Origin of the sequence: Thioalkalivibrio sp. ALMg3 (genome assembly GCF_000381225.1) — a bacterium.
Classification (GTDB): Bacteria; Pseudomonadota; Gammaproteobacteria; order Ectothiorhodospirales; family Ectothiorhodospiraceae; genus Thioalkalivibrio; species Thioalkalivibrio versutus.
On sequence record NZ_KB906226.1, the window covers coordinates 1 to 57,671 of the forward strand.

Here is a 57,671-nt window from a genome sequence, read left to right on the forward strand (position 1 = left end):
TGTGGTGGTCAAGTGATTTCGGACACCGCGTTAGGTGGATTGGCTGCCGTTGGTTGCTCGTAGACGCTGGGAGGCAGGTAGCCCAGCGTCGAGTGGATGCGAACGGTGTTGTAGAACCGAGCGATGTAGTCCGCGACATCCCGCCGCGCCTCGCCGTGGTTCGCGTAGCGGCGCTGCCAGACGCGTTCCGTCTTGAGGCTCAGGAAGAAGCGCTCGACGACGGCATTGTCCCAGCAGTTACCCCGGCGACTCATGCTCGCCTGGATCTGGTGCCGGACCAGCAGCCGCCGCCAGGCGGCGCTGGTGTATTGGCAGCCCTGGTCGGAGTGCAGCAGCAGTCCCGGCTCCGGTTGGCGCTGCTCCAGCGCCATGCGCAGGGCCTCGCAGGTCAGGCTCGCCGGCATCTGCCGATCGAGGGCCCAACCGATGACCTTGCGCGAGTACAGGTCGAGGATGACCGCCAGGTAGCTCCAGCCGGTGGCGGTTGGGATATAGGTGATGTCGGACGCCCACGCCTGGTTCGGTCCGGCCGGGGTGAACTCGCGGTTGAGATGGTTTTCGGCGACAGGGGCCCTGTCGTCGCGTTGCGTGGTGGTCACGAAGCGTCGCCGCCAGACGGGCCGCAGGCCGCGCTCGCGCATCAGCGTCCGCACCCGGTAACGGCCCACGGCGGTGCCATCCGCCTGTAAGGCTTTTGCCAGACGCCGGCTGCCGTAGGTCCGCCCGGAAGCCGTGAACACGCGCTCGAGGTGAGCGCCAGCGGCGCAGGGCACGCTTGGACGTCCGGCCCGCGCCCGCGCCGCGTAATAGCCGGCCCGGCTCACTCCCAGCAGCCGACAAAGACGATGGACAGGGCCTTCTCCGCTCAACCGCGTGATGCAGCGATGCATCACTTCAGTTCCCGGGCGAAGAAGGCCGACGCTTTTTTTAGCAGCTCCTTGTCCTCCTTCAACCGCCGGTTCTCCTCCTCGAGCTGGCGGATCCGCTGCTGTTCCGCCGTCAGCGGCCGACCCTCGCCCGGTTGCCCCGTGCGCTCCGCCTTGAGTTGATCGACCCAGCGGCGAACGGCCGTCTCGCCTAGATCCTGATCCCGGCATACGACCGAGACCTCCAGGCCGTCATCGACCACCATCCGGGCCACGCGCTCCTTGTATTCGCTTGAAAAACTTCGGCGCTTGCGTGCCATGGTTGTTCTCCTCGTCCAGGGGATATCGTCCCACCTAACGAGGTGTCCACGGAAATTAGACCAGCTCACTTTTTGGCCTGGAGGTTCGACGAGGGATGGCTTGGGTAGCCCCCAACCCGTTGGGGCGACCGGAAGGGTTGCTCTCAGTCCGCTCACCTCCCTGTCCAGACGGTTCCACATAATGGTCGACCGACTCGTGTCCGACGAGCGCTAGATACTCGTTTGGGCGGGACACCCCCTGTGACACCGTAGTCGACGTCTTCCGTTCTTGTTTGTCCCATCTCAAGAACAAGGCCGCGCCGATTTTCCGGGGGTTGCGTTATTACCAGGGTACCGCGATCCCACTTGAGGTCGCTTTAGCCTGTTTCCCGAAGTATGGAAAATTCTGGCTACGAACGAAGTCGGGCGCGCCATATTTTCGAAAGAGGGCATCCACATCCGGGTGCGTTTTTTCCTTTCTTCGGGCTGCAGGGAATCTGTAACCACTCACGCCAAGACCCAATGAGATGCCAGGGAGAGTCACGTCACAGCGATGCCAGGTAGGCGCGCATCGAGGCCAGGCCCTTGTCGGTCAAAGCAACTCGCATTCGCCGGCGATCTCCTGGATCGGGATACCGAGTTGTCAGACCGAGACGCTCGAGGGTATCCAGGTAGCGGGAGGTGGTCGTCAACGGCACTCGCGCGCCCACCGCGAGGCTGGAGACATAAGTCGCATGGCCAGTCAGGTGGTTATGGGCCAGATCGAGGAGCATGTCCCAGGCCGGATCGGAAAAGAGATCGGACGGGAAATGCTGTAGCCGTCGTCGCTGCAGGGCCAACACCTCTCCGACACGCTCCAGCATCTCGCCGTCCGACAGTTCGACTTCGTCCGGTTGCGTCGAGCCTGCCCCGCGCCTGTGGCTGGTCGACCCGAATGCCTTCAACTGGCGGTCCATATCGCGCATCTGTTTGCGCAGATGCTCCATCGCGGACGACACGTTATCGACAAAGCCGCTTCTCTCGCGCTCTTCGCGTGCCCGGCAGATCGCCCGGGTGACCGCTCCGTGCAGCACTTCCCGACTGACCGGCTTGCTGAGCACATCCTCAACATCGTGGCGGAGCGCCGTCACGGCCGCATCCGCATCCAGGTGACCGCTCATCACGACGATGCGAGGGCGCGCGCCATCCTCCGCGATGTCATGTATGGCGCGGATGAGCGCGAAGCCATCCATGCCCGGCATTCGAAGGTCCACGACAACGACCAGAATGCCGGGGTGTCCCTGCAGCCATCGCAGTGCCTCACGTCCGTCCCTCGCCGAAACGCACGGGATATCCGAAAGCGACAGGCTGCCCTGGAGTTCATCCAGGACATCGGGGTCGTCATCGACCAGTAGCGCAATCGGGGCAACCGCGGATTCGGCAAGTGACGTCGTGTTCATGCGGAGGGTTATCCATTGCCAGGTTGAAGCGTTATACCTGCGCGTTCAATGCAGCATCAATGCATCGGCTCGTCAAAGCCTCTTCTTTCATTCTGGAAGGACGCTCACAAGGTACTGCGGGCAGCACCTGCCTCTATTTGGCGGCTAAAGCCGCTGGATAAGCGGACCTGCGCGGGGTCATCCTCCAAAGGTGCCTTCCATCGCATCGCCACAATGGCCCCAATCTGGCAGAAGTGTCCCTGCCGCTCGCTTCCGCTTGGCGGCTGGTTCCGTATGCTGGAGCCGACACAAAACGATCGTCGGAATGACCCCGGGGCCCAGCATGACGCCAGTGGACCACACGCAGTCTGCCAAGATCCCCAGCGCGCCACTCATGCTGATTGTGGACGATGTGCGCGAGATTCGGGAGGAACTGATCGCCAGCGCCGGCCATCACGGCATCGCAGCCCATGGCGCCCCCGATCTGGCGGAAGCACGGCGCCGCCTGCGAAGCGTTCGCTACGACCTGATCCTGCTCGACCTGAAGCTCTCGGAAGGGGACGGGCTCGCCCTGTTGCCCGAACTCGCGCGGATGGAATCGGCGGCACCCGCGCTGGCGTTTCTGTCCGGACTTCACGAGGACATCCTGGGTGCCGCGGGCGATGTGGCGGCCGAACTCGGGCTGGACGTGCTCGCCCCACTCGGCAAGCCCATCCGGCGCGCATCCCTGACCGCTTTGTTTCGCCAACTGGAACAAGAGCCTCGCTCCCGCCCCGGGGTCGAGCTCCCAGCCGCCCTTGGACGGCGTGAATTCACCGAAGGGCTCGCACAGAGGCGGCTGATCCCCTACCTTCAGCCCCAATACTGTCTGCGCAGCGGGCGTTTGCTCGGATTCGAGAGCCTCGCCCGCTGGGAGCATTGGGAACTCGGCCAAACGCTGACGCCCGTTACATTTGCGGCCTACCTGGATGACCCTGAGTTCGCATGGCCCGTATTCGAACAGATTTTCCGCCAGGTCCTGCACCACGCCTCCGCCCTGCAAGAACGGTTCGGCGCTCACCTGCGCTTTGCCGTCAACGCCGGTGCAACGATCTTTGGACACGCCCGCTTCCCGGGCGATCTGGTTCGGGCATGCACCGAGGCAGCGCTGCCCGTTCATTCGCTCACCATCGAACTGACCGAGAGCGCACCGTCACTCAGCGTCGAGCAGCGCCTGGGTCTCGCCCGGGCACGCATCGCGGGGTTCGGGATCTCTCTGGATGACTTCGGTGCCGGCTCGGCAGGTCTGACACGGCTCGCCCAGTTGCCCTTGACCGAAGCCAAGGTGGATAGCTGGTTCATCCGCAACGCCACAAGCGACCGGCGCCGTCAGGCCCTGTTGCGGGATATCGCCATCCTTTGCAACCACCGGGCCATCGAGAGTGTCATCGAAGGGATCGAGGACCAGGCAATGCTGCAGATGGCCCAGCGGTTTGGCTTCGGTGTCGCACAGGGATACCTGTTCGGGCATCCAGTGCCGATCGAGCACGCCATGGAGTGCGCCGATCACTTCGCCCTGAACACGGAATCCACCTCGAAGAGCGACGCCCCGAACCGGACCATCCGCACGACGGAGGTCTCCCTGGAACCCGAGGCCCTCGTTTCATCGCATGCAGAGACGACCCACGAACCATCCGCCTGGTGCCTGATCGTCGACGACGACCCCCATATTCGCGAAGAGATGTCCGCGATTCTTACCGGCGAAGGCGTGACGTGCTGGCTGGCCGGCAGCGTCAGCGATGCCGAGTGGCAACTGGCAAACATCGACGATGTGGCGGTCATGTTCATCGACATCGACCTGCCCGACGGCAACGGGCTGCAGTTACTTCAGCATCCGGTCTTTCTCGACCGTCAGCTCGCACCCATTCCCATCATCCTGACCGGGCATGGCAACGAGACGACCGCCAACCAGGCCCGCGAGCACCACGCCGAATACCTTGAAAAACCGGTATCGCGAGAACAGATCCGCACGGCATTCAGGCAGGCCTGCGCGCGCTCGCCGTCGCGAAACACCTGTCGATCCTCTACCACCGCGGCGCTGCACCACTGATGAACCCCCGCCTGCTACGCATCGGCTTGTTGCTCGCACTTGTGATCCCGATCGTGATGTTCGGGATCCCCTGGGCCGGCCACACCGTCATGGCTTCGCCTCCATCGACCGGGGGCCCCTGGTACGTACTTGGGGGCCTGGTCGCGGGGCTTGCCACTGCCTGGCTGATCGGATTCCTGGGCTCCGACGTGACGAGCGCCAATACCGCCGGGCGAGAGAGTGACAGGCCAGGGCCCGCCGATGAGCCTTCCACACCCGAGGCAATGCAATGCCATCAACTGGCGTGCCTGGCCGGCCTCCCCGCCCCCCTCGCCCTGTGGAGCGGGACGCTGCAGCCGCAGGGGCGCCCCAGGGTGGACTCCGTCAGCGATGGCTATACCAGCCTCACCGGACTGAATGAACCTCCGGACGACTGGTTCGGGACGGCCGTGGAAGAGGACGCATCGAACATCGAGTGCGCCCTGGAAACCCTGCGCGCACAGGGCCGCTGTGAAGTCGACTATCGTATCCAGCTTCCTGACGGGACCCTGCGCTGGATCCACGAGCGACTGGCCATTTGCGACAAAACAACGGACGGACCCTGGACCATCGCCGGGCTCGCCCTGGATGTCACGGGCGCCCGCCTCGGTCCGCAACGCCTGCTCGAAAACGCTCGCATGGCCACCATGGGCCAGATCGCACTGGGATTGACGCACGAGTTCAACCAGCCGCTTCAGGTCATCCAGCTAGCGGCGGACAATGCCCAGGAATTCTTGCGCAAACCCGGTGGCGGTCAGCCACCATCCTACGCCCTTGCACGGCTCGAACGGATCATGGAGCAGACCGAGCGGGCGGCCGAACTGATCCGCCTGTTGCGGTTGTTCGGACCGCAGGCGACAGCCCTTCAAGCCATCCAGTTGCGGGATGCGGTTGACCATGTCCTCACGTTGATGGGGCAACAACTCGAGATGCGCGACATCCGGGTGCAGTGTCAGTTCGCGGAGCTACCCGCAGTCCACGCCGCACGCGGTGATCTCGAACACATCGTGGCCAACCTCCTGACCAATGCACGCGATGCACTGGAGACAAAGCCCGGTTCCCGCATGCGCAATGGACAGGACACCATCTGGATCACCACGTCCCGCGAGACATACGACGGTGCCCTCTGGGCGGTGCTTGCGATCCAGGACACCGGTTGTGGTCTCCCCGAGGGCCCTCCGGCGCGCCTGTTCGAACCGTTCTACACGACCAAGGAGCAGGGCCTCGGACTGGGCCTCACGCTCGTCCAGGGGATCGCACAGGCGCGCGGTGGCCATGTCGAACTGGCATCCACGAGCGGGGGCGCCCGAGTCTCGGTTTACCTACCGCTGCCCCCCAATCCACAACCATAAAAACACCCTTTCGCTCCGTCTCCTAACACTCGAGGAACCCCAACCGATGGCCTTGCTCACTTGGCCCCGCCCGCTGACCGATGACCCGGCCTGCATGACCCATCGTGCGCTTTTTCTGGACCGCATCGAACGCCTGCTTCCGTGGGAGACACTGATCCAGCAGCTGATCGATGCCGGCGTTGCCGAGGATCACTTCCCGGCAGGGCTGAACACCCACCTGCGCATCCATTGCCTGCAACAGTGGTTCACCTATACCGACCCGGCAGTCGAAGAAGCCCTGTACGAAATTCCCCTTTTCTGTGCCTTCTGCGGGACCGAAACATCGGTCGAAGGCAAACGGATCAACGAATTCAGAGACACCCTGGACGGGCTTGGACTGCTCGACTCACTGCATGATCGAGTGAACCAGACGCTACAAGCCGCCGGCCTGACCCTCAAGCCCGGGCGGGTCGAGGATCCGGTCCTTTTGCGCGACCCGGTGGCAGCCGGGCTGGCCGATCCCCTCGCGCTCTCCCCGCGTCCGGAAACCTCCGTCCCCATGGAGCGTGCCTAATGCCCCAAGGGCATCCCACCAGACTGGGACAAACATGCCTGGATGATTGGCTGCGGCGGCAACATGCTGGAAGCAGGACGAGCACTCGGAAACACGGAGACTCGACATGCCTAGCCGCGACTCGAGGAAACGCGCCATCCACCGCACCCATGTCAGGCCCAGACCGCCGGAAGACCACACTCAGGCGTGTGGCATGCGTCGGCTGCCGGCATGGCTCACTAAGCGCCATGCCCACCGGCCTGCCACCCTGCAGCACCTATTTGCTCCACTTTGGGTCGACTTGCCCCTGTGGCCGACCCCACGTGGAACGGGATGTCGGCGATGAAACCCTGGCTACGCCCTGTCCAGCGCCTGCGCGACTGGAACCCCTCGCTCTCGGGGATGACCGACCTCGTCCACGCCCTGCGCCGCAACCCGAAAGAGTCGGCGGCGCTCGTCGTCCTGGTGTTCGTCAGTAGTCTGGCCTTTCTCTACGTCGACGACAGCCAGCAGGGCACCTTCACGCTATTCCTGTTTGCCCCCGTTATCCTCGCAGCCCTGGCGTTTGGCATCTACGGAGGTTTTTTCGCAGCTCTGGTTGCGGCCGCGCTGATCGCTCCCTACTCCGCCCTGACCCTAACGCCGGAACACGCCTGGCTCTGGCTGGATTGGGGCATCCGCGCCACGTGGCTGACCGTGATCGGGGTGCTGGTCGGTATGCTCTCCTGCGCGGTCTGTAACCTCGAGGGCCGCGTCAACCTGCTGCGAGGGCTCAATCCGGAAAATGGCGAACCCGATTACGACTCTGCGCAGAAACACGTGGAAGTTCTGCTGAGCAGCACAACCGGTCGTGACCAGTACGCGAATGTCACGGAGGTGCGGGTAGCGAATTTCAAGGCGTTGCAGCAGCGCTTCGGCACACGGCGCATGGATGAAGTCATGCAGGTTCTGGCGGAGCACATCCGCCTCGTGATGCCCGCGGGAACCTTTGTCAGTCGTTCGGCCCCGGACTCGCTCTCTGTAGTGAACCGCTCGCATGCACCCTGGAACCCCGCCGAACAGACCGAGCGACTCCGCTCGGTCCGCGAGGCCCCGTTCCAGATTGATGGCCTCGAAATCCATACCGAGCTGGTCTCAAGCACGGTCAGCCAGCAAATCGAACCGCTCGGTGCCAATCTTGGCGCTAGCGATACGGCTGCCCCGCCGCCCGACATCAGCGACGCGGCAAGCCGGCTTCTGGGGCGTGCGCGCGATGCTCTGATGGCCGAGTCCGACTTGAACTCCGGTGGACCCGCCCCTTCTTGGCACGGCGACACGCAACTGCTGGGCGAGATCGCCAAGGCCATCGAGGACCAGGAAATCCAGGTGGTCTATCAGCCGGTCCTCGACCTGCGCAGCCGCAAGTTCCTCAAGCTCGAGGCCTTGCCTCGCTGGAACCATCCAACCCGGGGACTCATCCCGCCCAGCCGTTTCCTGCCCCTGATCGAACACGCGGGGATGATCCAGCATTTTGCCCGCTGGGTAGTCGAGGACGTTGTGGAACGTCTGGCCGAGTGGAAAGCCCAGGGTTACGAGCCCGTCGTTTATCTGGACCTGCACCCTCACATGCTGCATGACCACACCTTCTTTGGAGAGGTGGCGCGGCAGCTGCGGACCCATAACCTATCCTTGGCACAACTGGGCTTACAGATCCACGAACGCTACGTGATGTCCTTGAAAGGTCAGCAACTGCGGCATCTGCGCCATCTGCGAGCGTCCGGCATGCGCTGTGTTGTAGACAGCTTCCACGGCAAACATGTGCCGCTCACCCACTTGCGCACCCTTCCTCTGGACACAATCAAGTTGGATGCAAAGGCTCTGTGCTACGCCTCCGGGAAGCTGCATGATCCGCGCTCCATCCAGGCGATCGTCCGGATGGCGCATGACCTGGGACTTTCTGTAATTGGCGCCGGAATTGAGAACTCCGCGCACTTCAGCGAATTTGCTCAGCTCGGCTGTGACGAGCTTCAGGGTCCCTTGCTCGGCAGGCCGCTCGAGCATACCCAGATAGACAGTCTGATGGATGTCCGTTACTCCCAGATCAAGCCGCTTTTTGCCGCCCGTGCGCCCGAGCGTGAAGAATCAGAACTGGATCCTGCATACTCGCCGGATTGAAATGGCGGGACCGGGGAGCGGGCCTCCGCTGGCGCGCTTCCGCGCCGTCAAGGACCATCGGCGGCGTGGCCACCTTACCGGTGATCGCGGCGGGCCCGCTCATCCGCGATCTTTGTGCAATGCCTGATGGATGGCGGTCAGGAGCTGCGCCTTCCGATAGGGCTTGCGTAGCACCGGCGCAGAGCTTCCGGACGGATTGCCCACCATGGGCTCGTCACCGGTGTAGCCCGATGCCATGACGATGGGCAGGCCCGGTCGCACCTCGCAGGCCTGCGCGACTACATCGGTTCCCGACAAACAGCCCGGCAGCACCACATCGCACAACAACAGATCGAGCTGCGCATCGCTGCGGAGAATCTCGATCGCCGTGTCGGCGTCCTCAGCTTCGCACGTCTGAAAACCCGCCTCGCGGAGAATGCCCGTCACCAGCTCCAGGATCTCGGGGTGATCCTCGACGATCAGGATGACCTGCCCCCAACCCTTGTCCAACACGTCCGGTACGGGTTCGACAATCAAGTCGGCCGGTTCGCTCGAGGCGGGCAATAACAAGGTAAAGGTGGTCCCGGACCCCGGCTCGGAGTTGACCTGAATCGACCCTCCCGACTGCTGGAGGAAACCGAACACCATGCTCAGACCCAGGCCGCTGCCCTGCCCCGTCGCCTTGCCACTAAAGAATGGCTCGAAGATACGGTCCAGCTCGTCCGGATACATTCCGGTGCCCGTATCCCGCACCATTACCACCAGGAAATCGCCGTCGCCTGCGTCAGCGTCGGGCGCACCCACAGCAGCGTCACCGTCCGCGTTGCGCATCCCGATCTCCAGCACGCCCCCTTCCGGCATCGCATCGGCAGCATTGAAGGCGAGGTTCAGCAGGGCACTCTCCAGCTGACTTCGGTCCATATGCACCGGCAGGATTGATTCATTCGGGGTCAGGATGACCAGTCGGCTCTGCTGCCCGAGCGAGGCCTCGAGAATCGGCCGCATCTCTTCGAGGAGATCCTGGAAATCCAGCCTCTCGGGCATCAAGGTCTGGCGTCGGGCAAAGGCCAGCAGGCTTTGCGTGAGGTTCCGCCCACGTTCCGCGGCCTGCTCGATGACCCGCAACAGCCGAGCCGGTTGCGACCCTCTGGTCACATGCTCTTCGAGTCGGTCGACGTTGCCCAGGATCACGGTCAACAGATTATTGAAATCATGCGCCAGGCCACCAGTCAGGCGGCCCGTCGCCTCCATGCGCTGCGCGTTCATCAGCTCGCGTTCCATCGCCCGCTTTGCCGTGACATCGCGCTCGACCGACACCCAGTGGGTAAACCATCCCGTCTCGTCGGCCAAGGGGACAATATCCAGCTCCAACCACAGCTCCTCGCCGCTCTTGGTGTAGTTCAGGAGCTCGGCCCGCACCGGACGCCACTGCTCCAGGGCCCGCCGAATCCGGCGAAGTTCTGCGGGCTGCGTCCCCGGCCCCTGGAGCATGCGCGGCGTATTCCCAATGGCTTCGTCGCGCGTGTACCCGGTGCGTCGCTCGAACGCCTCGTTCGCAAAGATGATCCGTGGCCCCGGATACTCAATCGGCTCGGCTTCCGTGATCAGGACAATGTCGTTGATCCGCGAAATGGCCGCTCGCAGCAGCTTGAGCTCCTGCTGTTGCTTGCGCTCCTCGGTCACATCCAGAAGGTATACGGTCAGACCGTCAGGCAACGGGTAGATCCGCACATCAAGACACACACCGCGGGGTTCGAAATGGGCCTGAAAGGTGACCGCCTCCCCTCGCCGCATTGCCCGACGGAACTGCATTCCAAACGGGTCGCTCGGCGAAAACCGTCCCTGACCCCAGATGGAGGAGGCTTCTTCCGGGCCGCCCAGTAACCCGAGCAAGCTCCTCGCCTTGAGATTGGCGTAAGTCAGCCAGTATTCCCGGTTCACAGTAAAGAAAGCATCCGTGATGCTCTCCACGGTGTCCTGCAGGCGAAGATCAAGCGCCTTCGCCTCCTCGCGTAATTGCCGCAGCCCAGTGATGTCGATAGCCAAACCCACCCATCGTAGGATGCCGCCATCCGCCGACTTCACCGGGAGCGCCTGGGCCAGATGCCAGATGTATTTGCCATCGGCGCGACGAAGCCGCACCTCGCGTATATAGGGCTCTCCAGTCGCCATCGACCGACCCCAATGATCGAGCGTCGGGGCACGATCGTCCGGATGGAGCGTATCGCGCCAAGCGGTCAGAAACCCCTCCTTGGTGGTCCCGGAAAATTGCGCAAACTGGCCCCCAATATAATCCAGCTCACCATCAGGCCTTGATGTCCATATCTGGATCGGCATCAAGTCGACGATCTGTTCGTAGCGGGCTCGTTCCTCACGCAGAGATTCCAGCCGCCTGCGCTCGTGCTCAAAGATCGACTGGTAATAGTAAAAAACCGAGAACACCGCCAGCACAGCGGCCGTTGCCCCCAGCCGGTTCGCCACCACGTACCCCATCGGAAAACCTTCTGGCCCGGAAGGCGACAGCAGGAGCCCGACCCAGATCGCCGCCACCGCCAATGCAGTCACCAATGCCAGAAAGCCACCACCACCGGCATAGAAGGCCAGCACAAGCAGAGGTATGTAGAGAAATCCGTGCGCAAAGCCGAGCTGCGTCACCCACTCGGTCGCCAGGATGAGCGCCATGCCGGAATACACCGTCGCGGCCAGGACCCAGCTCCGCGGCTCTGAAGCCTCCATGTTCGTCATTGCGTCCAACTACCTTCAAGCCAAATACGCATTGACCAACAAGCACCCCCGCGGATGAACCACCCCGGATTTTCGGAAACTCGCTGGTTTGGGGCACGCCGCACGAGCGGACCTCTGAAGTCGTTGATGGTACTCCGCTTGAGTTCGACCCCGTTCCCGCGGGCCGTTTGCAAGGGGCTTTTTTGTCGCTGCGAGTTCCAGTCGAGCCGAGCGAGTGTCAGGCAGGTCAGGCCCCAGGTTAAACCGCACCTCCAGCGGGTCGCCGATCGGATGCGGGGCCAGACGAAGAAGGCGCCACGTCAGGCATGTGGGTCGCGCGGTCGAAACCACTTCTCCTCTTTGCCAAGTGCGGCGCTGACCAATGCATCAAGTCCACCTCCTGCCCAAGCGCCATAGCGTTCAGCACCTGAGAGCACTCTCCCGCACCCACTATTCGGGAAACCCCTCTTCCCCCAGCCGTGCTGCGCTCCCCGCCCCTGGACCCCCTCCCCAGAGGCGGGGTGACTTCATACCGGGTCCAGGCCTGATCCGACCGCTCCAACCGAGCCCCTCACGCCATCCGTGTCCCCTGCCCAGGCTGGCGGCCTCGACTTCCCGCTGGATCACGTTTGACGCCAGGCAACCGTGCGCTGGCGAACATACGGCGCTGACGCAAGGTGCAAGACTGAAGTCGTTGCCTACGACGGGGTAGGCCAGCCCGGCCCTGACCCACCTGCGTCCGGACAAGGAGAAGGTCATCGACATCAAGGCGTTCGGATCTTCCTCGCGTACGCGCGAGGCGCTTCGCCACGACCGCGACACCGAGTTGCTGCGTTCGGAGCTTCTGAGCGTCGAGCAGCTCAAGCGGCATGCGGTCACGCTGGCCGAGCAGCACCGTATCGATCCCCGCCCCGGACCGGACCGGCTGCTGCCGCGCCTGGCGGACAATGAACAGGTCCTGATCGCGGCCTACGATGTCATCACCGCGACCCGTGCCGAAGTACCGGGCCAGCGAATCGTGCCGGACGAGGCGTGGCTGCTCGACAACTTCTACCTGATCGAGCAGCAGATCGCGATGGCACGACGCCATCTGCCCGACGGCTACAGCCGGCAGCTGCCGCACCTGGCCGATGGCCCCTCGGCGGGCTTCCCGCGCATCTACGACCTGGCGCTGGGACTGATCTCGCACATGGATGGGCGGGTCGATCGCGACAACGCCACCGAGATGATCGCCGCCTATCAAACCGTCGAGCCCCTGAAACTCGGTGAGCTGTGGGCGTTCCCGATCATGCTCCAGCTGGCCTTGCTGGAGAACCTGCGCCGCGTCGGGGTGCGCATCGCCCAGCGTCGCGTGGAACGTGACGCGGCCATCACCTGGGCGGACCGCATGCTCGCGGCCGCCGAACGCGAACCCGCGCAGCTGATCCAGTTGCTGGCCGAGTTTGCCAGTGCCGATGTGCCGCTGACGGCGCCGTTTGTGGAGGAGTTCTACGGCCGGCTCCAGGCGCAGGGGCCGTCCATGGCCTTCGTGCAGACCTGGGTCGAGCAACGGTTGCAGGAACAGGGGGTCACCACTACCGGGTTGTCCGAGGCGTATGGACGCACGGCGGCAGCCAACCAGATTTCCATCGCCAACTGCATCGGCAGCCTGCGGTTCATCTCCTCGATGGACTGGAAGCAGTATGTCGAGTCACTCAGCGTAGTGGAACGGATCCTGAGGGAGGATCCAATGGGCAGCTACGCCGGCCAGGACTTCGCGACCCGCGACCGGTATCGCCACGTCATTGAGGAAGTGGCGCGCCACAGCGGCCGCAGCGAACCGAGCGTCGCGCACGAAGCCATCGGTCTGGCGCAAGCGGCAGCCACACACCGGAACCCCCGCGACCGCGGTGTGCATGTGGGCTACTACCTGGTCGACCGGGGACGTCCGGACCTGGAGCATGCAGTGGGCTACCGGCCCTCGTGGAGATCCCGCATCCGCGGGGTGTTCCGGGAACACAGCCTGCCCCTGTATCTGGGGCCCATTGGGTTGCTCACTCTCCTCATCGCAGGCGTTGCGGCATCCCTTGGAGGCTTCTTCGGCGCCGGTTCCGGGTGGAACTGGCTGCTTGCGCTTCCGCTCTTGATCGCCGCCTCGGCGCTGGCGATCGCCCTGGTAAACCTGCTGTACACGCGCGTTCTGCCACCACGGGCCTTGCCGCGCATGGATTTTTCCCACGGGATTCCCGACCGCCACCGCACCATGGTGGTCGTACCCACCCTCCTGGGAAGTCCGCAGGACGTCGATGATCTGCTCGAAGCCATGGAGATCCGCTATCTCGGGAATCGCGATCCCAACCTGTTTTTCGCCCTGCTGACGGACTTCCGCGACGCGCCCGAACAAACCATGCCCGGGGATGAGGCCCTGCTCGCCCATGCGCGCAGTGCAGTCGAACAACTCAACCAGACCTACAGCGACGATCGCCCCTGCATCTTTTACTTGTTCCACCGGCCCCGGGTGTGGAATCCGTTCGAGCAGATATGGATGGGCCATGAGCGCAAGCGCGGCAAGCTGGAGCAGTTCAATGCGCGGCTGCGAGGCGAAGCCCTGACCGCCTTCTCCGATCTTGTTGGCGATCCGTCCGTGCTCGCGTCGATCCAGTACGTCATCACCCTGGATACCGATACCCAGCTACCGCGCGACGCCGCCCGCGCCCTGATCGGCAATCTGGCGCATCCGCTCAACCGCCCGATCTACGACCCCGACAAGGGCCGCGTGGTGGAGGGCTATGCGATCCTCCAGCCCCGCGCGATGATCAGCCTGACCAGCGCCGAGCAGTCGCACTTCAGCCGATTGTTTGCCGGTGAGTCCGGCCTCGACCCGTATACCCGTGAAGTGTCGGACGTCTACCAGGATGTCTTCTGCGAAGGCTCGTTTATTGGCAAGGGCATCTACGACGTGGATGCGTTCCGCCAGGCCGTCGACGGACGCTTTCCGGAGAACCTGATCCTCAGTCACGACCTGCTCGAAAGCGGGTATGCTCGGTCGGCCCTGGTGACCGATATCGAACTGATCGAGGAACACCCGGCCAGTGTTGCCATCGAGGCCAGTCGGCGCCACCGCTGGATACGGGGCGACTGGCAACTGGCAGGCTGGCTGCGCCCGCGGGTACCGGGGCCGCCCGGCCCGGACGGATCCATGGGACCGCGCCAGCCGAACCCGCTCTCGGCCCTGTCGCGCTGGAAACTGTTCGACAACCTGCGGCGCAGCCTGGTCGCGCCCGCGCTGGTACTCCTGCTTGCAGGGGGCTGGCTGCTGGGACCAGCGTGGCTGTGGACCCTGCTGGTCGTGGCCGTGGTGCTCCTGCCCACCCTGCTGTCCAGCATCATCGAGCTGATCGACAAGCCAACCGGACGCGACTGGGCGCCACACTTGAACCTGACCGGACGGTCGACCGGCCGGCCGCTGCTGCTTGCCCTGCTGACCCTGGCCTTCCTGCCCTACGACGCGCGGATCAGCGTGGGTGCGATCCTGCACTCGGGCATCCGCATGCTGTACACGCGCAGCGGTCTGCTGCTGTGGTACCTGCCATCGTACGCGCGCCGCAACGCCCGCCAGACGCCGGCCGGTTTTTTCCGGGAGATGGCGAGCGCACCCGGCCTTGCCGTCGTGCTGGGCGTGCTACTGGCCCTGACCGGCAGCCCGACGGCGGTCTGGCTTGCTGCCGCCCCAATCCTGCTGCTGTGGCTGATCGCGCCGGTGATCGGCTGGTGGATCAGCCGGCCGCTAATCGTTTCCACTCCGGACCTGAGCGCCGATCAGCGGGCCTTCCTGCGGGCCGTGGCCCGACGTACCTGGCGCTACTTCCTGGACTTCGTCGGCCCCGAAGATCACTGGCTCCCACCCGACAATTTTCAGGAATCCCCCGCCCCGGCCATCGCCACGCGGACCTCGCCGACCAACATGGGCATGGCGCTACTGGCCGATCTGGCGGCGGTCGATTTCGGCTATCTCACGACCGGGGAATGCCTGGAACGCATCGGCAACACCCTGGGCTCGATGGAGCAGCTGGAACGCTATCGCGGGCATTTCTACAACTGGTACGACACCCGCACCCTGCAACCCCTCCAGCCGCAATACGTATCGTCGGTGGACAGCGGTAACCTGGCCGGCAGCCTGCTGACCCTGCAAGCCGGCCTGGAGGAACTGAAACACCAACCGATACTGACCGCGAACGCGTGGCAGGGCCTACAGGACACCCTGGAGGTGCTCGCCGAACACTTGCCCCCTGCTTCCGCGCCCGAGTTGACGAAAACCGTCGGCCGGCTGCAGGAGACCCTGCGCACCCTGATGCTGAACGGCCCCCCGCAGACCCTGGAGGCCGCCACCCGTGCGCTCGGCGAACTTCACCGACTCGGGGGCATGCTCCTCGAGGAGCCGTCGCCAGGTACCGAGATCGACCCTGAACTGGATGCCTGGACGCAGGCATTCCAGCGCCAGGCCCAGGCCCTCCAGGAGGAGTTCGCGCAGCTGGTTCCCGCCACGTGGCCTGACAACGGCCTCCCGACGCGGGCGGAACTGGCCCGGGCGGATACTGGAGGTGGCGGGGCCCGGGCGCAGATCGACCGCATCGATGACCTGATCGGGCGTTGCAGCGCACTGGCGACGATGGATTTCGAGTTTCTCTACGACGCGCCGCGCGACCTGCTGGCCATCGGCTATGACGTCACCGAACGGCGGCGTGACCCATCGTGCTACGACCTGCTGGCATCGGAAGCCCGCCTGGCCAGTTTCCTGCTCATCGCGCAGGGACAGGTGCCGCAGAAACACTGGTTCACGCTCGGCCGCCTGCTGACTCGCCATGGAGGCGACATCAGCCTGATCTCGTGGAGCGGCTCCATGTTCGAGTACCTGATGCCGCAGCTCATCATGCCGAGCTACACCAATACCCTGCTGGACCAGACCGGCAAGGCGGCCGTGGCACGCCAGATCGAATACGGCCGTCAACGGGCAGTGCCCTGGGGTATATCCGAGTCCTGTTACAGCGCCACGGATCTCCATCAGGTGTACCAGTACCGCGCCTTCGGCGTGCCCGGCCTCGGCCTGAAGCGGGGGCTGGGCGATGACCTGGTGATCGCACCCTACGCCAGCGCCCTGGCCCTGACCGTGGCACCGCAGGACGCCTGCCGTAACCTCCAGAACCTGGCGGATCAGGGATTCCTCGGCGCCTACGGGTTCTACGAGGCGATCGACTATACGGCGACCCGGGTGCCGCACGGCAATCCGCATGCCGTTGTGCGCTCCTTCATGGCGCATCACCAGGGCATGAGCCTGCTCGCCTTTGCCCATGTCCTGCTCGATCAGCCAATGCAGCGCCGTTTCATGTCCGATCCGCTGGTGCGGGCGACCGAATTGCTGCTCCAGGAACGGGTGCCAAAGAAGGGCGCCACCGTGCACCCGCACGCCGCGGAGGTCAGTGCCGCCGCTCGCCCCTCCGGCGCGGACACCGGTTCGATCATGCGCATGTTCACCGACCCGGACACGCCGATGCCCGAGGTTCATCTGCTGTCGAACGGCCGTTACCACGTCGTGGCGACGCATGCCGGCGGCAGCGCCAGCCGCTGGCGCGACCTTGCCGTCACCCGCTGGCGCGAGGATGCCACCACCGATGGCTGGGGCACGTTTATCTACCTGCGCGACCGCGACAGCGGCACCTACTGGTCGACAGCCCACCAGCCCACCCTGCGCCCCGCCGACCACTACGAGGCAATCTTCGTCCAGGGGCGGGCGGAATACCGCCGCCGCGACCACGCGATCGAGGCCCACACCGAGATCTGTGTCTCGCCCGAGGACGATGTCGAGATCCGCCGCGTCACCCTCACCAACCAGTCGTCCAGTACCCGCCACATCGAGGTGACGAGCTACGCGGAAGTGGTGCTGGCGCCGTTGAACAACGACCTCGCGCACCGCTCGTTCAGCAATCTGTTCGTGCAGACCGAGATCCTGCCGGAGCGCCAGGCGATCCTCTGCACGCGGCGCCCACGCACGCCGGGCGAACAAGTGCCCTGGATGTTCCACCTGATGGCGGCCCCGGGTGCGACAACCGACGAACCCTCCTACGAGACCGACCGTGCCCGCTTCATCGGCCGCGGGCGCAGCGCAGCCAACCCGCTGGTGCTCGACAACCCGGACAGCGAGGCGACCCTTTCCAATACGGATGGGCCGGTGCTGGACCCCGTGGTCGCGATCCGCCGCACCCTGACCCTGGCGCCCGACGAGTCGGCCAGCGTGCAGATCATCTCCGGGGCCGTGGACACCCGCGAGACCGCACTGGCCCTGCTGGAAAAGTATTGCGACCGCTACTTTGTCGAGCGGGCATTCGAGATGGCCTGGTTCCAGAGCCAGGAGGTGCTGCGCCACATCAATGCCACCGAAGTCGATGCCCAGCTCTTCGGTCGCCTGGCCAGTTCCGTCGTCTACGGCAACGCCCTGCGCCGCACCAAGCCCGCCACCATCGCGCGCAACCGGCTGGGCCAGTCCGGGCTGTGGCGCTTCGGCATCTCGGGGGACCTGCCCATTGTCCTGTTGCACATCCGCAACCTGGATCGCATCGGCCTGGTCAGGCAGATCCTGCAGGCCCACACCTACTGGCGTCTGAAGGGCCTGGCCGCGGACCTGGTGATCGTGAACGAGGACTTCTCCGGCTACCGCGCCCTGCTCCAGGATCAAATCATGGGGCTGATCCACGCCGGACCCGAGGCGCAGGTCGTCGACCACCCCGGCGGGGTCTTCGTGCGGCGTGCCGAAGAACTGACCGAGGACGAACGGGTCCTGCTGCAGACGGTGGCGCGGATCGTCTTCAGCGACACGGCCAAGACCCTGAGCGAAGAGATGGACCGGAGGCTGTCGGCCAAGTCGCTGGATCGGCGGGTCTCGAACAAGGGACGATCGGTGGATCGGCGCCGCTCGAAGCCGGGCCGATCGGTGGACCGGCGCGTGACCGCAACGCGTGCCTCCGATCTGCTGGAACCCGCCAAGCCTGCCACCCCCGAAGCGGTTCATCCGCTGGCGTCACGCGAGCGGGTATTCAGCAACGGGCTGGGCGGCTTCACCCCCGACGGGCATGAATACGTGGTCACCCTGGAGCCCGGCCAGACGACCCCGGCGCCGTGGGTCAACGTCATCGCCAGCCCCCACATTGGCACGGTCGTCAGCGAGAGCGGCAGTGCCTACACCTGGGTCGAGAACGCGCACGAGTTCCGCCTCACCACCTGGCACAACGATCCGCTCTCGGACGCCAGCGGCGAGGCCTTCTACATCCGCGACGAGGAGACCGGGATGTTCTGGTCACCCACGCCGCTGCCAGCCCGCGGCCAATCCGGCTACGTATGCCGGCACGGGTTTGGCTACAGCGTGTTCGAGCACACCGAATCGGAGATCGCCTCGGAGCTGCATACCTACGTCGCCATGGACGCGCCGGTGAAGATCGTGCGGGTCAAACTGAGCAACACATCGCAGCGGCCACGCAGCCTGTCGCTGACCGGGTACTGGGAACTGGTGCTCGGCGAGTGGCGGCACGCGAACATGATGCACATCGTCACCGAAGTCGATGCGCAAACCGGGGCGCTGCTGGCCCGCAATGCCTACGGCCGCGAATGCGCCAACCGGGTGGTGTTTGCCCATGTCGGCGGACGCGAGCGCTGGATCAGCGGGAGTCGCAACGAATTCATTGGCCGCAACCGCTCGCTGGCCAGCCCGGAGGCGATGCGCCGTAAGCGGCTGTCCGGCAAGACCGGGCCCGGCCTCGACCCGTGCGCCGCGCTCCAGACCCGGATCGAACTGGCTGCAGGAGAGGAACAAGAGATCGTGTTCGTCTTCGGTGCGGCCGCCAACGCCGACGAGGCGCGCCAGTACATCCAGCGATTCGGCGGACGCGCCGGCGCGCGCCACGCACTCGAAGCGGTCTGGGAGTACTGGAATCACACGCTGGGCGCGGTGCATGTGGACACCCCCGACCCCGCCCTGAACGTGCTGGCCAACGGCTGGCTGGTGTATCAGACGATATCGTGCCGGCTGTGGGGCCGCAGCGGCTATTACCAGTCCGGCGGTGCCTACGGGTTCCGGGATCAGTTGCAGGACACCATGGCGCTCGTCCATGCCACGCCCTGGCTGGCCCGCGAACAGCTGCTTCGCTGTGCCGGACGCCAGTTCCCGCAGGGCGACGTGCAGCACTGGTGGCACCCGCCCAACGGCCAGGGCGTGCGCACCCGGTTCTCCGACGACTACCTGTGGCTGCCCTATGCCGCCTGTCGCTACGTGGCAGCCACCGGGGACACCGGCGTGCTCGACGAGTCCATCGCGTTCCTGGAGGGCCGCGAACTCCATGCGGACGAGGAGGCCTACTACGACCAGCCGCAGATCTCGTCCGAATCGGCCAGCCTCTATGAACACTGCGTGCGCGCCCTTCGGCACGGGCTGCGTTTCGGCGAGCACCACCTGCCGCTGATGGGTTGCGGCGACTGGAACGACGGCATGAACCTGGTCGGCAACGAGGGCAAGGGCGAGAGCGTATGGCTCGCGTGGTTCCTGTTCGAGAATCTCGAGCAATTCGCCGACCTCGCGCGCAACCACGGCGACGCGGACTTTGCCGAGTTGTGCACCGCGCAGGCCGAAGCGCTTCGCGACAACATCGAAGCCGAAGCCTGGGACGGTGCCTGGTACCGGCGCGCCTGGTTCGACAATGGGACTCCGCTGGGTTCGTCCAGCAACGAGGAGTGCCAGATCGATTCGATCAGCCAGAGCTGGGCGATCCTCTCCGCGGGTGGCGACCCGCTGCGCGCCCGCCAGGCAATGGCGGCGGTGGACACGCGCCTGGTGCGACGCGACGCGCGGATCATCCAGCTGCTCGACCCGCCCTTCGACCACTCCGACCTGGAACCGGGGTACATCAAGGGCTACATCCCCGGTGTGCGCGAGAACGGCGGCCAGTACACCCATGCCGCGATCTGGACCACGATGGCATTCGCCAGGATGGGCGACACGGAACGCGCCTGGGAGTTCTTCGCCATGCTCAATCCCATCCACCAGGGCAGCACCCCGGAGGCGATCGAACGCTACCGGGTCGAGCCCTACGTGATGTGCGCGGATATCTACGGCGCCCCACCGCACACCGGCCGCGGCGGCTGGACCTGGTACACCGGGGCGGCCGGCTGGATGTACCGGCTGACGGTCGAGACCCTGCTGGGCCTGCACCTGGAAGCCGACCATCTGCGCATCACGCCCCGCATCCCTGCGGACTGGGACGCCTACCGCATCCACTACCGCTACCGCGAGACGGTCTACCACATCACCATCCGGCCGACCGGGGAACCCGAAGGTCAGGTGACCCGCATGACGGTGGACGGTGTCGAGTGCCCGGATTCACGCATCCCATTGGTGGACGACCACCAGGAGCATCATGTCGAACTCCATCTCGTTACAAAGGCGTGATCGCCAGCGACCGATGCCGCATGGCCCACACGGCCCGGCCCATCGGCCCGGAGGGATGGCACCGCCCATTGAACCGGCCGCGTGTTCGCTAGCGCACAGACCCCCTGGAGGGTCGGTGCCAGGGTTGGGCATGAGCGTTCGACCCCGCGCGGACACCGCGCCGCCCTGCCATCTGCATGCGTCCGGTCGAATCGTTTGTGATGAATCTTTACACCTGGTGGTACACGCAGACGGCCACGAGGCGTGCCGAACCCCGAATGCGACAGGGACGATACCATGAGGCTTGAGTACCAGATGAGGGATGAGTACCAGACCAAGAACGCATTGCGGCGCGCGGCGGAGGCCCGCCTCGCAAGGGTCGCTTCCCGGGAGCCCCCCGAATCGACCCAGGCGCTCGTGCACGAACTCCGGGTTAACCAGATCGAACTGGAGATGCAGAACGAGACCCTGCGTCAGGCCCAGCATGAACTGGAGGAATCGCGTAACCGCTATGTCGATCTCTTCGAATCCGCCCCGGTGGCCTATGTCATCCTTGCGCCCGATGGCCGGTTGACCGACGCTAATCAGCTCGCCACCCGGCTCCTGGGCCTCACCCAGGCACAGTTGCTTGAACATTCCTTCGACCAGTTCATCGCTTCCTGCGACCGGGAGCGGTGGCAGGAACGGGCCGCGGCCGTGTGGGCGGGCCGCCTCGACGCACCCCAGGAGCACGAACTTCTACTCCAGAATGCGGAGGGCTCACAGTTCCCGGCCCAACTGCAATGCGGCGTGCTGGACCGCTCCCACACCGGGACCACCATGCGCATCGCGTTCTTCGACATCACTGAGCGCGCCGAGGCCGCCGCAGAGATCCACCGGCTGGCCTATTTCGATGCGCTGACCGGCCTTCCCAACCGTCGGCTCCTACTGGACCGCCTGGCCCAGACGCTGGCGGCATCCGAGCGCAAGGGCCTCTACGGCGCGATCGTGTTTCTCGACCTCGACGATTTCAAGGTGCTCAATGATACCCGGGGTCACGACGCCGGCGATCGGCTCCTCGCCGAGTTGGGACAGCGCCTGCGTGCCGGGCTGCGCGAAGGCGATACCGTGGCGCGCATGGGCGGAGACGAATTCGTGGTCATCCTGGATGGCCTGGGGCCGACGCGGGACAGCGCCGCCCTGCTCGCCCAGAGCATTGGCGAGAAACTGCGTCAAAGCATTGCCGAGCCCGTCAAACTCGGCGACTTCGCGTTCCACTGCACGACCAGTATCGGCGTGCGCCTGTTCGGTCCGGGCGAAGCCGAAGAAGAATTGCTCCAGCATGCCGATCTGGCCCTGTACCGGGCGAAATCGGCCGGACGTAACCGGGTAATCTTCTTTGACCCGTCCATGCAGGCAGTGCTGGATGCCCGGGGCATCCTGGAGGACGCACTGGGCCAGGCGCTAAGCAAGGGACAGCTCGAACTGCACTACCAACCCCGGTTCGATGGAACACGGCGCGTGGTGGGGGCCGAGTCGCTGCTCCGCTGGCGACACCCGAAACACGGATTGATGGCGCCTGGCGCCTTCCTCGGGATGGCCGCGCAGACGGGTCTGATCCTGCCCATCGGACGCTGGGTGCTGGAGATCGCCTGCGCCCAGCTCGCCGCCTGGGCGCAGGATCCCACTACCCGCGAACTCACCCTGGCGGTCAATATCAGTGCGCTGGAGTTCCAGCAGGCCGATTTCATCGATCAGGTCCGCCAGGCACTGGAGTCCACTGGCGCCAATCCGGAAAAGCTGACCCTGGAGCTGACCGAGGGCGCGACCCTCGACAGCAGTGAAGCGACCATCGCACGGTCGTGCCAGCTTATGGACCTTGGCGTTCGCTTGTCGGTGGATGACTTCGGACGGGGGTGGTCGTCCCTGTCTCGCCTTACACGGCTGCGGCTGCAGGAAATCAAGATCGACCGATCGCTGGTGGCCAACATGGGTCAACCGGGCAATGACGCCACCCTGGTTTCGGCCATCCTCGCCCTGTCCAAGAGCCTGGGGCTTGCGACCGTTGCCGAAGGCGTGGAAACCGAGGCACAGCGCCGTCTCCTCGCCGATCAGGACTGCGATACCTTCCAGGGTTTCCTGTTCAGCGCGCCACTGCCACTGGACGATTTTCAGCGGCTATTGCGCAAGGCAGGGCCGCGCCCTTAGCCGTTGCGGTGAGCAGCGCTCGTCGAGGTTCTGTTCCGCATTTTCTGTCGCAGCCGTTCCTGCCCGCTCCAGATTCTCGCAAGGGCACTCCTGGAGAAGGTAGTGCCATCGCCCCCCTCTGCGCAGGTACCCATGCGGTCGAGGGCGTCACCGGCGGCGTTTCCGAGCTCGTTGGCGGTCATGATCTCTCCTGTCTCCGGACTGAAAGCGAGTTCCACAGCGCGGACGGCCCGTCTCGTCCAGGCTCCCCCGAGTAGAAAACCGACAGCCCGCTACCCGGGCTGACCCGACTTAGGGAAACGCTACCGAACAAGAATGCCATCCCCCCGGGGACGACTCTGTTCGCCGCCGAACAAAATACCCTTCCGTGCACGGCCCCTCCGATCGCCCACCGGCCCAGGCGTGGTCTACCCGCCCCTTGGTCCACACGGGTTGGGTGGCCCACGCGCCGGGTGAACTCAAGCCCGCACGCCTGCTCGCCGGCCCCGCCTTACTGCCTGGCCTTTCTCGCTTCGGGGAAGACCCGCGATGTGTGCGGGATCGTACAGACAGCCCATCGGGCACGCGCCAGACTTTCTCACAGGTGCTGGTCAAGAAGACCCGGCCACAAAACGGCCCACAACACTGAGGGAAACGCCATGACACTGGGAACCATTCTGCTCATCGTCCTTGTCCTGCTGTTGATCGGCGTGATCCCGACGTGGCCGCACAGCCGGAACTGGGGCTATGCCCCGGGCGGGGTAATCGGCGTGGTGCTGATCATCCTTCTCATCCTGCTACTCACCGGCCGGATCTAGTCCCGATCGTTACTGCCGACGGACATGCCGCCACCGACACCCCGAAGCCCAGGCAGCACCAGACCGACACCGTCCACGGTGACTTGGTCCATACCCATCTGGAGAACAAGATAATGAGACAGTTGCGATATTTACCCCCGATCTTCCTGACCCTTTTGCTGGCCCTGCTCCTCGCGGGTTGCGCTGCATCGAATGAAAGACAGACTGTCGGCGAGTACGTCGACGACAGCGTGATCACCACCAAGGTGAAGGCGGCATTGTTCAACGAGCCATCCCTGAGCGGCTTCGAAGTCAGCGTCGAGACCTACGAGGGCCGCGTGCAGTTGAGCGGCTTCGTCAGTTCCCAGGAGGACATCAACAAGGCCGTCGAGATCGCACGTGGCGTCGAGGGCGTACGGTCGGTCGAAAACGACATGCAGCTCAAATAGCGGTCGGACCCCGCTACGCACGCTCGGCCACCCTGCCGAGGCCGCGATCGCGGTGACGCGCCGCCACTCGTCCATGCTCCATGACGGCCCGCCCATTGGGGCGGGCCGTCATCGGTTTGCCCTGGGGAAACACTGATTAATGTACACGTTCGCGCTCGAGTCGCTTTTGCGTGCGAACAAGGCGCGGTGACTGCCGTGCAGTCATTCTGCACAAGGGAGCCGCAACGCCGTTCCCACGCCCGTTTTTGTCAACAACGGGCGGCCGAGCCCCTGCGCTCAATAGCTCGTGGGGTTGGCACCCCCTGTTCCCCGATCCTGCGTTGCGCCGCTTGCGGGTAGAACCACTACCCGCTACACGACGCGCCTTGTCTCGGCAAACAGGGGGCACCAACGCGGGCGTGCGATAGATCAGCGTCTCCCTAGTCCCGCAACCCGGCTTCCAGCCTCTTGGTCTCGGTGATATCGACCATGGTGATCACCACCCCGTCGATCACGTTGTCCACCCGCCGATAGGGCATGATGCGGACCGTGAACCAGCGCCCGTCGTCGGTCGTGATCTGTTTCTCCGAGACGGCCAGGGTGCGCAGGGTATCGCGGGCATCGTCATGCAGTTCCGGGTATTCCAGGCTGGTGGTCAGATCGCTCAGCGGCCGGCCGACATCGCTCTCCCGGAGTCGGAAGACTCGGGCCGCCTGATCGGTATAACGCCGGACATCCAGATTCTGATCCAGGAACAGGATGGCGATATCGATGCTATTGAGCACGTTCTGCATGTCGCTCTGCGCGAGCGCGAGATCGTCCAGCTTGGCCTGCAGCTCGGCATTGATCGTCTGCAGTTCCTCGTTCATGGACTGCATCTCTTCCTTCGAGCTGTTGAGCTCCTCGTTGGACGATTGCAGTTCCTCGTTGGCGGATTGCAGCTCCTCGGTCGCAGCCTGCGACTCTTCCCGGGCCGTGCGCGCCTCCTCGCGCAAGGCCTCGATCTCGGCGCGGTATTGCTGCAGCTCGGCGGCATGCGCGGCCGGCATTGCCCCCTTGCCCTTGTTCCTGCGCCCACCCTGCCCGGCCGTGCTCGGGGCCAGATCGCGGAATACGATCATGGTCATGCCCCGCAAGGGGGATGCGTCATGAAAGGCATGCACGGTGACATCGACGCGCTGCACTCCGGCGTGCGTGGGCACCTCCAGGCTATGCAAGTGCACGGGGCGGTCGGCCTTCGCGGCCTTTTTCAACGCGCTGGCCAGAGGTCCACCCAGGCCTTCGCGCGCCATGGCGAAGATATTCCAGTTGGCCTTGCCGGCGGCCGGCTCGAGGTACTTTCCGGTATGGCCGCTGACGTAGACGATATCCCCATCGGCATTGAGCACGACCGCGGCCGGCGCGTATACCTGCAGCAGGACCTGATCGGCCTCCGCCTGCAGCGCATCGGTGGGTTGGGAGGAAACCTCGGATGGGGACACGGGACGCTCCTTGCTCGGGCCGGACAGGGGCGGGAAGGCATGAGGCAGGAAATCGCGCCCACCCATGTAGGTGTGATCCTGGCGCTGATAGAACCGCAGCCGCGACTCGATCGGCGTGAACAGATGGTTGAATTGCCCGACGGTCTCGGAAGTCCCCAGAAATAGTACGCCACCCGGGCGCAGACTGTAGTGGAACAGGGGCAGCAGCTTGCGTTGCAATACTGGCCCAAAATAGATCAGCAGGTTGCGGCAGGCAATCAGGTCGAGCTTGGTGAATGGCGGATCGAGGATCACGTCATGCTGGGAAAACAGCACCATGTCCCGAATGCCCGGTATCACCTGATAGTGGTGTTCATGGGCGGTAAAGAAACGCGCCAGCCGTTCGGGCGACACATCGTCCGCGATCGCGAGTGGGTACCGGCCCCGGCGCGCGGTCGCAATGCCGTCCGGGCTCAAATCCGACGCGAAGATCTGCAGCGTGACGGCAGGGGGCGGCTGCGATCGCTCCATGACCTCGGTGAACACCATGGCCAGCGAATAGGCCTCCTCGCCGGTCGAACAACCAATCACCCAGGCGCGAAGCTTCTCTGCCCCCTTCTGTCGCTCCAGAAGCTCGGGCAGCACCGTATCCGCCAGATACTCCCAGGCGGCGGGATCACGGAAGAAACTGGTCACGCCGATCAGCAGTTCCTTGAACAGCAGTTCGGCTTCCTGCGCGTTGTGTTCGAGGAACGCTGCGTACTCCTCCAGCGAGGCGATGCCATGGATGGCCATGCGCCGTTCCGTCCGGCGCTGCAGCGTGCTGGGCTTGTACAGCGAAAAGTCATGGCGAATCCGCTGCTGCAACGCGGCAACGATCCGTTCCAGAGGCGTGGAGATGGCCGAGGGGAGCGCCTCGCCCGAAACGGCGCTCGCCTCGCGCACGACGGCCAGGATCCGTTCCGGCAGCTCGCTCGGCGTCGCCACGATATCGGCACACCCCGCATTGATCGCGCTTCGGGGCATCGAGTCGAACTGCGCCGATTCGGGGTCTTGCACCGCCGTCAGGCCGCCCACGGCCTTGATCGCCTCCAGGCCCGCCGTTCCGTCCGAGCCCATACCGGAGAGCACGACACCGATGGCGCGTTCGCCTTGCCCACCGGCCAGCGACGAAAACAGGATATTGACTGGCAAGCGCATGCCCCGTGGCTCTGCGGGTGCGCCCAGGTGCAGCGTCGTGCCGACCACGGTGAGTTCCGTGTTCGGCGGAATCACATACACGTGACCGGGCTCGACGCGCATGCCCTGTTCGGCCGCACGCACCGGCATGGCGGTGACCCGTTGCAGCAGTTCGGGCAGCAGCCCCTTCTGGGTGGGATCAAGATGCTGCACCACGACACAAGCGATGCCGCTGTCCGGCGGTATGCGGTGCAGGAACTCCTCCAGCGCAACCAGACCGCCGGCCGATGCCCCGATACCAATAATGCGCACCGCCTCCGGAGCATCGACAGGGGAACGGTTACCCATACTCAGCGCCTCCCGGGCAGACTCATCGCGGCGATGATTCGCACCTCGAGACGATCAGCAATACGTCCTCGCCCCCCGGGCCCAGGCTCGCGGTCATTCGCAAAAGTTCTGCGCCATCACCCCCTCGGCTGCTGGATTCAACCGAGCAGCAGACACCCCCGGCGCCTTCCCGGCACGCATCAACCACGCCCTGGATCGCCGACTGGCTGCCCTGCGCGAACCACGACGCCAGGGGCGCGCCCTCGAGTCCATCCGGTGCCGTACCGAGCAGCTCCGCGCCGGCACGATTGCCTTCGAGGATTCTTCCATCGAGCCCGACCACCAGGTACCCCACCGGTGCAAACTCATAGAGACTTCGATAACGAGCCAGGGCCTGGTCCAGCTCCTCCTGATCGGTTCTTAGCTGGAAATTCTGCAGATCCAGCTCGACCTGGTGGGTCTGCAGTTCACTCAGCAGCCTGAGCGCATCCGCGGCGGTATCGGGGTCGCTTGCCAGGCGGTAAAGGAGCGTCAGCGAATCCGGGCCAACCGTCCAGCCACCGGTAGGCGGAGCCGAGCCCTCTTTAAGCCGGGACTCGGCCTCATGGCGCAATTGCGACTGTCTCTCGAACTCCGGGCTCAGCTTCCGCATCGGTCCTCCAGTCAAATCCATCCCGAGGTCACGACCCCTGGTGCCCGCATGATAGCCCGGTGCCGGGTCGTTCTGCTTCCCGGCGCACGCACCGCGATCGCAGCCGGTGACCGGGGTCACCCGTGGAAGTCCGGGTCAAGTGGAATCCTTGATGTCCCTCTTCAGGTCGCCATATCCCGCCTGGAGCTTACCGCCCGCCTTCTGAGCGCGCCCTTTCACTTCCAGTTCCTTGTTGCCAACGACCTTTCCGGCCGTCTGCTTTGCCTGGCCCTTCGCCTCTTCGACGCGGCCCTTGATCTGGTCCTTGTTCATGTCCCTCTCCCATTAACGATTGTCGAAAAAGGAGTCACATCCGAGATGGCCGCCCGGCCCACCCGTCAATCACTTACGGGGCCCGACCCGCCTCTCTGCAACGGTCACCGGCGTGTCCGAGCGACCACCCGCGTTCCCGGCGTTTCGCCAGCTTCAAGCTACGTGAGCGCCAAGCCCAGCGTCTGTCTGTTGCCGAACAAAACCCGGCAGCGGAACACAACCCGTCCTGCTTCGGCATGCGGCCATGCGGGTGTCTGTGCGCCACAAGCCAGCCAATGCAGTGACCTCGCAGCGTGCGCGGCCCGCTTGAATGAGTCCCGAAACGCCCTGTGCGGTGCCGCACCGACGGGCAATCCGGCCACGCATACGCTTAAAGGCGAATCACGGGGTTCGGACAGCCTGTTGCCGAACCCGTCCAACCAGGAAAAAGCTCATGAACCAGATCATCTACATCGTCGGCGCCATCGTTATCGTCCTGTTCATCCTGGGCTTCTTCGGACTCCGATAGGACCCGCATCGTCGCCGCGGAGGGTTTGCCCGCAGCTTTGCCGGGCCGCCGAACAGTCCGCCGGCCATTCAGGGAGCGATCACAGGCCCCCATCCACCAGACAGGGTGCAGCCCGGGCACCCTGTCCGGCATGGCCGGTTGCACGCCAAGGAAACCCTGATCCATTCGCACGTCCGGCACCGGCGGCCGACGCACGCGTCGAACGCCCTGCCGGAGACCCCGCTCTGTATGTCTACGCGCGTACCGGAGGTGTCTGCGTGCTTGCGTGTTCGAAGGGGACCAGACGTTGCCGCTCCTCGTCCCACAGGGCGAGCCGGGCGCAATGGAGGCTTTGCTTCAACGTGACACGGCTGATCTTGCGAAGCTGCGGATGGTCTTCCAGCACCTCGGGCAATCGATAGAACGGAATGCGGCTGGCGAGATGGTGGACGTGGTGGATCCCGATATTCGCGGTCATCCAGCGTAGCGGAGCGGGCAGATCATAATAGGAGCTGCCGTAGAGCGCCGTTTCCTGGAAGCTCCACGCCTCGTCGTGCGCCCACCGCGTATTCTCGAACTGGTGCTGGACATAGAACAGCCAGACACCGATCGCGCCCGCCAGAACCGCGATCGGCAGGTGCACCAGGAGGAAGGTGCCCGCACCCACCAGCCACATCATCCCAACGACGACCAGCACAATGCCTGCATTGGTACCCATGGTGCTCAACCAGGGCATCCATCCCGCGCGCAGGAACCCGACGGGTAGGCGGTTGCTCAACATGAAAAGGTACACCGGACCCAGCCCGAACAGGATCAGCGGATGCCGGTACAGCCGGTAACGCAGGCGTTGCCAGGCAGACAGGGCCTGGTATTCCCGCACACTCAAGGTATCGATACTCCCCTCGTCCGCCCGATCCAGATTGCCCGAGTGCGCGTGATGGAGGGCATGCGTGTGGCGCCAGAAGTCGTAGGGCGTGAGCGTGAAGATGCCCAGCGCCCGTCCCACCCAGTCATTCGCGCGCCGGGACGGGAAGAATGACCCGTGCCCGCAGTCATGCTGGATCATGAACAGCCGCACGAGAAATCCGGCAGCGGGAATGGCCAGCACCAGGCCAACCCAGTAGCCGGCGCTCACACTGGCCCAGGTCAGAAACCAGAAAAGGCCGAACGGGATCACGGTAACGACCAGTTCAAACACGCTGCGCGCGAGAAGCGGCGTACGATACGCGGACAGTGCGCGCTGTAACGCTCGGGGATCATCGACGGGTTCGACAACCGCTGCTTGTGGCTCCATGCTGGGACTCCGTACTTGGCTCGACTCCAACGGCCGGGTTCGCACCCCACCGCCGGCGAGCCGGTTTCTAACACCGGGCTTTCGGTCTCGATACAGGAGCGGGTCCGAAAGCCGTACACTTCCAGCCTATAGTGGGGCCAGGCGCGCTCACTGTATGTTCGATCCCACACACTGCGCCCGCAGTACCATGGCAGTTTCGGCCCCTCCCCCCACGAACCTTGTCGTCTGTTCGCCCCCGCGAGGCCGCGCAGACACCCTGGTCACGCCAATTGGACACGCACATTGAACGTGGAACGTCCAAACCTCTGTAGCACCCGGTTGTCACTCGATCTGCCCGCCATTCAGGCTCGGCTCCGCGTGGCCCGGGTCGACACGCATGCGGCTGGACGCCCCCCGAAAGAATCCTGTCGGCTTCACGTTTACGTAAATAGAGCGTTGACGCCCAGCAACCGTGAGGCTATTAAAGCAACATGGCTTTGTAACGATCGAATCCATGAACACTTCAGCCAGCAGCGATGGGGCACCGTCGCGCTTGCGGCCACCGGGGGGGGCTTATGTACTGATTCAACCTTCGGGCAGGGGGGCCAGGATGCCGTACTCCGATAGACTTCGCGCGAACGAGTTGCTCGCAGGACTTCCGCTCGACGATTACGCGCATCTTTCCCCGCACATGGAGGCGGTACCCATGCCGTTGGGGGAAGTCCTCGCCGAGCCCGGACACCCGATGCGCTACGCCTACTTCCCCACCACCGCCATCGTGTCCCTCCTCAACGTGATGCAGGATGGCGCAACGACCGAAGTTGCCGTGGTTGGATACGAGGGCATGATCGGGGTCTCCTTGTTCATGGGCGGCGAGAGCACATCCAGCCGCGCTGTCGTGCACAGCGCCGGACACGGGTTCCGGCTGAAGGCCCAGGTCCTGAAAGACGAGTTCACCCACGGCGGGCACATGCAGCAATTGCTGTTGCGCTATACCCAGGCGCTGCTGACCCAGATGGCACAAACGGCGGTATGCAACCGCCACCACACCCTGGACCAGCAACTCGCCCGCTGGCTGCTCCTGAATCTCGACCGTCTGCACGCGAACACCCTCGAAATGACCCAGGAACTGATCGCCCATATCCTGGGCGTGCGCCGGGAAGGCATCACCTGCGCCGCCGGAAAACTGCAAAAAGCGGGCCTGATCGAGTACCACCGCGGGCACATCACCGTGCTCGACCGGCCCGGTCTGGAAGCGTGTGCCTGTGAATGTTATGCGGCGGTGCGGGCGGAATACCATCGTCTGCTGTCGACGTCGCCTGATCTGCAAACGGGAGGCCGATTAAGCGTGTCTCGCTGACAGCCCCCGCGATCGCCATGGATTCAGAGCCTGGTACCGGGCCCATCCACCACGAACGTCGCGGGCCCGGGTGCCATTCGCATGCTCTCGCACGCCTCCCCATCGCCGCAGTTATACAAGAACCGCCGCAACCTCCAGCCAGCCCTCCTGCCGCAAACCACACGATACGATCCCGGGCGCCTCGACCCGCCGTACCCATGAATGGGCGTCTCCCTCCGCGACGGCATGCCGGTCGATCCCCCTCGACGCGGTAATGATCGTGTTTCTTGCGCCCCGGCCCGCCGCACCCTAGCGTGGCGGGCTTACTCAGGCACGGATCGACCCATGCGCCAGATGTCTCCCCGAGAACTACAGGACTACCTCGCCCAGGCGGAGAACCCGCCGCTGCTCCTGGATGTACGCGAGCCCTGGGAATACGAGCACTGCCACATCGGGGGCTCGCAACTGCTCCCGATGGGCCAGATCCCGACGGCCTATCAGGATCTGAACGCCGAGGACGAGATCGTGGTGATCTGCCACCACGGGGTGCGCAGCCAGCAGGTCTGCGGATTCCTGGACCGGGCCGGATTCCAGCACGTGATCAACCTGACCGGCGGCGTCGATGCCTGGGCGCGCGATGTCGACCCCCACATGCCGACCTACTGAACCGCGTGCCCCGCAGACCGGCCCTGTCGATCATCATCCCGGCCTGGAACGAGGCCGAATGGCTGCCACGCACCCTGGCGGCGGTGCAGGAAGCGCTATCCGGCATTGACCGGAACAGCGAGATCATCGTGGTCGACAACGCCTCGACCGACCGCACGCCACAGATTGCCCAGGCCGCGGGATGCCGCGTCGTGTTCGAACCCGAGCGCCGCATCAGCCGCGCCCGCAATGCCGGCGCGGCCGCAGCCTGCGGCGATTACCTCCTGTTCGTCGATGCCGACACCTGGCCCGACCGCGCCCTGTTGCAGGCAACACTGGACGCGCTGGACAGCGGCGAGGTCTGTGGGGGTGGCGCACGGGTGACCTTCGACCACCTCAGCCACTGGATCTATCGCTGGGGTGCCACCGCGTGGAACACCCTCTCCGCGCGCCTGGTTCTGGCGGCTGGCTGCTACGTCTTCTGCACCCGCGAGGCCTTCGCGGCGGTGGGCGGCTTCAGCGAGGCCGTGTACGCGGGGGAAGAGGTGTTCCTGTCCCGCGCGCTGAGACGCTGGGGCCGCGCGCACGGCCAGCGCGTCGAGATCCTGGAAACGCCCGTACTGACCTCCGGCCGCAAGGCGGACTGGTTCCATCCAGGCCGCCACATCCTCGTGGTGACGCAGGTGTTGCTGTTCCCCTGGAGCCTGCGCTCACGCCGCCTCAGCTGGTTCTGGTACACCCGCCCACGCCGGCATTAACAAAACACATCGAACTCCAGAACTTGGCCTCTCAGGATGATGGCACCAGCAGCGTCAGGCGCCGGGCCTGGCGGCATACCGCCTCGGCCGTGCTGCCCAGCAGCAGGTCCGTGACCGGGTTGCGACCGCGCTTGCCGATGACCACGAGATCCGCGGCCTTTTCCTCGGCCACCCGACCGATCACGACCGAGGGCTTGCCCTGGCCGACGAGCACGGTGTCGAAGGGGCGCTCACCGGCCCGCTGCGCCAGCCCCTCGACGTGGGCCTCGATGGTCCGGCGCTCCTCGACGCGTTCGGGATCATCGCCCCAACGCCCGACCGCCACCACCACCCCGCGCCGACACTGAGGCAAGACCTGCAAGAAGACCTCCTCGGCAGCCGCTGCGGCCTTCGAGCCATCCGTCGCCAGCAAAGGGCGACTCACCGGGGCCTCGGCCAGTGCCACATCGCCGCCGGTGGGTGCCAGCAGCAGCGGGCGCCGGGCGCGGCGCGCCAGATCCAGCACCGTGCTACCGAGCAAGATGTCGCGCAGCGAGCTGTGACCATGGCTGCCGGCCAGGATCACGCCGGCACCACGCTCTCGGGCCACGCGCTCCAGTTCGGAGGCCACGGCGCCCGCGCAGACGGCCGTATCGATCTCGAAACCTCGCCCCCGAAGCCGGGTGGCCATTTCCTCCAGGCGCTCTTCGTAATACGGGCCATGCCCCAGCTCGGGGGCCTGGGTGTACCCCCCAACCAGCACGTGGACCAGGGTCAGCCTGCGGCAGCCCAGCGCTCGCAGGCGTTCTAGCTGGCCCTCCAGACGGGCCGAGGCGGGCGAGAAGTCCACTGCAACCAGAATATGTTCGAACATCGCGCTCTCCAGCCTTTAGTTTTGGCTTTGGCCCATTTCGCCTTCCACCACCAGCCGGCGCCAGCGAAACAGGCCCTCCCCATCAATACGATAGGGACCCGCACCGAGATCATCGGCGACGAAGACCCGGACACCATCGATCTCCCGGACGGTATAACCGTCCGCATTACGCGGTGCGCCCGGTTCGGCCACCGGCACCGCGGCCTGGCCGCCACAGCAGCCGTGGCGCGTAGACAACCGCAGCGTCACCTCGCCGCCCTGCCCGGCCAGCCAGTCGCGTGCCGCATCGGTCAGGGTAACCGCGGTCATGCCGGTTTCCCCTCGGTGTCCGCCGGGAACCAGTGGCGAGTGCGATTGGCGATACGCACCAGCGCCAGCATCAGCGGCACCTCGACCAGCACACCCACCACGGTCACCAACGCCGCCCCCGACTGCAGGCCGAACATCGCGATCGCCGCGGCCACCGCCAGCTCGAAGAAGTTGCTCGCACCGATCATCGCGCCGGGGGCCGCTACCGCATGACGCACCCGCCAGGCCTTCGCCCAGTAGTAGGCGATGTAGAACACCAGGAAGGTCTGGATGATCAGCGGGATCGCGATCAGCACGATATGCCCCGGGTTCTCCAGGATGCGCTCGCCCTGGAAGGCGAACAGCAGGACCAGCGTCACCAGCAGGCCGATCGGCGTGACCGGGCCCAGACGCTTCATGAACACGTTGTCGAACCACTCGATGCCCTTCTTGCGGATCAGCCAGATGCGCGTCAGGTAGCCGGCGACGAACGGAATGACGATGTACAGCAGCACCGACAGCGCGACCGTGTCCCAGGGCACGTGGATGTTCGACACGCCCAGCAGGAGCACCACGATGGGGGCAAAGGCGAACAGCATGATGATGTCGTTCACCGCCACCTGCACCAGCGTGTAGGCGGCGTCGCCGCGGGTCAGGTAGCTCCAGACGAACACCATCGCGGTACACGGCGCCGCGCCCAGCAGGATCGCCCCGGCCAGGTATTCGCGCCCGAGGTCTTCCGGGATCCAGGCGGCATACACCACCATGAAGAAGAACCAGGCGATCGCGAACATGGTGAACGGCTTGATCAGCCAGTTCACCGAGGTGGTAATGGCCAGGCCCTTCGGCTCCCGACGCACGCCGAGGATCGCGGAGAAGTCGATCTGCACCATCATCGGGTAGATCATCGCCCAGATCAGGATTGCCACCGGGATCGACACCTGCGCGTATTCCCACTTTGACAGCGTCTCCGGAACGACGGGCAGGAACTGCCCCAGGGCGACGCCCGCCACGATGCACAGCGCCACCCACACGCTCAGGTAGCGCTCGAAGATCCCCATGCCTTCCTTCGTCGAGATCTCCTCGACGGAGGCGTTCCGGTCGGTCATTGCTTCCTCCGTATCTGCCCAGGTAACGCGTCAGCAGCAACCCTTGGCTTCATTGTCACTAGCTGGCCCGCACGAGACGGTTGATGTCCCTTCCGGTACACAGCAGTCACCGGTCCCTTCATCCTGTGCGCCGAACATCGGGATGCTCCCGAGCGTGTGATAACTCTCCCACGCGATCCCGGCCGGATCGGTGGTCCAGTACTTGTCGGATTGCGCGTAGCAGCAATGCGTGCCCATCTCCTCGTGCACGTCCGCGTCGATGTCGTCCAGACGCTGGCCCAGCTCCTCGAGCTCGACCGCCTCTTCGGCCTGGATGCCGAGGTGGTTCAGGCCCACCGGCGCACCGCGGGCCGACACCGCGAAATTGACCCGCGGGTCCTCCAGCATCCATTTCGCGTAGTCGCCCTTGACCACGCTCGGCTGGGTCGCGAACAGCTGCGAGTAAAAGCGGATCGCCGGTTCCAGTTCCGGCACGGAAACGTGCAGGTGCATGCGCTTCATGGATCATGACTCCTTGATTCACTACATTTCGCGGATCGGCCCGGGGTCCCACGGACCATCCCGGGTGGACCCGGCTCGGCTCGGTTGTTGCGGTCCCCACCCGGGCGCGTGGTCTATCGGACGTGCCGGCCCGGCACTTGCGGAGTCGCGGTGGCTTCCGTATCCCCTGCACAGTCCAGGGCCGCAGGCAACGCGCAGCCGTCGGCGTCGGCCGCGCAGCAGTTCTCGGTCAGGTAGGCGACCAGGTCCTGCATCGCGTCGAGATTCACCCGATAGCGCTGGTAGCGCCCTTCCTGCGTGACGGTCAGCAGACCCGCCTGCGTCAGGGTCTTGAGGTGAAACGAGAGGTTCGTGCGCGGCAGTTCCAGGGTTTCGGCGATCTCGCCGGCGACCAGCCCGTCATGGCCGTGACGCACCAGCAAGCGCACGATGTCCAGGCGAATGCCGGAGGCCAGCGACTCGAACATGTTGGTGGCGGTGCCCTTGTCCATCGGCTAATATTTCAACGCTCCTTGTATCGTTGTCAAGTGACAGGACCCAGTCGCCGTTGCCGCGGGCGCGCACCTTTTTCTCAAGAACCGCCCGATGCCTCCCCGCTCAGCCTGCAGGGTTCGCGCCGGACCACCCGGTCGCCGCCGGTCTGTCGGGGTTTTTCCGCGGGGCATCGAGGCCCGGTATACTGCGCGGTCTTCCGTTCAACTCCGACCACGACGCCCGAGCCGCCATGAACCCGCGCCTGGACCGGCTACAGCCCTATCCGTTCGAACGCCTGCGCCGGCTGTTCGCGGACCTGCAACCGCCTGCGGCCCGGGAGCCCATCGCGTTGTCGATTGGCGAGCCGCGCCACGCACTGCCCGATTTCGTCGAACCCGTCCTGCGGGCCTCCCTCCAGGGCTTCAACCACTACCCGACCACACGCGGCGAACCGGCCCTGCGCGAGTCCATCGCGGCGTGGCTGCAACGGCGGTTTGATCTCGGCAATGTGGACGCGGAACGGCAGGTGCTTCCGGTCAGCGGAACCCGCGAGGCCCTGTTCGCGATTGCCCAGGCGGTCGTGGCGGAGAAGCCCGGCGCCCGCGTGCTGATGCCGAATCCGTTCTACCAGATCTACGAGGGCGCGGCGCTGCTCGCCGGGGCCACGCCGGCCTTCTACGACCTGGCGCCGGAGAACGGCTACCTGCCCGATTTCTCGGCAATCGATACGACCACCTGGGAGGACGTGCAGCTCGTCTACATCTGCAACCCGGGCAACCCCGCCGGGGCCTGCATGTCCGAGGCCGCGATGCAGGATCTGATCCGCCTGGCCGAGCGCCATGACTTCATCATCGCGGCGGACGAATGCTACTCCGAGATCTACCACCCCGATGGCGAGCCGCCGGCCGGCCTGCTGGGGGCCGCGGCGCGCATGGGCAACGCCGCATTCGAGCGCTGCATCGTCTTCCACAGCCTGTCCAAGCGCTCCAACCTGCCGGGGCTACGCTCTGGTTTCGTGGCCGGCGATGCGGCCCTGCTCGACCGCTTCGCGCTGTACCGGACCTACCATGGCTGCACCCTGCCGCCGCCGACGCAGGCCGTCAGCCGCGCCGCCTGGTCAGACGAGGCCCACGTGGCCGAGAATCGTGCCCTCTATGCCGAGAAATTCGCTGCAGTGGTCCCGATCCTGGAATCGGTGATCGACGTGCGAGCACCCGCCGCCGGCTTCTACCTGTGGCCGCGCGTGCCGGATGGTGACGACGAGGGCTTTGCCCGACGCCTCTACGGCGAGGCGGGGGTCACGGTCCTGCCGGGGCGCTACCTCTCCCGGACCGACCCGGAGACGGGGCACAATCCCGGGGCCGGACACGTGCGCATGGCGCTGGTCGCCGCGCCCGCCGCCTGCATCGAGGCGGCCGAGCGGATCACCGCGCTTTATCGTTAACGCCACTCATCAATTTATTTTTCATTGCCTTAAAGGGAATACCTAATGTCCGATATCCAGAGCACCATCGAAGCCGCCTTTGAACGCCGCGCCGACATCAACCCGCGCAACGTGGAAACCAACGTCCGCGACGCCGTGAACGAGGCGCTGGATATGCTGGACACCGGCCGTGCCCGCGTCGCCGAGAAAAAGGACGGCGACTGGGTGGTGAACGAATGGCTCAAGAAGGCCGTGCTGCTGTCGTTCCGCATCTCCGAGAACGAGTTCATCAAAGGCGGCTTCACCAACTACTACGACAAGGTCCCGTCCAAGTACGCGGACACCTCCAGCCGCGACTTCCGCGAGGCGGGCGTGCGCGTCGTGCCCCCGGCCACCGCCCGTCGCGGGAGCTTCATTGCCCCCAACACCGTGCTGATGCCGTCCTACGTGAACATCGGCGCCTATGTCGATGAAGGCACGATGGTAGACACCTGGGCCACGGTCGGCTCCTGCGCCCAGATCGGCAAGAACGTGCACCTCTCCGGCGGCGTGGGTATCGGCGGCGTGCTGGAGCCGCTGCAGGCCGCCCCGACCATCATCGAGGACAACTGCTTCATCGGCGCGCGCTCCGAGGTGGTCGAGGGCGTGATCGTCGAGGAAGGCGCGGTCATCTCCATGGGCGTGTACCTGGGCCAGTCCACCCGCATCTACGACCGCGAGAACGACGAGATCCTCTACGGCCGCGTGCCGGCTGGCTCCGTGGTCGTCTCCGGCAACCTTCCGTCGAAGGACGGCAAGTACTCCCTGTACTGCGCCGTGATCGTGAAGCGCGTCGACGAGAAGACCAAGGCCAAGGTGGGCCTGAACGCCCTGCTGCGCGATGTCTGAGATCGCGCTCTACGGCATCGCCAACTGCGATACCGTCCGCAAGGCCCGCCGGTCGCTGGATGCGGCCGGCGTGGGCTATCGTTTCGTGGACGTTCGCAAGGACGGGCTTGCGGCGGATCGGCTGCGCGGCTGGGTCGATGCCGTCGGCTGGGAGACCCTGGTCAACCGGCGCGGGACGACCTGGCGCCAACTCCCGGACGATCAGCGCGAGGGACTGGATGCGGAACGCGCCATCGCGCTGATGCTCGAACACCCGGCGCTCATCAAGCGGCCCGTCATCGAACAGGACGACGCGATCACCGTCGGCTGGACACCCGAGACCGCGGCCCGGTGGGGAGCGGCCTGAGGCACTCGCGGCCATGCTGAGACGGGCCAGCATCCGTTGGCGGGCCTTGCGCTGGCGCGCCCACAACTGGCTGGCCCGTCATCCGCGCCTGCATTCCGGGCTGCATGCCGCCGGGAGCATGAAGAGCGGCCCGGAGGCGCTGGCCCGCGGGGTCGCGATCGGGCTGTTTATTGGCCTGACCCCCACGGTCGGCTTCCAGACCGTGTTGATGATCATTCTCTGCATTGCACTGGCGGGCAATTTCCCCACGGCGTTCGTGGCCTCGTTCGTCAGCAACCCCTTCACCGCCGCGCCGCTGTATTGGGGCTTCCACGAACTCGGCGAGGCCGTGTTCTACTATGTCCCCCTGATCTCGCACGACCCCGACGCCTGGTATCTGCAGGGCATCGGGGACGAGATCACCTATACCCTGATGGGCAGCCTGCTGATCGCCACGCCAACCGCCATTGCCGGCTACTGGGCCTCCCGCCGCCTGTCGGCCGCCTGGCAACGCCACCGCGACCGGCGCCGTGCCGAACGCGCTGCACAGCGGGAGCGTTAGAGAGCCACTACGGGACCTCGCTCCGACGCCATTCACGCCACACCGAATCACCCGGGTCCGGGTCACCAGCAGGCGCCTCCAGCCACGCATCCAGCAGCTCCACCTCGCCACCATTGCGCTCCAGCGGGGGCACGTCCGCGTAGGGATCGGGGTTGAGGCGGCCGTCGTGCCAGGCCCAGGTGAAATACCCCAGGTTCACCAACGCGAGAAACAGGATCAGCCAGCGCATTCGGCGCCCTCCCAGCGCGACAGCTCCCAGAGGCCGTCCAGCACCAGGTTCGGGAAGATCGTGGACTCTGCACGCAGCACCGGCGCCAGCCAGTAGGCATCGCCCCCCGTCAGCCAGCAGGCCGCGTCCGCCCGCTCTGCGGTCCGCGAGCGCGCGATCAACCCATCCAGCGCGCCGGCCAGCCCCAGGCTCCATCCGCGCTCCAGGGCCTCGGTGCTGTTCAGGCCCGGCGCGGTCTCCAGGTCATCCGGCCACTGCGTGGCCTCGCGCGGCGCAATGCGATCTGTCAGACGCGTCTGCAGCGCCTCCCAGCCGAGCTGGCGCCCCGGCAACAGATAGCCTCCCGCATGGCGACCGTCCGCCTCCAGTACATCCACGGTGACGGCGGTTCCGGCATCGACCAGGATCATCGGCGCATCGCAGCGGGCCCGCGCCGCGACCAGCGCGCAGTAGCGATCGACGCCCAGCTGCCCCGCCGCATAGTCGATCCGCAGGCCATGCGGGCCGTTCGCCGGCACCGTCACCGCGTGTACCGGCGCGTCGATCCCGGCAGCCGCCAGTTCGACCGAGAACGCCTCCTCGCGCTCGCCGGGCCCGACCCGCGACAACCAGACGGCAGTGAGCGGGGCCTCGCGCGCCATCGAGGCCAGGCCACGGACACAACCGGCCGGGTCACGATTCGCCCCGGACCCCAGCACTTCGCCCTCCGCGTTGCGCACCTGCCACTTCACACGGGTACTGCCGATATCCACCAGGGCAATGTCAGCCATGTTCGCAACTCCGTACCGAGACCTCGCCCGAATGCAGGTGCCGGATCGCACCGTCGTCGAACTGCACAACCAGGCAGCCGCTCGCCGGATCGATTCCATGCGCCTGTCCGCGGACGCCGTCATCCAGGATTTCAATCGGCCGGCCGCGCAGGCAGTCCAGCCGCACCAGCTCACGCTCCAGCGGCACAAGCCCTTCGCCCATCAACAGCGGATGCAGGCGACATTGCTCCGCGATCACCCGGGCTGCAAGCTCCAGGAGATCCGGAACCGGACCGGGGAGCTGGGTCGCGAGATCGGTCACCGCACGGTCCAGCTCCAGGGCACCGGCGCCTTGCCGGTTGAGACCAATCCCCACCACCAGCCAGCCTGGCTGGCCACCACTCGCCGCGCGCTGCTCCACCAGGATGCCGCCCAGCTTGGCGGCATCGACCATCAGGTCATTGGGCCACTTGAGTCGCACACCTTCCAGACCCAGCGCTTCCAGCGCACGGATGACCCCAACGCCAACCCCGACCGGATAGGCGGGCGGCACCCGCCCCTGCATGATGGGCCATGCCAGCGACAGCGCCAGGCTCGCCCCCGGAGGCGAATGCCAGACGCGACCGCGCCGCCCGCGACCCGCTGTCTGGGCCTGCGCCACGCAGGCGCGTGGCAGATCGCCCATCTCGCGGCGGGTCTCCAGCAGATAGCGATTGGTCGACTCCACCGACTCCAGCACCTCGACCGCCGGCGCCGTCACACCGGCCCCGTCGACCAGGCGTTCGACACGCGCTTTCAGGCGTGCGCTCTCCGGCGCCATAATGCAAACTGTGAACGCGGTCTCGGTCATCGGGATCAGTACTCGGCTCGCATCCGGGCCAGGGGGAACAGGGCTTGCATACAAGGCACCATGGTAAGCATTCCGGTCGGACGGTGCTGCGCCTGCTGATACTGGTGGCGGGGCTGGCTCTGGCCGGCACCAGCGCGGCCGAGCTCTACTCCTTTCGCGATGCCTCCGGGGCCCGGGTCCTGACCGACGAGCGCCCGCAGGGCGTTCCCTACGAGACCATCCGTTCGCCCGGCGGTGCCGGCACGGTCACCTCGACACCCGGCGGTGGAAACTGGTCACCCAGTCAGATCTTCGTGTTCCAGGGCCCGGGTGGAGAGCGCCTGATCACCAACCAGCGTCAGCAGAATAGCGGCATGGAGTTGATCGCCACCTACGGCCGACCCACCGCCCGCGCACGTTGCGGTGCCCGCGCCCGCAATGCCCTGGCCACCGGCGGTGGCGATTTCGCGGACCTCATCCACAACGCCGCCCACCGCCAGGGCGTGGACCCGGCGCTGGTGCAGTCGGTGATTCACGTGGAGTCCTGCTTCGATCCGCAGGCGGTATCCCGGGTGGGCGCGCACGGCTTGATGCAGCTGATGCCCGCTACCGCCGCCGATCTCGGGGTAACCGACCGCTTTGATCCCGCCCAGAATATCGATGGCGGCACGCGCTACCTGGCCGCCATGCTCGATCGCTTCGAGGGGGATCTGGATCTCGCCCTGGCCGCCTACAATGCCGGCCCCGGCGCGGTGGAACGGCATGGCGGCGTGCCCCCGTTTCGCGAGACACAGAACTACATCCAGCGCATCCGCGCCCAGTACGACGGCAACGGGCGGCCCGACTGACGACCCCGACTGACGACCCTCAGGCCTTGGGCTTGTCCCGGCCGCAGTTCCAGCACTGGGTGAACTGCGGCTCGATCACCTCGCCGCAGCGCGGGCACTTCCAGTCGCGGCCGTCGTGTTCGGGCTCGCCCTCCAGATATTCCAGGATGATGGCGCGCGCCTCCTCGGCCTGTTCCTCGTGCACCACCATGATGCGGGCCCAGGTCTCGGTCGGCGGGACTTCCCCGACGGCACCGTAAAGCCCGGCCTGGTTCACGTAGGCCGGGATGCCGGCCTCCTGCAGCAGGGTCTCGATGAACCCGGCCATCACCGGGTCGGCGGCAGAATAGACGGTCCTCATGATCGCGACCGTAGCACGCAGCCCGGACCCGGCGCAGCGGCGGCAGTGCCTACTGCACGGTGCCCTGGTTGGCGGCCTGGAAGTACTCCATCGCCTTCTGGATGGCGAAGAACGGGGCCTCGTCGAGGGCGATCTGCGTATGCGGCAAGTTGATGTCCGCGTAGTACTTGCGCATGGCCAGCACGTGGATCGGCAGCTCGCGCGCGAACATCGGGTTTTCGAAGTTGAAGTACTGCCCGAGCCCCAGCACGAGGTCCTGGCGTTCTTCGGCCGTCAGGCTCTCCGGCGACACCACGACATCCGGCAGCTGCCCGGCCTGGCCATCGACCGAGACCACCACCTGGCGATCGCCTTCGGCCGCGGCGGGGATATCGTCCCCAGTCACGAGCTGCAGGTTCTCGGACAGGTCCAGGTAGCCCTTGGACAGGATATGGCCGTGGGGCTGAAACACCTTGCTGGACATGTTCACTGCCCACAGCTCCAGGGTCTCCTTGAGGTCCTGGGCCGCCTGCACCTCGCCCAGGGCGAACAACTGCCGGGCGTAGAGGATGTCCCAGACCCAGACCTGACCGTATTCGGGCAGCTCGCCTTCGGCGACCACCGAGACCTTGTGCAGCTCCGGCTGTGCCTCGTCGCGCGCGTGCAGTGTCAGGGTAAATTCGGCCAACGGACTTCTCCTTACGGCAGCGCGTTTCGCGCCGCATGATCAAGCATTCAAGTATAGCCACCAGCGCCGAGACAGCGCAGTTCAGGTACGCCGCTCGGGGACTTCCAGGACCGTTCCGGGCCGTCCCAACCGCCCCCGGTTCACGGAACTGACATAATGCCGTCATAGACTCTCGGTCCCACTTCTGCCGCGAGTCGTGCATGCCGGATGCCGACGTGACCCAAACCGACCTGTTCCTCAACCGCGAACTGTCCCTGCTGGAATTCAACCGCCGGGTACTCGCCATCGCCCAGGACCCGGCCTTCCCGCTACTGGAACGCCTGCGCTACCTCAGCATTTCCTCCACCAACCTGGACGAATTCTTCGAGGTCCGCGTGGGCTCGCTGCGCCAGCAGGTCGAACTGAACGTGCAGGCCCCGGGCCCGGATGGCCTCTCGGCCGCCGAACAGCTGCGCCAGATCGCGCCGCGCGCCCACGACCTGGTGGAACAGCAGTACAGCACCCTGAACGACGAGCTGATCCCGGCGCTCGCAGCGGAGGGGATCCACTTCGTTCGGCGCACCCACTGGGACGCGGCCCAGCGGGACTGGGTGCGGGAGTACTTCCGCCAACAACTCCAGCCGGTCCTCAGCCCGATCGGCCTGGACCCCGCCCATCCGTTCCCGCGCATCCTCAACAAGAGCCTGAACTTCATCGTCACCCTCAAGGGCAAGGATGCCTTCGGGCGTGAATCCGGCCGCGCCGTGGTCCAGGCCCCGCGTTCCCTGCCGCGCCTGGTGCGGCTGCCGCGCGAGGTCGCCAGCGGCGACAACGACTTCGTGCTGCTGTCGTCCATCCTGCATGCGCACGTGGACGAGCTGTTCCAGGGCATGAAGGTCACCGGCTGCTACCAGTTCCGGCTGACCCGCAACTCGGACCTGTTCGTGCAGGAAGAGGAGATCGACGACCTCCTGAACGCCCTGGAGGGCGAGCTGCCCCAGCGCAACTACGGTGCCGGCGTGCGCCTCGAGGTCGCGGACAACTGCCCGCAGGAGGTCGCGGAGTTCCTGCTGCAGCAATTCCACCTGGAGCCGGACGACCTCTACCAGGTCACCGGACTGGTCAACCTGAACCGTCTGATGGCCGTGCACGAACTGGTGGACCGGCCGGACCTCAAGTTTCCCCCGCTAGTCCCGGCCCTGCCCCGCAGTGACACGAGCGGCAGCGGCATCTTTGCCTGCATCCGCGACCAGGAGCTGCTGCTGCATCACCCCTACCAATCGTTCATGCCGGTGGTCGACTTCCTGCGCCAGGCGGCGGCGGATCCGCGGGTGCTGGCCATCAAGCAGACGCTCTACCGCACCGGCACCCGCTCGCCGCTGGTCGAGATCCTGATCGAGGCGGCGCAGGCCGGCAAGGAGGTCACCGTCGTGATCGAGCTGCGGGCGCGCTTCGACGAGGCCGACAACATCGAACTGGCCAACCGCATGCAGGACGCCGGGGTCCACGTCACCTACGGCGTGGTCGGCTACAAGACCCACGCCAAGCTGGCGCTGGTGGTGCGCCGCGATGGCGACCGCATCACCCGCTACGCCCACCTGGGTACCGGGAACTATCACTCCGGCACCGCCAAGGCCTATACCGACTTCGGCCTGCTGACAGCCGACCCCGTGCTTACCGAGGACGTCCACCGCGTGTTCCTCCAGCTCACCGGCCTGGGCAAGGTGACCCGGCTGCGCCAGCTGCTCCAGGCGCCGTTCCGCCTGCACGCCGCGATGCTGGAGAAGATCCAGCGCGAGATCGACAACCACCAGGCCGGGAAGCCCGCCCGCATCGTCGCGCGCATGAACTCGCTCAACGAGGCGAAGATCATCCAGGCCCTCTACAAGGCTTCGCAGGCGGGCGTCCCCATCCAGCTGGTCGTGCGCGGCATCTGCAGCCTGCGCCCCGGGGTGCCCGGCATCTCGGAAACCATCGAGGTGCGCTCGGTCCTGGGCCGGTTCCTGGAACACTCCCGCGTGTTCTATTTCGAGAACGGCGGCGACCCCGAGGTGTTCCTGTCGAGCGCCGACTGGATGCCGCGCAACTTCTTCCGCCGCGTCGAGGTGGCCTTCCCCGTACGCGACCCGGAACTGCGCGACCGCGTCGCCGAGGAATCCCTGTTCAACTACCTGCAGGACAGCTCCACCGCCTGGGCACTGCAGCCCGACGGCAGCTACCAACGCATCCGGCCAACCGCGGGCGAGATCCCCTATTCCGCCCAGGAATCCCTGACCGCCCAACTGTCGGGTGCCACCACGGGCTGAGCGACCCTCTGTCTCGCCGACTTCAGAATCCCTCATTAGCAACGAGCTTCAGCCAATTGCAGGGAACGTTCTCCCAGGCGTTGGCTCCCTTCCGCCGCGGTAGGGTGCCGTTGAGCGCAGCGAAACGCACCATTTCCGGCGTCGTGCCAATCCCTTGATGGGATTCGCTGCGCTCATCCCATCCTACGACCCGGCGGCTGGCTGAGCGTCATGGCTAGTCAGGTCAGGATTTGTCGTGGTCCCGGTCCGCTGAAGCGGTGCCGGAACGCGGGACATCGTGCATCCCGCCCAGCAAGCTGACCTCGGCGTCACCGTGCCGCAGCAGGTCCTGCAGCAGGACCACGATCCCGGCCACGCAGAGGAACAGCCCGAAATTCAGGCCGATCGACTGCACATGGCGGAGCACAAAGAAGAATTCCGCCTCCTGCGCCGGAATCCACAGGATCGGCGCCATCACCCCCAGCAGCGCCACGAATGCGTACACCATGAAGCGAATGAAATGCACCGGGACCCTGCGGATGCTCAAGCCGTAGACGATGGTCGCCACGATCAGCACACTCGCCGTCGCCTGAACCGCAATCATGGCCCGGTCGGTGATGAACACGTACCGACCCTCCTCGTAGGTGGCTTCGCTGAGCCCGCCGAACACCGCCACCAGCAGCGCATTCCCGATCACATAGACCAGGCTGAGCAGGAAGGGCAGTGCCAGCAACCGGTTGTGTCGCATCAACCGAAACCCGGTCGCCGACCACCAGATGCCGATCCACTGCGGCACCGCGAGCACTTAGATCCAGACCACCAATGTCAGAATCCTGCGTTCCTTGTGTCAGGTTCGGAATAGGGGCTCACTCGAACTCCAGTTCCAGCTTGTGGCGCGCCCAGTCCTCGCGTTCCGCATCCAGATCGGCGCGCGTTAGCGGGTGGGTATCCAGCCAGTCGGGCGCGAAGGTCAGCGTCAGACCCTCCTGTGTCGCCTCGATGCGCTCCAGCGGCACCGGATCCGGCGCGCGCGAACGATGCAGCAACACGGCCAGACGCAGCAGGGCCGCCATGAACAGCAGCGGCCGCGCGCGATCCTCTCGCACCCCGGACAACAACTTGGGCTTCAGCCCGCCCCGGTGCAGGCGCACCAGCCACGCCAGCTCGGCCTGTTCGGGCTGCGAGAAACCCGGCAGGTCGGCCCAGGTGAGGATGTACTCCCCATGTTTGTGGTATTTGCTGTGGGCCAGTGCCAGGCCGATCTCGTGCAGTTCGGCCGCCCAGTCCAGGCGTTCCGCGTCGTCCTCGCCAAGCTCCCAGGCAGCGCGAACGGCGGTCACCAGGCGCGCCACCGTCGCCTGCACCCGCTCCGCCTGGGACGCATCGACCGCGAACCGCCGGCGCAGATGGTGAATGGTGCCGCCACGCACGTCCTCGTGCCGAAAACGTCCCAGAAGGTCGTGAATCACGCCCTCGCGCAGGGCCCCGTCCGAGGGGTGCAGCCGTTCGATCCCCAACGCCTCGAAGGCACCCAGAAGCACCGCAAGGCCACCGGCAATCACGGGCGCCCGGTCCTCGGCCAGACCAGGCCATTTCAGCCGCTTGATGGCCCCCTGCTCGATCAGCGAATCGCGTAGCCGCTCCAGGCTCTCGCGGCTTACACCCGGCGCCTCGTCCAATTCCCCCTCATGCACCATGCGGTCCAGGGCCAGGATCGTACCCGACGCCCCCAGCGCCTGCTCCCAGCCGGCCGCGCGGTAGGCACTCGCGATGGGTTGCAGCTCCCGCTGCGCCTGCAGTTGCGCGGCCGCGAAGGCCTTGCGCGTCAGTTTTCCATCGGCGAAGAAGCGCTGGGTGAACGTCACGCAGCCCATCTCCAGGCTCTCGGCCAGGACCGGCTCGAAGCGCTCTCCAATAATGAATTCGGTACTGCCGCCACCGATATCCATCACCAGCCGGCGGCCGCTATCGTCCGCCAGCGCATGCGCCACACCCAGGTAGATCAGCCGCGCTTCCTCGCGTCCGGCAATGATCTCAACCGGATGCCCCAGGGCCTCTTCCGCCGCGCGCAGGAAGGCGCGGCTGTCGTCCATCTGGCGCAAGGTGTTGGTGCCGACCACGCGCACGCAGCCGCGCGGCAGCTGCCGCAGTCGCTGGCCGAAGCGATCCAGACAAGCCAGGGCACGCTGCCCCACCTCCGGATCCAGCTGTCCATCGGGATCCAGACCGCTGGCAAGACGCACCGTTTCCTTGATGCGGTCGACCTTCAGGACCTCGCCGTCCTGGCGCCGTGCCACGATCATGTGAAAGCTGTTGGAACCCAGATCAACGGCCGCAACCGTCTCGGCATCGTTCTCCGTGTGCATGTTCAATCCGCCTCACCGCCGGCCAGCCGTTCGAGGATACGTCGGGGCAGGTGCCAGGCGAGCTGCATGGGGCCCGGCAGCGCGCCCGTCAATCCGCAGGCATCGCCCTTGCCCATATGAACCAGACTCCGCCCGCCCGTCGTGCCCAGCAGACAGCTTACGAGCAGCGACAGGTCCGGCTCGTGTCCCACGATCACCAGGCCGCCATCCGCCGGGAGATTGCGGGCCAGGGCCTCGACCTCCAGCCCCGTGGGTTGTCCGGGCGCCAGCCATTTCTTCTGCCGCACCGGGACATCCAGCGCCTGGGACAGGGGGATCGCCGTCTGACGGGCACGCAGATAGGGACTGCAAAGGAGCTCGACCGATCCCGGCAGCAGATCCCCGAGCGCCTGCGCCATGCGTACCGCACTCACCTGGCCCTTGTCGGTCAGCGGCCGGTCACGATCCGCCCCGTCCCAGTCGCCGGGGTTTCCGGCCTGGGCGTGCCGCACCAGCACCAGCCGCGGTGCGCGCATCCCGCTCAGTCCGCCCCCGGCCGCAGCAGAAACAGGGAGTACCACTCCTCGGGCGCGGACCACTGTGCCGCATGTTCGAGCCCGGCCGCCGTCAGCAGACGGTCGATGGCCTCGCGGCTGAACTTGCGCGAGATCTCGGTCCGGATCACCTCGCCTTCGGCGATCTCCAGAACCGCCTCCGGCTCCGACACGCGCACCGTCTGCTGTCGCCGCGACACCAGGTGCATCTCGATCCGCGAGAGGTCTTCGACGAACGGAGCGCGATGCTCGAAACCCTCCGGATCGAAGTCCGCCCCCAACTCGGTATTCAACACCGACAGCAGGTTCAGGTTGAATGCCGCGGTTACCCCCGCCGCATCGTTGTAGGCCGCCTCCAGGACCGGGCGCGGCTTGACCCGGTCCAGCCCCAGCAGCAGCCGGTCTTCGGGGTTCATGGTGTCGCGGATTCGTCGCAGCAGTGCAGCCGCCTCGGCGTCCTCGAAATTGCCCAGACTGCTGCCGAGAAAGGCAAACAGGCGCGGACCGTCGGCTTGCGCACCGGAAACATCGGCCAGATGGGTCAGCGCCGCCGCATAGTCCCCGCACAGGCTGTCCACCCGCATCTGATCGAAGCGCTGCAGGAGTCGCGCGCCGGCCTCGTCGAGGATCTCGGCACAGACATCGTTCGCGACGTAATGGGGCGCGGAGACGCGGGCTTCCAGCGCCGCCAGCAGGTACTCGGTCTTGCGCGACGTCCCGCTGCCGAGTTCAAACAGCGTGCGCGCCCCGGACGCCTCCAGGATCGCTTCGGCATGCCGCTCCAGCAGGTCGGCCTCCAGGCGCGTGGGGTAATACTCCGGGGTATCGCAGATCGCATCGAACAGCTGCGATCCGCGCGCATCGTAGAAATACTTCGGCGGCAGGGACCGGGGCGGCTCGAGCATCCCCGCGCGGAAATCGGCCAGCAAGTCGGCGTGGGCGTCGCGTTCCTCCACCACCTGGCGGCTGTAACGAGGGGAAATAGAGACAGCACTGGGTTCGGCGGACATCCGGGCTTCCGTATCGGGGTGGTTTGCGGCACGCTAGCACGAAACCCCGGACGCCCCAACTGACCCTAGCCATGTGCCGACACCTCGCCTATCTGGGTCCTCCGATCACGCTCCGCAGCCTGATCCTGGATCCGCCACACAACCTGATCGAGCAAGCCATGGCCCCGCAGGAGCTGGTGTATGCCCGCGTCAACGCCGACGGCTTCGGCTTCGGGTGGTTTGGCGAGGGGGGCGTTGCGCGCCACTACCGGCGCGCCGATCCGCTCTGGCAGGATCCCAACCTGGTGGATCTGGCCAGCGACATGACCCAGCCCCTGTGGGTTGCCGCCATCCGCAGCGCAACCCCCGGCTTCGGCGGCGACACCGTCAACGCCCAGCCATTCGCCCGCGACGGCCTGCTGTACAGCCACAACGGCCTGATCAGCCGCTTCCGTCCCGACATCCGGCGCCAGATCCAGAACATCCTCAGCCAGGAGGTCGAATCGAGCATCGAGGGGACCACCGATTCCGAATACCTCTTCGCCCTGGTCCGGCAATACCTGGCCGATGACGACAACGCGACGCTGGAGGGGGCCCTCGGCGAGGCGTTCTCCACCGTGGAGACCTGGCTGGGGGCCGACACCGCCCTGCTGAACGTGATCCTGTCCGACGGCCGCCGCATCATCGCCAGCCGCCATGCGGTCAATGCGCCCTGTCCCAGCCTCTACTACACCACCGATGACGAGACGTTCCCCGACGACAGCGTGGTCGTGGCCTCCGAGCCCCTCACCGACCGCGAACGCTGGCGCCCGGTCCCGCCCGGCCATCTTCTAATCCTCGATCCCGACGAACCGCCGGAACTCCTGGCGCTGTAACACGCTCCACCGGATATGAATGCCGCCCATCCGCAGCCGAGTGCAAGCCCGCACCCATCCGACCTCCTGGACTGCCTGGCGACCCAGCACGACCGCATGAACACGGCACTGGAGTCGACACCGGGGAACGAATGGCGCAATCAGTATCACCCGGACCTGAGTCCCATCGGGTGGCACTACGCCCATTGCCATTTCATCGAGGCGGTATGGCTACACGAACGCATCCTGGGTGAACCACCGCCCGACCGGCGCGACTGGCACGATCTCTACTTCCCGGAACAGAGCCCGAAGTGGCGCCGCGGCGGAAGACTCCCGACGCGCGCATCCCTGCTGGAATGGGGCCAGGCCAGCCAGCAACATCACCTGGACTTGTTGCACAACCATCCGGCGGTGCGGCGCCATCCCCTGCTCGAGCGGGACTACCTGACCGGTTTTCTCGCGCAGCACCACGCCATGCACCTGGAAAGCCTGGAGCAGGTGCGCTGGTTCGCCCGCCTGCATCGCCCCGCCCCACCCCGAACGCAGGAGCCAAAACCCGCACTGGCGGCCGGCGGCGACTGGATCGAGTGCCCGGGCGGCGAACATGTCAGCGGCAGCGACGCGGCGACCGCCTTCGACAACGAGCGTGGCCTCCACCCGGTCCGGCTCGCGCCCCACACGATCCGCTCGCATCCGGTCTCCAATGCCGAGATCGCCGCGTTTATCGAGGCCGGAGGCTACCGCCCGGGCCCCCACTGGGACCCGCCGGGTCGAACCTGGCTGGAACAAACAGGCATCGCGGCCCCTCTGGGATGGTGGAAGCTACCCGACGGGACCCGGGTACAAACCCTCCCCCACGGCACCCAGGCACTCGATCCGCATGCACCCGCCGTCGGACTCTCCTGGTTCGAGGCCTCGGCCTACGCCCGCTGGGTGGGTGCTCGCCTCCCCCACGAACACGAATGGGAACACGCCGCCCAGGCCGGGCGATTGCGCGCCACGGGCCAGGTATGGGAATGGTGCGGCAACCCCTTTCAGCCCTACCCGGGCTTCCAGCCCTTTCCGTACAAGGAATACTCCCTGCCCTGGTTCGACGGCGAACACTACGTTCTGCGCGGTGGAAGCGCCTGGAGCGATCCATTGCTCACCCGCTCTACAATGCGCAACTTCTTCACCCCCGAAAAACGCCACGTGTTCGCCGGCCTCCGGCTTGCGCGCAATCTGTAGAGGTTCATGAACATGCGACCGAAGAACACTCCCCTCGCGCCCCGCCCGTCCTGGCTCGTCGCCGGGCTCGCCGCCCTGGTCCTGGCGTTTCCGGCTACGGCCATCGCCAGCGACGGCGGAACCACGCTGACCCTGACCGGCAAGGCCGAGCGCCAGGTCGCCAACGACCACATGACCGTGCTGATGACGACCGAGGCCCGCGCCCCGGAGGCCGCCACGGCCGCTGCCACCGTCAACCGCAACATGCAGGCCGCACTGGAACGCGCCGGCGAACAGGATGGGATTGACGCCCGCACCATCGGCTATTCCACCCGCGCCATTCACGACTCCGACGACCGCAGCCGCATCAATGCCTGGCTGGTCCAGCAGAACCTGGAACTGACCGGAGCCGATTTCGATCGGTTGACCGAACTGGTCGGCGCGCTCCAGCAGCGGGACCTCAACGTCAGCCAGATCCGGTTCTCCCTCAGCCCCGAGGCACGCCAGGAACATCGCGAGGCGATGATCGAAGAGGCCATGGAAGACCTGAAGGAACAAGCGCGCGTCATCGCCCGCTCGCTGGGGGCCACGCACCTGCGCACGCTGGAAGTGGAATTGCCGGACGACCACTACGATCGGCCACAGCCCATGATGGCCATGCGCGCCATGGACGAGTCAGCCAGCCAGCCGTCGCTGGAGGCCGGGCATTCCACCCTGACCCTCAGCGTGCGTGGACGCCTGCAGGCCCTGGGCGCCGAGACCCTGCGCGTCACCCCGCGTTAGCACCTACCTCACCGTAGGGTGCTGTGAGGTGCCAGCCGAACCGCACCGTTCCCATGCAGGCCCCGGTCCCCGAGCGCCCCGCGCCACGATCGGTGCAATTCGCTGCGCTCATTGGCACCCTACGTCGTTCATGATCAGGGATAGCCCTCGGATATGTAGAGTCCGTAAACCGCCCCTCGGCGGGCTACCAACGGGCGCCACAAGGCCGTACGCAGCCCAAGCCGACGCCCGCAGCAAACAGCCCCCAATCCTCATCCCGGCCACAGCGCTCCCCTTCTCGTCATCCCGGCCGTAGCGCAGCGAAGAGCCGGGATCTCCTCACGCACGAACACCCCGACGCCTGTGCCACCTCCAACGATGGAGATCCCGGATAACCGCTACGCGGTTTCCGGGATGACAGGGGTTGGGTGGCCATTCTGAGGGTTAGACGGTCATTCCGAACGTGGGTGCATCCATCCAGCCCCAATCCCCCGGCCGTTATCCCGGTGGGACGATCCTTTCCCATCATCCCGGCCACAGCGCCCCCCCCTTCTCGTCACCCCGCCCGTAGCGCAGCGAAGAGCCGGGACCTCCCCGCGCACAAACACCCCGACGTCTGTGCCACCTCCAACGATGCAGATCCCGGATAACCGCTGCGCGGTTTCCGGGATGACGGGCTCACGGTGAGGATCCGGGCGACCGATGGGCTTGGTACTCCATGCCATCGCCGTTTATGCATTGCGTCTCCCTGAGGATCGAAACGCATCAGGGGCACCGCAACCACCCCGCACTCCTCCGCGCCTAGTAGAGGCATTGAAGGAAAACTGAACGCGTGCGGGAAACGGTGTGATTCGCGGACGGACTCGAGCGGCTTTAGGGGGCGAGTTCCAGCACCAGCTCGCCGTCACGCACCTCGATGGATTCGATGCCCGCGTGCAGTTGCTGGAAGGGCTCCAGCGCCAGCAGGTCTTCGTCCTTCAGCCCGCCCAGCCAGGCATCCGGCAGCGGGATTCCGGCGACGCTGACGCCGACCAGGCGCGCATGCACCCGCCCATCCTCGGTCTCGAAGCGCACCCCCGAGCGTACATTCAGGACACGACCTCCCAGCAGTGGGATATCTGCCGGAACGTCGATGCGCACCCGAGTGCTGACCTGCCCCGGCGTAAGACGCATGGCCACGCGTCCGGCCAGGTCCGGGTCCTGGGCGATCAGGGCATTCAGTTCGCGCTCGCTGAAGCGCACGCTGCGCGCCTCGGCGCGTTCCTCGTAGAGTTCCGGGACCAGCGGCTCGGCCTCGGCGTCGAGATCGATGATCGGGTCTCCGGGCACCTGATCCGGGCGGGGCTCGGCATCGCGCGGCCCCAGCGCCTGCAACTTGGCCTCCAGCTCGGCCTGCTCTTCGACGTCCAGCGTCACCGCCTCGGGCTCGCCCGACTGCAGGTGGATGACGCCCCAGAAGCCCGCCCACAACGCAGCCAGGATCAGCAGGACGATCAGATAGCGCGGGGGACGCCCGGTGGAACGGTACTGGATGGGCGCGGAGGGTTCGTTGTTCTTGGCCATGCCGGACTCTCGCAGATCAGGACGGCGTCATGGTCGCACAAAGGCGCAACCATGGCCCGCCCGGCAAGGGATGCGGATCAGAGGAAGTCGAACAGCGACAGGCGGTTCACCTGGGTATAGGTCTGCTGCGCGGCCTGCAGGGCCACCTGCTGCTGGTTGAAGCGGCTGATCGCCTCGGCGTAGTCCAGGTCGCGAATCTCGGACACCGCACTGTTCAGGTCCACCAGCCGGTCCTCGTTCAGATCCTTTTGCTGGTCAAAGGTCTTCAGGCGCGACCCCACCTCGGCGCGGATGTCGCTGAAATTCCCCAGCACAGCATCCAGATCGCCAAGTGCGGTATTGCTGGCCGTCGCCAGATTCGCCCGACTGGGGCCATCGGCTCCGCCCTGTTCCAGGGCAGCAATGATGGCATCCAGGGTATCGAAGACACTCTTGTTCTCCGCCGGCCTGGACAGGACCATGTCCTCGTCATCAGGCGTGCCACTCACTGTGACGGAACGCCCTGCAAACTCAATCGCGGCGCCCGGCACGTAATCGCCTGTCACTGCTCCACCGTTAACTTCGAGCGGCTCTGGATTACCATCTTCATCCTCCACCAGCTCGCCATCCTCGTCCGCCTGGTACACGTGATAGCTAAAGCTACCCTCAGGACCTTCCTTAAACTGAATCAGAAAATTGTCATCGGTGTTCAGGGCGGCTTGGTCACTTACCCCAGTCTGCTCCACAACCAGCCGACCGGTGTTTTCGGGATGCGCGGCGGCCCCAACCCGTCCGTCGTTCTCGGGGATGGCCATGAACACTCGTTCGCCGGTGTCACCCACCGCAACCTTCCGGTTCGGGGAGATTGCGACCTCGCGAACGCTGCCCGTTCCCTTGGCCCCATCGTAGATGACTTCCCCGTCGCCATTCTGGCGGAAGGGCTGATCCAGGGACTTCGTGCCGGCGAAGAGATATTCGCCGTTCGGGTCCTTTGTGTTCGCGATATCGAACATCCCTTCGCGCAGCTGGCGCAGCTCGCCGGCGAGATAGCTACGGGTCTCGTTGGTCTGGCTGTCGTTGTTGCCGGCCACCACCAGTTCGCGCGCGCGCTGCAGCAGGTCGGTCCCGCTTTGCAGGGCCGATTCCTCCTGCTGCAGGCGCGGCTGAGTGTTGTCGATATTGCGCTGGTACTGCTTGGTGGCCTGGATGATGCGTTCGAACTGATTGACCTGGGTCGCACCGCTCGGGTCATCGGACGGCGACAGGATGCGCTCGCCCCGCCCCATCTGCAGCGAGGTCCGGTTGAGCTCCGTCTGGCCGCGCTGGATCTGGTCGATACCGGTCTGGAAAATCTGGGTGGTCGAGATGCGCATGTTCGTGTCTCCCGGTGGGCGCTAGCGGCGGACCGCGCCGAGCAGTGAATCGAACAGCGAATTGCTGACCGAGATGACCTGGGCCGCCGCCTGATAGGCCTGCTGGTAGCGGATCAGGTCCGCCGCCTCTTCGTCCAGATTGACGCCGGAGACCGCTTCGCGCTGGGCACGCGCCTGCTCCAGCTGCGCATCGGCCGATTCCTGCGCGACCTGCGCCTGGCGGGTGCGCGTGCCGACGTTGGCCAGCAGGCTGTTGTAGCCATCCCCGAATGTGCGATCGCCACCCACCAGGCGTTCGTCCGGCAGGTCATTCATCGCCAGCATGTTGCGGTTGTCACCCGGATAGCCCTCGTTGCTGCTGACCCCGAACGTGTCTCCGTCCGCCGGCGTGCCACGGATCTCCATCTCCCAGCCGTTGAACGAGATCGTGGTCACCCCATTGTCATCGAGGTCAAACGCTTGGCCATCGATCACGAACGCGCCCTGTTCATCGGAACCGCCATCGGCAACAAAGGAAACCACATCGGGCTCGTCAGCGGACAGATCTCCTAAGTTGATGTCGGAGGCATCGGCTCGGACAGAGGCGATCGTGGCACCCCCTTTGTTGTCCTCGCCGAGGTCAGCACGCACGGCGGCAGCAGCTGCAATCCCGGCGGGATCGGTCATGTCGACGGACAAATCCCTCGCCCCATTACGCGTGGGTTGAATGAGCCACTCGTCCCCATCCACGGCATTCGTAATTTCCCCGATATTCACCTTGAGCCCGTCGAATTCGAGGACGTCGTTGTCGAATGTTTCCGAGGTGCCATCAGACAACCGGGTCAACTCGTATTCGCCCCCGACATTACGCAGACGGTAGTCGGACGTTGTGATGGCGCGGACATCCGTGATCTCCACTTCCGGGACACCACCGGACTCATTTCCCGGGAACCCACGCACGGTCGGCTCACTGATCCCGAAGATATTCGCACCCAGATTGCCCTCCAGGTCCAGCCCGAGGTTGTTCTGCTGGTTGAATTCCTCACCGATACTGATCGCGAGTCGGCCCAGGGTGTTCTGGGCCTCGTCGATGATGCCGGTCCGGGTCTCCAACAACGCACCCAGCTCGCCGCCCTGGATGAAGCGGGAGATGTTGACCGGATCGCCGCTGGTGGCCAGCCCGATGTCCGGCGAACGCGGATCACCGGTCAGCGACTCGGCGACCAGTTCGCGGTTGTTACCGCCCAGTACCAGCGCCTGACCGTTGCCGACGAACACATTGACCGCCCCGTCGTCCTGCTCGGTGATGCGGACGTTCACCTTCTCCGCCAGCTGGTTCAGCACGCGGTCGCGCTGGTCCAGCAGATCGTTCGGGGTGCCTTGGGTGGACTTGGACACGATCTCGCGGTTAAGCCCCGCGACCGCCTCGGTCAGCGAGTTGATCTCGTCGACGTTAGTGCGGATCTGGCCGTTGATGATGTCGCGCTGCTCCTCGATGCGACGGTCGATCGAGCCAAATCGCTCGGCCAACGATTCCGCCTCGGTCAGGAAGACCGTGCGCGCGGCGCTGGAGGTGGGGTCGTTGGCGAGATCCTGGCCGGCGTCGAAGAAGTCCTGCAGCACCGGCGTCAGCCCGGAACTGGAGCTGCCCAGAAGGTCGTCGATGCGCCCGGCCAGCGACGCCTTCAGTTCGGCGTTCGACTGATCGGAGATCGAGTTGCGCAGCTGGGTATTCACGAAGTCGTCGGAGATACGGCGGATCGTGTCCACCTGCACGCCCTGACCCTGGAAGCTGCCCCCCAGGAACTGCGGCGTCAGGTTGGACAGCTCGGTGCGCTGGCGGCTGTAGCCCTCGGTCGCCGAGTTCGCGATGTTGTTGCTGGTCGTGCCAATCGCGCGCTGGAACGCCAGCAGCGCGGAGGTGCCGATGCCGGACGCGCTCATGCCCGTGCCTCCCGCGACAACGCCTGTTCAATCACCGGACTGGGCCATTTCTTCTTCATGCTCTACCCCTTGGTACGGGTAACGGCGGCATCCGCCGCGACTTGAGTCGATCCACTGTCACGATGCGCGGCCATCTGGTCGCGCACCCGCAGGACCTTGTCCGCGTAAGCCGGGTCGGTGGCATAGCCGGCGTCCTGCAGCTCGCGGATGTACTGCGCGTCATCGCCGGCCTGCAGAGCCCGGTGGTAACGCGGATTGTTGCGAATGAAATCGACGTAATCGGAGAACGACTCGGACGGATCGGCATAGGCGCGGAAGCGTGCCTGTTCCCGCTGGGCCACGCCCTCGCGGAACTCCAGCGTGCCCACGGAGACACGATCGCCATCCCAGCGGCTGTCGGCCTTGATCCCGAACAGGTTGAAACTCGGCTGGCCGTCGGCCCGCGACGGCACGTGCTGCCCCCAGCCGGTCTCCAGCGCGCTTTGCGCCAGCAGGATGCCTGGCTCGACGCCCAGCTCCGCCGCGGCATCCCGCGCCAGGGGTTCCAGGGTCTGCACAAAGTCCGCGGCGTCCCGCGGCGGCCAGGCGATGGGGGCCGGTTGCGGCGCCGCCTTGCGAGCCGCCTCCGGCGACCCAGCTTCCGGGCGTTGCGGGCCCACCGGGCGCAACTCGGATTCCGCCTCGCCCTGCAACGCCCGCAGGGTATCCAGCTCCGACCGTCGACGCGGCATTTCCAGAGCCGCCTGGCGCTCCGGATCATTCAGTGTCTCGGGATCGACAGGCTGCTGGGCGGAGAGCTGGCGCATCAGGGCATCACGCAGGCCGATGCCGTCGCCCTGGCTCATGGCCTTGGCGAACTCCTGATCCTGCATCTCCAGGTACATCTCGCTCTGGTCGTTGTCGAACAGGCCGTCGCCCAGAGAGGCCTCACGCATCTGCTTGAGCATCTGGCCGATCAGCATGGCCTCGAACTCGCGAGCCACGGCCTCCAGACCCTTCTGATCGCCCGAACGCGCGCCCCGGGCCAGGTCCTGCAGACCACTGGGGTCCGAGGCCATGGCCGCGCGGGCCT

At 65.7% G+C, this 57,671-nt stretch carries 45 protein-coding genes (1 of these 45 running past the window's edge); 20 read left to right on the forward strand and 25 right to left on the reverse strand.

Annotated elements, in window-relative coordinates; genetic code table 11:
- Nucleotides 1-8: 8 nt before the first annotated feature.
- Together F622_RS13840 and F622_RS0108915 are read right to left on the reverse strand one after the other, a co-directional pair.
- Nucleotides 9-1,186, reverse strand: a protein-coding gene (locus tag F622_RS13840) for an IS3 family transposase (protein WP_143592474.1) whose coding sequence is annotated in 2 segments (ribosomal slippage) — nucleotides 9-919 and nucleotides 919-1,186 — 1,179 coding nt in all. Because the reading frame shifts where the segments join, the coding sequence is not laid out codon by codon here.
- A gap of 524 nt (nucleotides 1,187-1,710) precedes the next feature.
- The gene (locus F622_RS0108915) at nucleotides 1,711-2,604 is read right to left on the reverse strand and encodes a response regulator (protein WP_019571753.1); all 894 of its coding nucleotides are present in this window, start codon (nucleotides 2,602-2,604) and stop codon (nucleotides 1,711-1,713) included.
- Between the two features lie 190 nt (nucleotides 2,605-2,794).
- On the opposite strand from F622_RS0108915, the gene F622_RS0108920 reads away from it, so the two are divergent.
- From F622_RS0108920 to F622_RS0108935, 4 genes are all read left to right on the forward strand, one after another.
- Nucleotides 2,795-4,672 (forward strand): EAL domain-containing protein, encoded by a 1,878-nt coding sequence (locus F622_RS0108920; protein WP_231365743.1) that lies wholly within the window; start codon nucleotides 2,795-2,797, stop codon nucleotides 4,670-4,672.
- On the forward strand, nucleotides 4,672-6,042 hold the full coding sequence (locus tag F622_RS0108925) for an ATP-binding protein (RefSeq protein WP_019571755.1): 1,371 nt from the start codon (nucleotides 4,672-4,674) through the stop codon (nucleotides 6,040-6,042). The genes F622_RS0108920 and F622_RS0108925 overlap by 1 nt, the downstream gene beginning before the upstream one ends.
- Before the next feature lie 46 nt (nucleotides 6,043-6,088).
- The gene (locus tag F622_RS0108930) at nucleotides 6,089-6,595 is read left to right on the forward strand and encodes a transposase (RefSeq protein WP_019571756.1); all 507 of its coding nucleotides are present in this window, start codon (nucleotides 6,089-6,091) and stop codon (nucleotides 6,593-6,595) included.
- 381 nt (nucleotides 6,596-6,976) lie between these two features.
- Complete coding sequence (locus F622_RS0108935) at nucleotides 6,977-8,728, forward strand: EAL domain-containing protein (RefSeq protein ID WP_019571757.1); 1,752 nt, start codon at nucleotides 6,977-6,979, stop codon at nucleotides 8,726-8,728.
- A 99-nt stretch (nucleotides 8,729-8,827) separates the two neighbouring features.
- Here F622_RS0108935 and F622_RS0108940 read toward each other — a convergent pair whose 3' ends face one another.
- Complete coding sequence (locus tag F622_RS0108940) at nucleotides 8,828-11,452, reverse strand: PAS domain-containing sensor histidine kinase (protein ID WP_019571758.1); 2,625 nt, start codon at nucleotides 11,450-11,452, stop codon at nucleotides 8,828-8,830.
- An 805-nt stretch (nucleotides 11,453-12,257) separates the two neighbouring features.
- Between F622_RS0108940 and F622_RS0108945 the strand changes: the two genes are divergently transcribed.
- The 4 genes from F622_RS0108945 to F622_RS0108965 all read left to right on the forward strand — a co-directional run bounded on the left by F622_RS0108945 (nucleotide 12,258) and on the right by F622_RS0108965 (nucleotide 24,291).
- Nucleotides 12,258-20,900: a GH36-type glycosyl hydrolase domain-containing protein gene (locus F622_RS0108945; protein WP_019571759.1), complete on the forward strand. Its 8,643-nt coding sequence runs from the start codon at nucleotides 12,258-12,260 to the stop codon at nucleotides 20,898-20,900.
- Between the two features lie 396 nt (nucleotides 20,901-21,296).
- Nucleotides 21,297-23,066 carry an EAL domain-containing protein gene (locus tag F622_RS0108950; protein ID WP_019571760.1) on the forward strand — a complete coding sequence of 590 codons (1,770 nt, stop codon included), beginning with the start codon at nucleotides 21,297-21,299 and terminating at the stop codon, nucleotides 23,064-23,066.
- Between the two features lie 638 nt (nucleotides 23,067-23,704).
- Nucleotides 23,705-23,863, forward strand: a complete 159-nt coding sequence (locus F622_RS13845) for a DUF3309 family protein (protein WP_018145506.1) — start codon at nucleotides 23,705-23,707, stop codon at nucleotides 23,861-23,863.
- Nucleotides 23,864-23,976: 113 nt separating this feature from the next.
- Nucleotides 23,977-24,291 (forward strand): BON domain-containing protein, encoded by a 315-nt coding sequence (locus F622_RS0108965; RefSeq protein WP_018169928.1) that lies wholly within the window; start codon nucleotides 23,977-23,979, stop codon nucleotides 24,289-24,291.
- Between the two features lie 419 nt (nucleotides 24,292-24,710).
- Here the strand turns inward: F622_RS0108965 and F622_RS0108970 are convergent, their stop codons facing one another.
- The 4 genes from F622_RS0108970 to F622_RS0108985 all read right to left on the reverse strand — a co-directional run bounded on the left by F622_RS0108970 (nucleotide 24,711) and on the right by F622_RS0108985 (nucleotide 29,981).
- Nucleotides 24,711-27,257: a chemotaxis protein CheB gene (locus F622_RS0108970; RefSeq protein WP_018169929.1), complete on the reverse strand. Its 2,547-nt coding sequence runs from the start codon at nucleotides 27,255-27,257 to the stop codon at nucleotides 24,711-24,713.
- Nucleotides 27,258-27,279: 22 nt separating this feature from the next.
- Nucleotides 27,280-27,888, reverse strand: a complete 609-nt coding sequence (locus F622_RS0108975) for a PAS domain S-box protein (protein WP_019571762.1) — start codon at nucleotides 27,886-27,888, stop codon at nucleotides 27,280-27,282.
- Nucleotides 27,889-28,023: 135 nt separating this feature from the next.
- Nucleotides 28,024-28,200, reverse strand: a complete 177-nt coding sequence (locus F622_RS0108980) for a CsbD family protein (protein ID WP_019571763.1) — start codon at nucleotides 28,198-28,200, stop codon at nucleotides 28,024-28,026.
- A gap of 740 nt (nucleotides 28,201-28,940) precedes the next feature.
- Nucleotides 28,941-29,981 carry a fatty acid desaturase gene (locus tag F622_RS0108985; RefSeq protein WP_019571764.1) on the reverse strand — a complete coding sequence of 347 codons (1,041 nt, stop codon included), beginning with the start codon at nucleotides 29,979-29,981 and terminating at the stop codon, nucleotides 28,941-28,943.
- Nucleotides 29,982-30,666: 685 nt separating this feature from the next.
- On the opposite strand from F622_RS0108985, the gene F622_RS0108990 reads away from it, so the two are divergent.
- The 3 genes from F622_RS0108990 (at nucleotide 30,667) to F622_RS0109000 (ending at nucleotide 32,702) form a co-directional block, all read left to right on the forward strand.
- Nucleotides 30,667-31,320, forward strand: a complete 654-nt coding sequence (locus tag F622_RS0108990) for a Crp/Fnr family transcriptional regulator (RefSeq protein WP_018169932.1) — start codon at nucleotides 30,667-30,669, stop codon at nucleotides 31,318-31,320.
- A 324-nt stretch (nucleotides 31,321-31,644) separates the two neighbouring features.
- A complete protein-coding gene (locus F622_RS0108995; protein ID WP_018176668.1) occupies nucleotides 31,645-31,965 on the forward strand; it encodes a rhodanese-like domain-containing protein in 321 nt (106 codons plus the stop codon).
- 5 nt (nucleotides 31,966-31,970) lie between these two features.
- Nucleotides 31,971-32,702 (forward strand): glycosyltransferase, encoded by a 732-nt coding sequence (locus F622_RS0109000; protein WP_019571765.1) that lies wholly within the window; start codon nucleotides 31,971-31,973, stop codon nucleotides 32,700-32,702.
- Nucleotides 32,703-32,733: 31 nt separating this feature from the next.
- On the opposite strand, the gene F622_RS0109005 is transcribed toward F622_RS0109000, so the two are convergent.
- The 5 genes from F622_RS0109005 to F622_RS0109025 form a co-directional block, all read right to left on the reverse strand.
- Nucleotides 32,734-33,555 (reverse strand): universal stress protein, encoded by an 822-nt coding sequence (locus F622_RS0109005; RefSeq protein WP_018650032.1) that lies wholly within the window; start codon nucleotides 33,553-33,555, stop codon nucleotides 32,734-32,736.
- A gap of 15 nt (nucleotides 33,556-33,570) precedes the next feature.
- A complete protein-coding gene (locus F622_RS0109010) occupies nucleotides 33,571-33,864 on the reverse strand; it encodes a CC/Se motif family (seleno)protein (protein ID WP_019571766.1) in 294 nt (97 codons plus the stop codon).
- Nucleotides 33,861-34,952, reverse strand: coding sequence for an ACR3 family arsenite efflux transporter (gene arsB / locus F622_RS0109015; RefSeq protein ID WP_019571767.1), 1,092 nt, complete (start codon nucleotides 34,950-34,952; stop codon nucleotides 33,861-33,863). The genes F622_RS0109010 and arsB overlap by 4 nt, the downstream gene beginning before the upstream one ends.
- Before the next feature lie 30 nt (nucleotides 34,953-34,982).
- Nucleotides 34,983-35,453, reverse strand: coding sequence for an ArsI/CadI family heavy metal resistance metalloenzyme (locus tag F622_RS0109020; RefSeq protein WP_019571768.1), 471 nt, complete (start codon nucleotides 35,451-35,453; stop codon nucleotides 34,983-34,985).
- A gap of 113 nt (nucleotides 35,454-35,566) precedes the next feature.
- The gene (locus F622_RS0109025) at nucleotides 35,567-35,944 is read right to left on the reverse strand and encodes a helix-turn-helix transcriptional regulator (RefSeq protein ID WP_019571769.1); all 378 of its coding nucleotides are present in this window, start codon (nucleotides 35,942-35,944) and stop codon (nucleotides 35,567-35,569) included.
- A 233-nt stretch (nucleotides 35,945-36,177) separates the two neighbouring features.
- On the opposite strand from F622_RS0109025, the gene dapC reads away from it, so the two are divergent.
- Genes dapC through F622_RS0109045 form a run of 4 tightly spaced genes read left to right on the forward strand, consistent with a single transcriptional unit; the run spans nucleotide 36,178 to nucleotide 39,125 of the window.
- On the forward strand, nucleotides 36,178-37,371 hold the full coding sequence (dapC, locus tag F622_RS0109030; RefSeq protein ID WP_019571770.1) for a succinyldiaminopimelate transaminase: 1,194 nt from the start codon (nucleotides 36,178-36,180) through the stop codon (nucleotides 37,369-37,371).
- Between the two features lie 45 nt (nucleotides 37,372-37,416).
- Nucleotides 37,417-38,238, forward strand: a complete 822-nt coding sequence (dapD, locus tag F622_RS0109035; protein WP_018145491.1) for a 2,3,4,5-tetrahydropyridine-2,6-dicarboxylate N-succinyltransferase — start codon at nucleotides 37,417-37,419, stop codon at nucleotides 38,236-38,238.
- The gene (locus tag F622_RS0109040) at nucleotides 38,231-38,584 is read left to right on the forward strand and encodes an ArsC family reductase (protein ID WP_018169941.1); all 354 of its coding nucleotides are present in this window, start codon (nucleotides 38,231-38,233) and stop codon (nucleotides 38,582-38,584) included. Before dapD ends, F622_RS0109040 begins: the two co-directional genes overlap by 8 nt.
- Nucleotides 38,585-38,597: 13 nt before the next feature.
- Nucleotides 38,598-39,125, forward strand: a complete 528-nt coding sequence (locus tag F622_RS0109045; protein WP_018938503.1) for a DUF2062 domain-containing protein — start codon at nucleotides 38,598-38,600, stop codon at nucleotides 39,123-39,125.
- A 7-nt stretch (nucleotides 39,126-39,132) separates the two neighbouring features.
- Here the strand turns inward: F622_RS0109045 and F622_RS0109050 are convergent, their stop codons facing one another.
- Genes F622_RS0109050 through F622_RS0109060 form a run of 3 tightly spaced genes read right to left on the reverse strand, consistent with a single transcriptional unit; the run spans nucleotide 39,133 to nucleotide 40,923 of the window.
- Nucleotides 39,133-39,354 (reverse strand): hypothetical protein, encoded by a 222-nt coding sequence (locus F622_RS0109050; RefSeq protein WP_019571771.1) that lies wholly within the window; start codon nucleotides 39,352-39,354, stop codon nucleotides 39,133-39,135.
- Nucleotides 39,342-40,124: a type III pantothenate kinase gene (locus F622_RS0109055; protein ID WP_019571772.1), complete on the reverse strand. Its 783-nt coding sequence runs from the start codon at nucleotides 40,122-40,124 to the stop codon at nucleotides 39,342-39,344. The genes F622_RS0109050 and F622_RS0109055 overlap by 13 nt, the downstream gene beginning before the upstream one ends.
- Complete coding sequence (locus F622_RS0109060; protein ID WP_019571773.1) at nucleotides 40,117-40,923, reverse strand: biotin--[acetyl-CoA-carboxylase] ligase; 807 nt, start codon at nucleotides 40,921-40,923, stop codon at nucleotides 40,117-40,119. The genes F622_RS0109055 and F622_RS0109060 overlap by 8 nt, the downstream gene beginning before the upstream one ends.
- 113 nt (nucleotides 40,924-41,036) lie before the next feature.
- Between F622_RS0109060 and F622_RS0109065 the strand changes: the two genes are divergently transcribed.
- The gene (locus F622_RS0109065) at nucleotides 41,037-41,780 is read left to right on the forward strand and encodes a lytic transglycosylase domain-containing protein (protein WP_018951991.1); all 744 of its coding nucleotides are present in this window, start codon (nucleotides 41,037-41,039) and stop codon (nucleotides 41,778-41,780) included.
- A 19-nt stretch (nucleotides 41,781-41,799) separates the two neighbouring features.
- On the opposite strand, the gene F622_RS0109070 is transcribed toward F622_RS0109065, so the two are convergent.
- Together F622_RS0109070 and F622_RS0109075 are read right to left on the reverse strand one after the other, a co-directional pair.
- Nucleotides 41,800-42,120 carry a DUF2007 domain-containing protein gene (locus F622_RS0109070; protein ID WP_077276935.1) on the reverse strand — a complete coding sequence of 107 codons (321 nt, stop codon included), beginning with the start codon at nucleotides 42,118-42,120 and terminating at the stop codon, nucleotides 41,800-41,802.
- Between the two features lie 49 nt (nucleotides 42,121-42,169).
- Complete coding sequence (locus tag F622_RS0109075) at nucleotides 42,170-42,787, reverse strand: hypothetical protein (protein ID WP_018145483.1); 618 nt, start codon at nucleotides 42,785-42,787, stop codon at nucleotides 42,170-42,172.
- A gap of 200 nt (nucleotides 42,788-42,987) precedes the next feature.
- Here F622_RS0109075 and ppk1 point away from each other — a divergent pair, with 200 nt between their 5' ends.
- The gene (gene ppk1 / locus F622_RS0109080) at nucleotides 42,988-45,072 is read left to right on the forward strand and encodes a polyphosphate kinase 1 (protein WP_019571774.1); all 2,085 of its coding nucleotides are present in this window, start codon (nucleotides 42,988-42,990) and stop codon (nucleotides 45,070-45,072) included.
- A gap of 223 nt (nucleotides 45,073-45,295) precedes the next feature.
- Here ppk1 and F622_RS0109085 read toward each other — a convergent pair whose 3' ends face one another.
- The 4 genes from F622_RS0109085 to egtD all read right to left on the reverse strand — a co-directional run bounded on the left by F622_RS0109085 (nucleotide 45,296) and on the right by egtD (nucleotide 48,960).
- Nucleotides 45,296-45,856 carry a hypothetical protein gene (locus F622_RS0109085; RefSeq protein ID WP_019571775.1) on the reverse strand — a complete coding sequence of 187 codons (561 nt, stop codon included), beginning with the start codon at nucleotides 45,854-45,856 and terminating at the stop codon, nucleotides 45,296-45,298.
- A gap of 61 nt (nucleotides 45,857-45,917) precedes the next feature.
- The gene (ppx, locus tag F622_RS0109090) at nucleotides 45,918-47,417 is read right to left on the reverse strand and encodes an exopolyphosphatase (RefSeq protein ID WP_019571776.1); all 1,500 of its coding nucleotides are present in this window, start codon (nucleotides 47,415-47,417) and stop codon (nucleotides 45,918-45,920) included.
- 2 nt (nucleotides 47,418-47,419) lie between these two features.
- Complete coding sequence (locus tag F622_RS0109095; RefSeq protein WP_018145479.1) at nucleotides 47,420-47,932, reverse strand: histidine phosphatase family protein; 513 nt, start codon at nucleotides 47,930-47,932, stop codon at nucleotides 47,420-47,422.
- 5 nt (nucleotides 47,933-47,937) lie between these two features.
- Nucleotides 47,938-48,960 (reverse strand): L-histidine N(alpha)-methyltransferase, encoded by a 1,023-nt coding sequence (gene egtD, locus F622_RS0109100; protein WP_019571777.1) that lies wholly within the window; start codon nucleotides 48,958-48,960, stop codon nucleotides 47,938-47,940.
- 71 nt (nucleotides 48,961-49,031) lie between these two features.
- Between egtD and egtC the strand changes: the two genes are divergently transcribed.
- The 3 genes from egtC to F622_RS0109115 are packed head-to-tail and all read left to right on the forward strand — an operon-like array spanning nucleotide 49,032 to nucleotide 51,782.
- Nucleotides 49,032-49,814, forward strand: coding sequence for an ergothioneine biosynthesis protein EgtC (egtC, locus tag F622_RS0109105; RefSeq protein ID WP_018145477.1), 783 nt, complete (start codon nucleotides 49,032-49,034; stop codon nucleotides 49,812-49,814).
- 15 nt (nucleotides 49,815-49,829) lie between these two features.
- On the forward strand, nucleotides 49,830-51,020 hold the full coding sequence (locus F622_RS0109110) for an SUMF1/EgtB/PvdO family nonheme iron enzyme (RefSeq protein WP_019571778.1): 1,191 nt from the start codon (nucleotides 49,830-49,832) through the stop codon (nucleotides 51,018-51,020).
- 12 nt (nucleotides 51,021-51,032) lie between these two features.
- A complete protein-coding gene (locus tag F622_RS0109115; protein ID WP_026304817.1) occupies nucleotides 51,033-51,782 on the forward strand; it encodes an SIMPL domain-containing protein in 750 nt (249 codons plus the stop codon).
- A gap of 852 nt (nucleotides 51,783-52,634) precedes the next feature.
- On the opposite strand, the gene F622_RS0109120 is transcribed toward F622_RS0109115, so the two are convergent.
- From F622_RS0109120 to flgJ, 4 genes are all read right to left on the reverse strand, one after another.
- Nucleotides 52,635-53,324 (reverse strand): hypothetical protein, encoded by a 690-nt coding sequence (locus tag F622_RS0109120; RefSeq protein ID WP_019571779.1) that lies wholly within the window; start codon nucleotides 53,322-53,324, stop codon nucleotides 52,635-52,637.
- A gap of 77 nt (nucleotides 53,325-53,401) precedes the next feature.
- Nucleotides 53,402-54,676: a flagellar hook-associated protein FlgL gene (gene flgL / locus F622_RS0109125; RefSeq protein ID WP_019571780.1), complete on the reverse strand. Its 1,275-nt coding sequence runs from the start codon at nucleotides 54,674-54,676 to the stop codon at nucleotides 53,402-53,404.
- Nucleotides 54,677-54,697: 21 nt separating this feature from the next.
- On the reverse strand, nucleotides 54,698-56,599 hold the full coding sequence (flgK, locus tag F622_RS0109130) for a flagellar hook-associated protein FlgK (protein ID WP_019571781.1): 1,902 nt from the start codon (nucleotides 56,597-56,599) through the stop codon (nucleotides 54,698-54,700).
- A gap of 62 nt (nucleotides 56,600-56,661) precedes the next feature.
- Nucleotides 56,662-57,671, reverse strand: the 3' portion of a protein-coding gene (gene flgJ / locus F622_RS0109135; protein ID WP_019571782.1) for a flagellar assembly peptidoglycan hydrolase FlgJ. The gene runs 31 nt beyond the window's last position; only the last 1,010 of its 1,041 coding nucleotides appear in the window; its start codon lies beyond the right edge, outside the window; its stop codon occupies nucleotides 56,662-56,664.

What these genes read in the sequence shown, in the direction of transcription:
- F622_RS0108925 (WP_019571755.1), top strand. Translation starts at nt 4,672, where the DNA reads ATGAACCCCCGCCTGCTACGCATCGGCTTGTTGCTCGCACTTGTGATC.
- flgL (WP_019571780.1), bottom strand. Translation starts at nt 54,676, where the DNA reads ATGCGCATCTCGACCACCCAGATTTTCCAGACCGGTATCGACCAGATC.
- F622_RS0108930 (WP_019571756.1), top strand. Translation starts at nt 6,089, where the DNA reads ATGGCCTTGCTCACTTGGCCCCGCCCGCTGACCGATGACCCGGCCTGC.
- F622_RS0109025 (WP_019571769.1), bottom strand. Translation starts at nt 35,944, where the DNA reads ATGGACAAGGGCACCGCCACCAACATGTTCGAGTCGCTGGCCTCCGGC.
- F622_RS0108970 (WP_018169929.1), bottom strand. Translation starts at nt 27,257, where the DNA reads ATGGGTAACCGTTCCCCTGTCGATGCTCCGGAGGCGGTGCGCATTATT.
- F622_RS0109060 (WP_019571773.1), bottom strand. Translation starts at nt 40,923, where the DNA reads ATGGCGCCGGAGAGCGCACGCCTGAAAGCGCGTGTCGAACGCCTGGTC.
- F622_RS0108935 (WP_019571757.1), top strand. Translation starts at nt 6,977, where the DNA reads ATGACCGACCTCGTCCACGCCCTGCGCCGCAACCCGAAAGAGTCGGCG.
- F622_RS0109020 (WP_019571768.1), bottom strand. Translation starts at nt 35,453, where the DNA reads ATGAAGCGCATGCACCTGCACGTTTCCGTGCCGGAACTGGAACCGGCG.
- ppk1 (WP_019571774.1), top strand. Translation starts at nt 42,988, where the DNA reads ATGCCGGATGCCGACGTGACCCAAACCGACCTGTTCCTCAACCGCGAA.
- F622_RS0109055 (WP_019571772.1), bottom strand. Translation starts at nt 40,124, where the DNA reads ATGGCTGACATTGCCCTGGTGGATATCGGCAGTACCCGTGTGAAGTGG.
- F622_RS13845 (WP_018145506.1), top strand. Translation starts at nt 23,705, where the DNA reads ATGACACTGGGAACCATTCTGCTCATCGTCCTTGTCCTGCTGTTGATC.
- dapC (WP_019571770.1), top strand. Translation starts at nt 36,178, where the DNA reads ATGAACCCGCGCCTGGACCGGCTACAGCCCTATCCGTTCGAACGCCTG.
- F622_RS0109050 (WP_019571771.1), bottom strand. Translation starts at nt 39,354, where the DNA reads ATGCGCTGGCTGATCCTGTTTCTCGCGTTGGTGAACCTGGGGTATTTC.
- F622_RS0108915 (WP_019571753.1), bottom strand. Translation starts at nt 2,604, where the DNA reads ATGAACACGACGTCACTTGCCGAATCCGCGGTTGCCCCGATTGCGCTA.
- F622_RS0108965 (WP_018169928.1), top strand. Translation starts at nt 23,977, where the DNA reads ATGAGACAGTTGCGATATTTACCCCCGATCTTCCTGACCCTTTTGCTG.
- F622_RS0109010 (WP_019571766.1), bottom strand. Translation starts at nt 33,864, where the DNA reads ATGACCGCGGTTACCCTGACCGATGCGGCACGCGACTGGCTGGCCGGG.
- F622_RS0109120 (WP_019571779.1), bottom strand. Translation starts at nt 53,324, where the DNA reads ATGGCCAAGAACAACGAACCCTCCGCGCCCATCCAGTACCGTTCCACC.
- arsB (WP_019571767.1), bottom strand. Translation starts at nt 34,952, where the DNA reads ATGACCGACCGGAACGCCTCCGTCGAGGAGATCTCGACGAAGGAAGGC.
- F622_RS0109115 (WP_026304817.1), top strand. Translation starts at nt 51,033, where the DNA reads ATGCGACCGAAGAACACTCCCCTCGCGCCCCGCCCGTCCTGGCTCGTC.
- F622_RS0109045 (WP_018938503.1), top strand. Translation starts at nt 38,598, where the DNA reads ATGCTGAGACGGGCCAGCATCCGTTGGCGGGCCTTGCGCTGGCGCGCC.
- F622_RS0109040 (WP_018169941.1), top strand. Translation starts at nt 38,231, where the DNA reads ATGTCTGAGATCGCGCTCTACGGCATCGCCAACTGCGATACCGTCCGC.
- F622_RS0108985 (WP_019571764.1), bottom strand. Translation starts at nt 29,981, where the DNA reads ATGGAGCCACAAGCAGCGGTTGTCGAACCCGTCGATGATCCCCGAGCG.
- F622_RS0108990 (WP_018169932.1), top strand. Translation starts at nt 30,667, where the DNA reads ATGCCGTTGGGGGAAGTCCTCGCCGAGCCCGGACACCCGATGCGCTAC.
- F622_RS0109070 (WP_077276935.1), bottom strand. Translation starts at nt 42,120, where the DNA reads ATGAGGACCGTCTATTCTGCCGCCGACCCGGTGATGGCCGGGTTCATC.
- F622_RS0109110 (WP_019571778.1), top strand. Translation starts at nt 49,830, where the DNA reads ATGAATGCCGCCCATCCGCAGCCGAGTGCAAGCCCGCACCCATCCGAC.
- F622_RS0109005 (WP_018650032.1), bottom strand. Translation starts at nt 33,555, where the DNA reads ATGTTCGAACATATTCTGGTTGCAGTGGACTTCTCGCCCGCCTCGGCC.
- F622_RS0108980 (WP_019571763.1), bottom strand. Translation starts at nt 28,200, where the DNA reads ATGAACAAGGACCAGATCAAGGGCCGCGTCGAAGAGGCGAAGGGCCAG.
- ppx (WP_019571776.1), bottom strand. Translation starts at nt 47,417, where the DNA reads ATGCACACGGAGAACGATGCCGAGACGGTTGCGGCCGTTGATCTGGGT.
- F622_RS0108940 (WP_019571758.1), bottom strand. Translation starts at nt 11,452, where the DNA reads ATGACGAACATGGAGGCTTCAGAGCCGCGGAGCTGGGTCCTGGCCGCG.
- flgK (WP_019571781.1), bottom strand. Translation starts at nt 56,599, where the DNA reads ATGAGCGCGTCCGGCATCGGCACCTCCGCGCTGCTGGCGTTCCAGCGC.
- F622_RS0109095 (WP_018145479.1), bottom strand. Translation starts at nt 47,932, where the DNA reads ATGCGCGCACCGCGGCTGGTGCTGGTGCGGCACGCCCAGGCCGGAAAC.
- egtC (WP_018145477.1), top strand. Translation starts at nt 49,032, where the DNA reads ATGTGCCGACACCTCGCCTATCTGGGTCCTCCGATCACGCTCCGCAGC.
- egtD (WP_019571777.1), bottom strand. Translation starts at nt 48,960, where the DNA reads ATGTCCGCCGAACCCAGTGCTGTCTCTATTTCCCCTCGTTACAGCCGC.
- dapD (WP_018145491.1), top strand. Translation starts at nt 37,417, where the DNA reads ATGTCCGATATCCAGAGCACCATCGAAGCCGCCTTTGAACGCCGCGCC.
- F622_RS0108995 (WP_018176668.1), top strand. Translation starts at nt 31,645, where the DNA reads ATGCGCCAGATGTCTCCCCGAGAACTACAGGACTACCTCGCCCAGGCG.
- F622_RS0108975 (WP_019571762.1), bottom strand. Translation starts at nt 27,888, where the DNA reads ATGCGGAAGCTGAGCCCGGAGTTCGAGAGACAGTCGCAATTGCGCCAT.